Here is a 57,671-nt window from a genome sequence, read left to right on the forward strand (position 1 = left end):
CGCCGACGGCCGCATCGTCGACGAACTCCACCACCCCACCGCCGACACCGTCCTGGACCGCATGCGCCGCTTCGACGCCAAGGGCCGCACCAGCTAGAGCCAGCACCAGCCAGGGCCCGGCAGCCCGCTCTCCGACCCTTCCCAGGACACCCCATGTATCGCACCGCACTGCGCAACGTGCTGGCCCACAAGGGCCGACTGCTGATGACGGCACTGGCCGTCATGCTGGGCACCGCCTTCGTGGCGGGCACCATGGTCTTCTCCGACACCTTCGGCAAGGCCATGCGGGACAGCAACTCCAAGAGCTACACGGACATCTCGGTCCAGGTGGTGGACCGCGCGGCCGGCTCCAACGCCTCCGCCCGGCAGAAGAGCGAGGCCGGCTCGGCCGCCCTCACCGACGCCACCGTCCAGCAGCTGGCCGCCCTGCCGGGCACCGCCGCCGCCCGCGGCGTGGTCAGCGGCTTCACCGGCGTGGCCGACAAGAAGGGCAACCTGATCGGCCAGGTCTGGGCCGCCAAGGGCGCCAACTTCGCGCCGGGCCAGGACGGCAGGGACCCGCGCTACCCGATGGCCGAGGGCCAGGGGCCGAAGAACGCCAAGGAGGTCGCGCTCGACCGCAAGACCGCCGACAAGGCGGGCTACAAGGTCGGCGACACCGTCAGGGTCGCCGCCAACGGCCCGGTCGTCGAGGCGAAGCTCACCGGCGTCTTCACCACCGACGACCCGGTGGTGAACACCGGCGGCACGCTCACCCTGTTCGACCGGGCCACCGCCCAGCAGACCCTGCTGGAGCCCGGCCGCTACAGCAGCATCGTGCTCACCGCCAAGCCCGGCACCAGCCAGGACGCGCTGCTCGCCGAGGCCCGGCCCAAGGTGCCCGCCGACGACCGGTTCGAGGCCGAGACCGGCGCCAAGCTGAACGCCGACGAGCAGGAGATGATCACCAAGGGCACCAGCAACATGCGCACGATGCTCCTGGTCTTCGCCTTCATCTCGCTCTTCGTCGGCATCTTCATCATCGCCAACACCTTCACCATGCTGGTCGCCCAGCGCACCAAGGAACTGGCCCTGATGCGCGCCATCGGCGCCAGCCGCAAGCAGGTCACCCGGTCCGTCCTGATCGAGGCCCTGCTGATCGGCACCGTCTCCGCCGTGGCCGGTCTGCTGGCCGGCATCGGGATCGGCGCCGGGATGCAGTCGCTGATCGGCGCGATGGACGAGAACATGCCGAGCAGCTCGCTGGTGATCAAGCCGCTCACCGTCGCGGTGACGGTCCTGGTCGGTGTCGTGGTGACGGTCATGTCGGCCCTGCTGCCCGCCATGCGCGCCTCCCGGATCGCCCCGGTGGCCGCGATGAGCAGCGGCGACCAGCCGGTCTCCCAGAAGAGCCTGGTGGTCCGCAACACGATCGGCTCGGTGCTCGCCGGCGGCGGTCTCGCCCTGATCGGCTACGGCGCCTCCACCGGCGACGACAGCGGCCGGATGCCGGTCGGCCTGGGCGCCTTCCTGGCCCTGATCGGCGTGTTCGTCCTGCTGCCGCTGCTCTCCCGCCCGGTGGTCGCGCTGGTCGGCCCGCTGCTGCGCGGCCTCGGCGGAATGCCGGGCAAGCTCGCCCAGCAGAACGCGGTGCGCAACCCGCGCCGCACCGCGGCCACCGCGGCCGCACTGACCATCGGTCTGACCCTGGTCACCGGGCTCACCGTGATCGGCGCCTCGGTGTCCGACACCATCGACCGGGCCGTCACCAGCTCGATGAAGGCCGACTTCATCGTCGGGGCCGCCAACGGCATGAGCCTGTCCGAGCAGGTGCCCGCGCAGATCGCCAAGGCCCCGGGGGTGGCCGCCTCCTCGGCGAGGACCACCTCGTACTGGGAGCTCAACGGCACCACCAAGGCGGTCAGCGGCGTGGACGCCGCCGTCCTGGAGCAGCTCTCCGACGTCGAGCTGACCAGCGGCTCCGCCGCGGGCTTCGGCAAGGGCCAGCTGCTGGTCGACGAGGACGTCGCCAAGAAGCTGGGCATCGCCGCCGGCTCGGTGCTGAAGGTGTCCTTCCCTGACGAGTCCACCGGGCAGCTCACCGTGGGCGGCGTGTACAAGACCGGCGGCATGCTCGGCCCGGTCCTGCTGGCCAGCAGCGAGGTCGTCAAGCACGAGCCCAAGCCGTACATCTCCGACGTCCTGGTCAAGGGCAAGAACGGTGCCACCGACGGCCTCAAGCAGGCCATCAAGGACGCCACCGGCGCCAACCCGGTGATCGAGGTGAACTCCAAGCAGGACGTCAGGGACGAGTTCAGCCAGACCATCACCTTCGCGCTGAACCTGATGTACGGCCTGCTGGGGATGGCGGTCCTGATCGCGATCCTGGGCGTGGTCAACACGCTGGCGATGTCGGTCTTCGAGCGCAAGCGCGAGATCGGGATGCTGCGGGCGATCGGCCTGGACCGCGGCGGCATCAAGCGGATGGTCCGTCTGGAGTCCGTGGTGATCTCGCTGTTCGGCGCCGGCATCGGCCTGCTGCTCGGCTGCTTCATCGCCTGGGCGATCAACGGCACCCTGAAGTCCAGCCTCTCCGGCCTGACCACGGTCCTGCCGTTCGGCCAGCTGGCGCTGTTCCTGGCGCTGGCCGGGGTGGTCGGCCTGGTGGCCGCGATCTGGCCGGCCCGCCGGGCGTCCAAGCTGGACATCCTGGAGAGCATCAAGACCGACTGACCGACGTTCCGGGACCGGCCGACCGGTCCCGGAACGAGAGAGGTCCCCTGCCGGAGGGTTTCGGCAGGGGACCTTCTACTTCTGTACTCCGCCCGGTCGCACGGCCGGCTGAGCACCACGGAGGTCGTGGTCCGGCAACGCTGCCGGGCGGAGGGCCTCCGACTCATACCCCGGTGCTCCCACACCGGGGTCTCAGCCGCCTACTTGCTCGCGAGTTCCTTGTCGGCGGCCGGCTTGGCGGCCTCGACGGGCTTGGTGGGCGGAGTGACCTCCTGGATCGGCAGCTGCGGCTTCTCCATCTGGGCCAGGCCGACCATCTCGCGCTTGAGGAACATCGCGAGGGTCCAGTCGGTGAAGACCCGCACCTTGCGGTTGAAGGTCGGCACCATCGCGCCGTGGTACAGGCGGTGGAACCACCAGGCCGGACGGCCCTTCAGCTTGTACTTGCCGAAGAGGATCGCCACGCCCTTGTGCAGGCCGAGACCGGCGACCGCACCGAGGTTCTTGTGCTTGTACTCCTTCTGCGGGAAGCCGCGCATGCCGGAGATCACGTTGTCGCCGAGGACGACGGCCTGGCGGCAGGCGTGCTGCGCGTTCGGCGGGCACCAGGCGCCCTCGCCGGCGGCGAGGTCAGGCACCTGGGCGTTGTCGCCGGCGGCCCAGACGTAGTCGAAGCCCTGGACCTGGAGGGTCGGCGCGGTGTCGACGTGGCCGCGCGGGCCCAGCGGCAGACCGAACTCGGACAGCACCGGGTTCGGCTTCACGCCGGCCGTCCACACGATGGTGGAGGCGTCCGCCTCCATGCCGTTCTTCAGCACGACGTGGCCGTCGACGCAGGAGTCCATGGAGGTCTCGATGTAGACCTCGATGTTCCGCTCCTCGAGCTTCTCCTTGGTCCACAGACCGAGGTCTGGGCCCATCTCGGGGAGGATGCGGTTGGCCGCCTCGACGACGACGAAGCGCATGTCGTCGCGGCTGACGGTCTTGTACAGCTTGGCCGCGTCGCGGGCCATGTCCTCGATCTCGGCGACCGTCTCGATGCCGGCGAAGCCGCCACCGATCACCACGAAGGTCAGCGCCTTGCGGCGGATGTCCTCGTCCGTGGTGGACTCGGCCTTGTCGAGCTGGGCCATGACGTGGTTGCGGAGGCCGATGGCCTCCTCGACCGTCTTCATGCCGATGCCGTTCTCCGCCAGACCCGGGATCGGGAAGGTGCGGGAGACCGAGCCGGTCGCGACGACCAGGTACTCGAAGGGCAGCTCGTAGCTGTCGCCGGCCGCGGGCTGGATGGTGGCGACCTTGCGGGCGTGGTCGACGCCGGTGACGGACCCGGTCAGCACCTCCGCCTGCTTGAGGGCGCTGCGCAGCGGCGCGACGAGGTTGCGGGGCGCGACGTTGCCGCCGGCCGCCTCGGGGAGGAAGGGCAGGTACGTCATGTACGACCGCGGGTCGACGACCGTGACGGTCGCTTCGCCGTAGCGCATCTTCTTGAGGATGCGCATCGCGGCATACAGGCCGACGTAACCACCGCCGACAATGAGGATGCGAGGACGCTCCGTGGTGCTCATATCCGAAAGTATCCAGCACCGTCCGGAGCAGCCTTCGTGAGCCCGGTCACAAGTTGACGGACCCCCCGTGCTACACTGCGCGGCCACAAAATCGGGCCCGGCACGGGAACCCGCACCCCTGGGCGGCCCCGCGCGAACACGCGCCGGAGCACTACCGGCCTGAGCAGCAACGATCCGCACAACGCCCGGGTTCCCGCACGTGATTTCGATTTTCAAACCTCGGGCGAGGCCTGACCTGCGATCCCATGGGCCGGCCCGCCACCAGGCCTTCGGTCCCACATTTCGGACGTAGCGGGCCGACCTGTACGACGAATGACCGGATCGCCATGTGAAGAAATTCACGAACTTTTCCGCCCCCACCCGGGCGCGCCCCGGCCCCGGCCCCCCGAAAGGGGTGCCGGGGCCGGTTCGGGTCATCCCCGAAAGGGGTCAGGAGGCAATGCCCCAGGCGATTCCGTCCAGGATGTCGTGCTCGCTCACGACCACCTCGGCGGCGCCGGTGCGCTCCATGATCTCCAGCAGCTCCAGCGCCCCGGCCGCGATCACGTCCACCCGGCCCGGGTGCATCGACGGGATGGCCGCCCGCTCGGCGTGGGTGGCGGCGAGCAGCTCCCGGGTGATCCCGGCGACCCGCTCCCGGCTGATCCTGGAGTGGTGGATCGCCGCCGAGTCGTAGCCGGGCAGGTCCTGGGCGATCGCGGAGACCGTGGTGACCGTCCCGGCCAGGCCCACCAGGGTGGCCGCCCCGGTCAGCGGGACGACCTCCTCGGCCCGGTCCAGCTCGGCGCGCACGTGCTCCCGCGCGGCCGCGATCTGCTCCGCGGAGGGCAGCTCGGCGTCGCCGAAGTACCGCTCGGTGAGCCGCACGCAGCCGATGTTCACCGAGCGCGCCGCCCGCACGTCGTCCGCGCCGAGCACGAACTCGGTGGAGCCGCCGCCCAGGTCGAACACCAGGTAGGGAGCGGGGAACTGACCGCCGGCCAGCTCCTTGGTGGCGCCCACGAAGGAGAGGTGGGCCTCCTCCTCGCCGCTCACCACCTCGGGCTCGACGCCCAGGATGTCGCGCACGCCCTTGACGTACTCGTCGCTGTTCTCGGCGTCCCGGGAGGCGCTGGTGGCGACGAAGCGCAGGCGCTCGGGGCCGACGCCGAAGCCGGAGATGATCTCCTGGTACTCCCGGCAGGCCGCGAAGGTGCGGGCCAGCGCGTCCGGGTGCAGCCGGCCGGTCTGGTCCACGCCCTGGCCGAGCCGGTTGACGATCATCCGGCGGTCGAGGTCGGCGATCTCCCCGGTCGCCGGGTCGAGGTCGGCGACCAGCAGACGGATCGAGTTGGTGCCGCAGTCGATCGCGGCCACGCGGGTCGTGCTCACTCGGACTCCTGCTCCGCCCCGGCCTCCCCGGCGGCGCGCTTCGCGGCGCGCTCGGCGGTCTTCTGCTGCTTGGCCGCGATCACCGCGTCGTGGTCCTGCTCCTTGGCGCGGTTGCGGGCGACCCGCTCACCGGCGGCCTGGGCCTCGGCCGGGGACACGCACGGGCCCTTGGCCCACCAGTCCTCCAGCATGCCGATCGCCTCGTCGCCGAGCGGATTGACGCCCTCACCGGCCGCCAGCGAGTGGCCGACCAGCACGTGCAGGCACTTCACCCGGTCCGGCATGCCGCCGGCGCTCGGGAAGCCCTCCAGCACCTCGATCGCGTCGCGCCGGGCGATGTAGTCCTCGTGCGCCTTCTGGTAGGCCGCGGCCAGCTCCGGGTCCTCGGCGAGCCTGGCGGTCTGCTCCTTCATCACGCCCTCCGCCTCCAGGGTGCCGATCAGCGAGGCGGCCTTGGGGCAGGTCAGGTAGTAGAGCGTGGGGAACGGAGTGCCGTCCGGCAGCCGGGGGGCCGTCTCCACGACGTCCGGGTTGCCGCAGGGGCAGCGGTGGGCCACGCCGCGCAGGCCGCGCGGTACCCGGCCGAGCTGGGCGGCGATGGCCGCGACGTCGGCGTCGGAGACGGCGGGGTGGTTCTCAGTGGTCATGGGGGGAGGTGTCTCCAACGGGGGACGGTGGGAGCGGAACGGGGGTGGCGTGGGGCGCCGCGGCGGTGTCGGCGGCGTCCACCGAGTCCCAGATGCCGGCGTACCAGGGCTTGGCGGCGTTCGCCCGGCCGGCCGCGGTGCTTCCGGGAACTGCGTTCGGGGAAGCCGCCGCGCCGACCGTGGAGGAGGAGTGCGGGGCGCCCTGGCCGGCCGGATCCACCGCGATGTACGGGGTCTCCCCCGGCACCGCGTAGTGCAGCCGGGCGCGGGCCTGCGCCTTGACGTACTCCGGGTCCTGCCAGCGGGCCTTCTCCCGGCGCAGCTGCTCGACCTGCTGGCGGGCGTGGTCGGCCTTCGCCCGCTGGGCGGAGATCTCGGCGCGCTGGGAGATGAACTGCCGCGTCGGGTAGGCGAGGATCGCCACCAGCGAGCAGAGCACCAGGACGAGGACGGTCGCCCGGCTCGTGAACCGGGGCCGGGCCGCCAAGCCCGGGATCCTCCAGCCAGCCATCTCCCGTATCCCCTCCTGGTCGCGACGGTGCCCCGCCGTCCACCCTACGGGGTGAACGGCGGGGCACCGGTCAGGCGTGCGCTACCGGGAGCGCACGGCCCTCGTGCTCGCCGTGCCGACTGCTTGATTGCTCCGCAGCGCGGCTGTGCCTGATTACTCCGCGGAGCGGCTGTGCCTGATTACTCCGCGGAGCGGAACCGCGGGAAGGCGCCGCGGCCGGCGTACTCGGCGGCGTCGTCGAGGATCTCCTCGATGCGCAGCAGCTGGTTGTACTTGGCGACGCGCTCGGAGCGGGCCGGGGCACCGGTCTTGATCTGGCCGCAGTTGGTGGCGACGGCCAGGTCGGCGATGGTGACGTCCTCGGTCTCACCGGAGCGGTGCGACATCATGCAGCGGTAGCCGTTGCGCTGGGCCAGCTCGACGGCGTCCAGGGTCTCGGTCAGCGAGCCGATCTGGTTCACCTTCACCAGCAGCGCGTTGGCGGTGCCGGTCTCGATGCCGCGGGCCAGGCGCTGCGGGTTGGTGACGAACAGGTCGTCGCCGACCAGCTGGACCTTGTCGCCCAGCTTGACGGTCATGGCCTTCCAGCCGTCCCAGTCCGACTCGTCCAGCGGGTCCTCGATGGAGACCAGCGGGTAGGCGGCGACCAGCCCGGCGTAGTACTCGATGAGCTCGGCCGCCGAGAGGGCCTTGCCCTCGAACTGGTAGGCGCCGTCCTCGTAGAACTCGGAGGCGGCGACGTCCAGGGCCAGCGCGATGTCGCGGCCGGGCACGTAGCCGGCCTTCTGGATGGCCTCGGTGATGAGGTCCAGGGCCTCGCGGTTGCTGTCCAGGTTCGGCGCGAAGCCGCCCTCGTCGCCGAGGCCGGTGGACAGGCCGCGCTCCTTCAGCACGCCCTTGAGGGTGTGGTAGACCTCGACGCCCCAGCGGACGGCCTCGGAGAAGGACTCCGCGCCGATCGGGGCGATCATGAACTCCTGGATGTCGACGTTGGAGTCCGCGTGCGAGCCGCCGTTGAGGATGTTCATCATCGGGACCGGCAGGACGTGCGCGTTCGGGCCGCCCAGGTAGCGGAACAGCGGCAGGTCGCTCGCCTCGGAGGCGGCGTGGGCGACGGCCAGCGAGACGCCCAGGATGGCGTTGGCGCCGAGCGAGGACTTGTCCGGGGTGGCGTCCAGGTCCAGCATGGCCTGGTCGATCAGGCGCTGCTCGGTGGCGTCGTAGCCGACCAGCTCCGGGCCGATCTGCTCGATGACGGCCAGGACGGCCTTCTCCACGCCCTTGCCGAAGTAGCGGTTCTTGTCACCGTCGCGCAGCTCCAGCGCCTCGAAGGCACCGGTGGAGGCACCCGACGGAACAGCGGCACGACCCGTGCTGCCGTCGTCGAGGCCGACCTCGACCTCGACCGTGGGGTTGCCGCGGGAGTCGAGGATCTCACGGGCTACGACGACATCGATGGACGGCACGAGGCATCTCCTTGCGGAAGCAGGGTCCGGTCTGACGGGGGGTGCTGTCAGCAGGACGATTGCGGAGTCGTTTACGACCAGAGCCTAACCGCCCGGGCTCCCGGGACCACGTCGACCTGGGTTCCGTCTCAGCGTGTGGCCCTCCTACCCGCCGGTAGTTCACCTGCTTGTCCCAGCTTGTCCCCCTGGAGCGGGCGAATACGGACGAAGGGGACCGGTAGGACCGGTCCCCTCCGCGCGTCGGGCGTGGCGGCTCAGCCGAGGTGCAGCACCTGGCCGGGCATGATCAGGTTCGGGTTGCCGCCGACGGTGGCGTGGTTCTGCTCGTACAGCGCGCTCCAGCCGCCGGACACGCCCTGGGCGGAGGCGATGGTCGACAGGGTGTCACCGGCGCGGACGGTGTAGTCGTGGCCCGCGGCCTGCGCGGCCGGCTGGGCGGCCCGCGGGGCGGCCTGCGGCTGGGCGGCGGTCTGGCCGGCGTACTGCTGGTAGACGCTCTGGTGGCTGGTCCAGTACCAGCCGCCGTTGTTCTGGTACCAGTACACCTTCGCGTCGGCGTCCCAGCCGGCCTTGCCGGAGAAGCCCTGGGCCTGCGGCTGCGCCTGCTGCTGCGGGGCGGCCTGCTGGACCGGCTTCGCGGCGGGCTTCGGTGCGGCCTGCTGCTGGGCGGCCGGCTTCTCGGCCGGCTTGGCGTGCTTCGGGGCCTGCTGCTTCGGGGCCTGCGGCTTGGGAGCCTGCTGCTGCTTGGCGTCCGAGGAGGTGTCGACCGCGGCCGGGGCGCCGCCCTTGGTCAGACCGGCCTTCTGGGAGCAGACCGGCCAGGCACCCGGGCCCTGCGAGGCGAGGACCTTCTCGGCGACCGATATCTGCTGGGCCTTGCTGGCCTGGTTGGCCTGCGCCGCGTAGGCGTTGCCGCCGTACGCCTTCCAGGTGCTGGAGGTGAACTGGAGGCCGCCGTAGAAGCCGTTGCCGGTGTTGATGCTCCAGTTGCCGCCGCTCTCGCACTGCGCGACCGCGTCCCAGGTGGAGACCGGTGCGGCGGAGGCGCCGGTGGCGGTGAGGAGCGGCATCGCGAGTCCGACGCCGGCCACACCGGCGACGGCGATGGCCTTCTCGGCCTGGGTGCGACGACGGTGACGGCCAGTTCCAACGAGCAGCATGAAGAGGTCCCTCTCCGTACGCCTGCGAGGTGAGCTGTCGGGTTCGGACCGGGAGGTGGCCCGGCCGCCGTGTGCGGAGAGATCCCGCTCGGGCGGCTTCACCCCAAGCCGTGGGGACGGCAACAAACCTGGTTCCCCCGCCCCTGCCCAGGGTTCTGGTCGGTTTCCCGTGACGCGGCGGGCAGGATTCGGCGTTCCGCGTACGAGGTCCGCAGCTGCGAACTCCAGGGAGAGTAGACAGATCATCAGACCAATCACAAGCTCATATCGCCGATATCACACATAAATTACGGCGCGTGTCCGACCGCCTACCAACGGCGGCGATATGTCCTGATTGATGGCTGTTCACACCACCGCTGAGGGCGATCGACGACGTCCCGTCAGCGTGACCTCAGGGCATCGGCGGCTCGGCGGGGGCGTGCGGAGGGGCGTGCGGGGAGCGGCTCTCCGGACTGAATTCCACCGGGAGTTCGCGCAGCCCACGCATGATCAGGCCACCTCGCCACCGCAGATTCTCCGGGCTTTCCGCGAGCCGCAGATCGGGCAGCCGGGAAAGCAGGGTGGCCAGTGCGGCGCGCCCCTCCAGCCGCGCGAGCGGGGCGCCGATGCAGTAGTGGATGCCGTGCCCGAAACCCAGGTGGGGATTGTCCGTCCGGGCCAGGTCGAGGGTGTTCTCGTCCGCGAACCTGGCCGGGTCGCGGTCCGCCGCGGCCAGCACCACCAGCACCGGGTCACCGACCGGGATGTCCACCCCGCCGACGGTCAGCGGCTGCGTCGCGAACCGCCAGGTCGCCATCTCCACCGGCCCGTCGTAGCGCAGGAGTTCCTCGATCGCGGTGTCCAGCAGCGCGCTCTCCCCGCGCGCCACCGACTCCTGCAGCAGCCGGCGCTGCCCGGGGTTGCGCAGCAGCGCGTAGGTCCCGTTGCCGATCAGGTTCACGGTCGTCTCGAAGCCGGCGAAGAGGAGGATGAAGGCCATCGCCGCGGCCTCGTTCTCGGTCAGGTGCTCACCGTGGTCGCTCGCCCGGATCAGGCCCGAGATCAGGTCGTCCCCGAGGTCCGCGCGCTTGCGGTGGATCAGCTCCAGCAGGTACGCCCGGATCCGCTTCACCGCCCGGCCCACGCCGCCGCGCTGACCGCCGCCCTGGCCCGGCTTCGTGTGGCGCACCATCATTCCGGCCCAGTCGCGGAAGTCGTCCTGGTCCTCGGCCGGCACGCCCAGCATGTCGCAGATCGCGTAGATGGGGAGCGGGAAGGCGAACTCGTGGATCAGGTCCGCCGAACCGCGCCGCGCGAAGCCGTCGATCAGCCGGTCGGTGAGCTGCCGCACCCGCGGCTCGAACTCGGCCACCCGGCGCGGGGTGAACGCCTTCGACACCAGTCGGCGCAGCCGGGTGTGGTCCGGCGGGTCGATGTTCAGCAGGTGGGTCATCAGGTCCGCCTGCCGCTCCCCCGGGATGCCCACCCGGCCGGTGCGGTGCGCCTGCCCGCTGTGGTGCGCCGGGTTCTTCGACAGCCGGCCGTCCGCTAGCGCCTGCCTGGCGTCCGCGTACCGCGTCACCAGCCAGGCCTCCACGCCGCTCGGCAGCGTGGTGCGGTGCACCGGGGCGTGCTCCCGCAGCCAGGCGTAGGCGGGGTACGGATCGGAGGCGAACTCCCAGGTGAACAGCTGGGGGCCGGTGGCGTCGGACGGCGCGGCGGCGGGCCTGGCGGGGTCGGGCTGAGCTGGCATGGACCGACCGTATCCGGTGCGCCGGGCACGCCCCTCCCCGACGGCGCGCGCCTGCCCGCGGACGGTGCGCCGCCGGGGTGCCGGCCCGGGGTGCCGACCCTCCGTGGACGGCTCTTGGACAGCTCTTGTCCGGAGCGTGGGCGTGAGCCTGGTCACCTGAGGGGTAACCACTGTTGCGGAGGGTCAGGACGTGCCTACGATCCTCCGCAATACGCGTGGGCGCCGGTGCGGTGTCGCCCACAGGGAGGAGCAGGCCATGCGGATCAGCGGGTCAGTCATCGTCATCGCGGTCCTCGACGGCGGGTCGGGCGCGGGCCTCGCCCGTCGGTTCGCCGCGGCCGGCACCGCCGGAATGCTGATCGCGGACCAGCACGTCGGCATCGCCGAGGACCTCGCCGCCGAACTCGACCGGCCCGGCTGCCCCGTCGTCGGCGTCTGCGGCGACATCCGCCGCCCCAGCGACGTCGCCGCCCTCGTGGACACCGCCGAGAAGCACCTCGGGCCGATCGACCTGTTCGCCGTGGCCGGCCCCGGCGGCGAGCGAATCGTCTCGCTCGCCGACCTGCCCGCCCACCTCGACCTGGAGCGCCTCGCCGAACTCGTCGTCCTCGTCGGCGAGGCCATCGGCGAACTCGTCCCGCCGCAGCGGCGCCCGGCGAGCGCCGCCACCGCGGCCTGAGGCCGGCACCGTCACTCCGGCTTGAGGCCCTCGGCCGCGCGCACCGCCTCCCGGTACCCGCGCGCGGCCGACCGCAGCGCGGCGTCCACGTCCACCCCGGCGTCGTGCGCCCGCTGCGCCACCGCGAGCAGCAGCCGGCCCGCCGAGTCCGCGGTCAGCTCGGCCGGCAGCTCGTACGACTCGTCCGGCACCTCCGTGAAGCCCGCCCGGCGCACCCGGGACACCAGCTTCGCCGCGTACGCCAGCGCGGGCAGCCCGGCCGGCACCCCGTCCAGCACGGACTCGCGGTCCGCCTTCTCGGCCGCCTTCAGCTGCTCCCAGTTCGCCTCCACCTCGGCGGCGCCCTCGGCCTCGACGTCCCCGAACACGTGCGGGTGCCGGTACACCAGCTTGTCGACGATGTCGCCGGCCACGTCGTCGATCGTGAACGGCCCGGTCGGGTGCTCCTCGGCGATCCGGGCGTGGAAGAACACCTGGAGCAGGACGTCGCCCAGCTCCTCGCGCAGCGTCTCCCGGTCCCCCTCCTCGATCGCCTCGACCAGCTCGTACGCCTCCTCGACCAGGTACTTCACCAGGCTCTCGTGCGTCTGCTCGGCGTCCCAGGGGCAGCCGCCCGGGGAGCGCAGCCGGTCCATCACCGTCACCAGGTCGAGCAGCCGGGACCCGGGCAGGTCGTACGAGCCGGGCAGCACCTCGATCTCGGGCACCTCGCCCGCGTGCTCCACCGCGAGGCGCGCCAGCGCGTCGGTCAGCCCCGGATCGCCGTCCGGGCCGCCCAGCCACACCGTCGGCCCGGCCCCGTCGGGCTGCCCGGTCAGCAGCCGCGCCAGCCCGGGCGCCGACCCTGGCTCCACCACCTCCACCGTCACCCCGGCCTGCCGCACCGCGGCCACCTGCGGGTGCCCCTCGTCCCCCACCAGCACCCGCCCCGCCGACCGCAGTGCCTCCCAGGCCGGCCACGCCAGCAGGCCGGGAGCCACCCGGTGGGTGGTGGTCAGCAAGATCAACTTCGCGCCCGGAACATTCGTCGTCACACCCCGAACCTACCCCCGGCCCCCACCCCCGGGGCCGCGGGACGGCGGCCCGGCCGACTTCCCGGTCCTGGACGGCGGCGACCCCGCGGCAGCGGCGGCGGCAGGCGTGTTCAAGAGGAGGCCCCGACGACCGGGACACGATGGCTGGGGCTCGTCTTCAAACCCTCGTCGTCCGCCCGTAGGGCGGGCGGGGCGGCGTTGGGGTGCGTGCATCGCAAGGCGGAGGTGGGGGCACCTCCCGGCCGAAGGCTGGGGGCGGAGTCCATGCGGAGCATCGGCGACCGACGACAACGCGGCGAGGTGCGTGCCCTGGCGTCGCCCCGCAGGCGGGGTTTGAAGACGGGCCCTAGGGGCGGGCCGGGGGCCAGGGGGTGGAGGCGGGGGTGAGGGTGGCGAGGGACTGGCGGAGGCGGCGGACGGCGGGGTGGTGGGGGCCGTCGCGGCGTTCGCGGTCGAGGAGCAGGGGCAGCAGCCACTGCCAGGCGTTCTGCGGGTCGCCGGCGGCGGCGAGGTGGAGGCCGATGCGTTCGCGGAGGTCGTGGCTGCGCTCGGGGTCGGTGTCGAGGCCGGATTCGAGGCGGGCGGTGTGGGCGGCGAGGAGGGCCTGGTACTCGGCGAGGGCCTCGGGGCCGTGACCGAGGCGGTCGAGGCAGATCGCGGCGCGGTACCGGTGGTCGAGGCCCTGGGGGCCGTGCGGGCCGCCGTCGGCGGTGGCGGCGAGCCGGCGGTACTCGGGCAGCGCCTGCCGGAGGTGGCCCTCGTGCAGGAGGGTGCGGGCGTAGATGGTGCGGATGGTGCGCACCAGGGGCGCGGCGTCGCCGAGTCCGGCCTCGGCCCGGGGCAGCAGGCGGGCCGCGAGGCCGAGCACCTCCGGGTGGCGGCCGGCGTCCACCAGGTCGGAGAGGTGGGCGCACTCCGCGCCCAGGTCCGGGCCCGCGGGGACGACCGGCGGTGCCGAGGGGGCGGGCGGGAGGAGGAAGGGCCTCGGCTCCGAGCGGACCACCGGCGCCGCGGTGGCCACCGCGGCCACCGCGGCCATCACCGCCGACGGCTGCGGCTGGTGCGGGAAGCGGTACGGCCGGGCCGGGTCCGGCAGCGGGGCGTAGCGGGGCTGCGGGGCCCGTTCGGCCGGGGGCAGCAGCGGGAGCAGCCGCGCGTACACGGTCTGGGCGTCGGCGGGACGGTCGGCGGGCTGCTTGGCGAGCAGGTCGAGCACCAGCCGTTCCAGCGGCTGCGGCACCTCGGGCCGCAACTCCCGCAGCGGAAAGGGCGGTTCGTCGACGTGCCGGCGCAGGACGCCGAGCGCGGTGGGCGCCCGGAAGGGCTCCTCGCCGGCGAGCATCTCGTGCAGCAGGCAGCCGAGCGCGTAGAGGTCGCTGCGCGGGTCGGTGGTGGCGGCGAGGGCCTGTTCGGGGGCCATGTAGGAGGGACTGCCGACGGGCACGCCGGTGAGGGTCAGCCGGGTGGTCTCGGTGTCGAGGGCGGTGGCGATGCCGAGGTCGAGCAGGACGGTGCGGCCGTCCTCGCGGACCATGACGTTGCTCGGCTTGAGGTCGCGGTGGACCACCGGGATGGCGTGGACGGCGGCCAGCGCGGTGCACAGCTGCGCCGCGACGGCCGCCGCGCGTTCGATCGGGAAGGGCGCGTCCTCGGCGATGAGGTCGGCCAGGCTGACGCCGGGGATGCGCTGCATGACGAGGTAGAGCTCGCCCGCGTCCTCGCCCGCGTCGAAGACGGTGACCAGCCCGGGGTGGTCGAGCGCGGCCGTGACCCGGCACTCGCGCAGGAAGCGGCGGCGCAACTCGTCGCCCTGGCGGGCCCGTTCGCCGCCGGAGCCGGTCCCGCCGGGGAGCAGGTGCTCGGGTCGGAGCAGCTTGACCGCGACCGGGCGGTGCAGCCGCTCGTCCTGGCCGGCCCAGACCTGGCCCATGCCGCCGTGGCCGATCTTCTCGGTGAGCCGGTAGCGGCCGGCGATCAGCCGGGTGACGGTCACGGGCGGTCCTCACGGGCCTGGCGGCGCAGCAACTCGCCCAGCTCGCGCAGGTCGTGGGCGGTCTCGGGGGCCGTGGCCGACGGGGCGCCGGTCTGGGGAACAGCAGCCGGGGGAACAGCGGCCGGGGGCGGCACGGGTCCGGCCGGAGCGGGTGCGGGCGCGGGCACCCCGCACCCGGGCACGGTCGCCCCGTACGGCGAGGCGTTCGGCACCGCGTACGGCGAGGCGGCCCGCGGCAGGACCGGCGGCGCGGCCCGCGGCCCGGTCGGCCCGGCCAGCCAGACCGCGCGGCTGTCCATCGCCAGGAAGTGCGGCGTCGGCAGGAACCACAGCACGGCCAGCGTGATCTGGCCGGTGGTGTCGGCGGCCGGGTTCTTCAGGCTGCCCGCGACCCCGGCGGAGACGATCAGGGTCAGCAGCAGCGCGCAGAACACCACGGCGCCGACGACGTCGTACGCCCGCCGGCGCCGGACCGCCAGCAGCAGCGAGGGGACGGCCCCGAGCAGACCGAAGGAGAGCAGCGGGGCCAGCGCGCACAGCACCCGCGGGACCGTCCCGAACCGGCCGGGAACCGGCACCTGCCGCGGCACCGCCACCGGCCCTGGGACCGCACCCGGCAGCGGGCCGCCCGGCAGCGGGCCTGGACCGTACCCCGGCCCGTACGGCGTTGCGCCGGGCGGCGGCCCGAACTGCCCGGGGTACTGCCCTGACATGCGCGCTCCTGAGCTGGTGAGGACCGGCACCGAGGGCGGTGCGAGCGGTACCGCACACCGTACCGTCCGGCCAGGCCGGTCCGGAGGCCTTCCGTCCGCCCGCCGCCGCATCGGTATCGCGCCGCTACTGAGCCGCTGCTGAGCCGGGATCACCTCAGCCGGCCGGCGGCGCCAGGGTGCCCGTCGCCAGGGCGTCGGTGGCGCCCTGGGCGAGGCTGCGGCCGAGGGCGGCGGCCTGGCCGAGGGCGGTGTCGAAGGCGGCGAGGCGGGCGAAGGCGGCGCCGAGCCGCTGCTGGGCGGGGAGCGGGAGGCGGGGCAGCTCGACCCGGCGGATGTCGAGGCGGGCGGTGGTGGTGGCGTGGCTGGCGGCGCGCCGGGTGCCGGCGGTGGAGCGGAAGTGGCCGGCCAGGAACTCGGGGTCGAGGACGGCCGGGTCGGGCCGCAGCAGGTGGAGCTGACGGCCGAGGGCGGCGCCGACCAGCGGGCCCTCGGCGGGGACGACCCTGGCGGTGCCGCCGCCGAGGGCGGGGACCAGGACGTCGCCGGGGCGGGTGCGGACGTCCCCGGCCGGACCTGCCCCGGTCGCACCGGACCCGGCCTGACCCGACCCGATCGAACCCGGCCCGGCCTGCCCCGACCCGGCCTGCCCCGACCCGGCGGCCGGGACGGCACCGGGCACGGCACCGGTGGCGAGGTCCTGGTCGGTGACGACGCGGGTACCGCCCGCGCCCGCACCGGACGGCCTGGTGGCGGCGCCCGTGCCGGAGGAGTACACCTCCAGCGCGCCGCCCCGGACCAGTTCGCCGATGGTGACCACGCCGGCGGGGGTGGCGCCGAGCTCGTCACCGGGCCGCGGCAGCAGCGTGGCCGGGTCGGGCAGGCCGGCCAGCAGCTCGGCCAACCGGCCGCCGAGGTGGGAGAGTTCGGCCGCGCCGCCGAGCGGGGCCGCGGGCGGCACGTGCCGGGCCGGGGAGAGGTCGGTCTCGTCGTCGAGCAGGTCGATGGCGGCCATGGCCCGGTGGACGCCGGGGCGGTCGGCGGGGACCGGCAGGCCCTCGCGCGCGGCCAGGTCGAAGCCGCGCCAGGCCTCCAGGACGGTGCGGCGCAGCTCGGGCCAGTCGACCTTGTCCCGGCCTCCCTCGGCGGTCGGCGCCCCGGCGGCCCCGGCCGGGGCGGAGAGCGCCGCCCCGGCGTCGAGCAGCAGCACCTGGCGGAAGTCGCTCCCCGGCTCGGGCGCGCGCAGCACCCACAGGTGCAGCGGGACGCCGTACGGCGGGGCGGCGCCGGCGGGCAGCGCGATGACGGCCCGCAGCGCTCCGGAGCGGAGCAGTTCGGCCCGGATGCGGCGGCCGGCCCGGCGGGCGGCGACGGTCGGGGGGAGCAGCAGGGCCGCGAGGCCGCCCGGCCGGGTGTGCGCGAGGCAGTGCAGCACCCAGGCGAGTTCGGACTCGCCGCGCGGCGGGACGAGCCCGCCGGGCCAGCGGGTGTCGAACTGCAACTCGTCGTGGCCCCAGTCGCGTTCGTTGTACGGGGGCTGGCAGAGCACGGCCTCGAAGGTGTCGCCGGGGAAGCCGTCGGCGCGCAGGGAGTCGCCGGACCGCAGGTCGAGCGGGAGCGGCCCCGGCTCGTCGGCGGGGGTGTGCAGGGCGAGCCGGAGCCGGGCGAGGGCGGCGGTGACCGGGTCGGCGTCCTGGCCGTAACGGCCGGTGGTCGGCGGGTGGGCGAGCAGGGCGGCGCCGAGGCCGACCGCCGGGTCGAGCACGGTGGCGGGGACGCCGGCGACGGCGGCCAGCAGCTCGGCGGCCTCCGGCGGGGTGGGGCTGAGCTGTCGGGTGTTGGCCTCGGCGTACCGGGTGAGCAGCTGCTCGTACGCGCCGACCGGGCCGGCCTGGGCGGCGAGTTCGGCGAGCAGCCGGGCGAGGTCCAGCTGGGTGCTGCCGAGCAGGCCGGGGAGGCCGAGGGTGCGGGCGCCGTCCGGGCCGAAGGCGTGCACGGCGGCGCCGGCGACGGCCCGGGGCAGCGCGAGGGCGAGCCGGGTGTCCGGGCGGCCGGCGAGGTCGGCCCAGTGCCCGGGCTCGCGGTGCAGCAGCAGGAGCAGGGCGCCCGCCTCGACCAGCGGGGCGGCGGGGTGGCCGGCCGGATCGCGGAGGGTATCGAGGAGCTGCCAGGCCCGTTCCAGCAGCGGGAGTTCGGCGATCTTGCCCTGCGCGCGCAGCCAGGACTCGACCTCGGCGAGCGCGAAGGCCGGGCTGGCGTCGGTGCCGCCGACCGGGCGCGGGAAGTCGGGGTGGCGGCGGCGCCAGTTGCTGACCGCGGCCCGGCCGACGCCGGCCAGCCGAGCGATCTCGGCGGCGGTCACTTCGGGTCGGTCCGGCACGGGGGCTCCTTCGGTGGGCTGCGACCGCACAGCGGGGCACTGTGACCGCACAGCATAGCGATGCGTCTCGCGACCCCAGTTCACATGTGAACAGAGTTCTTTTGTGAAATCGCATTGACATGATTCACGGCCGAGTGGTGTGATCTCTCCGTCGCCACCGAGCGAGGGGCGGCACAGGGAGCACCACCGATCACCGGGAGACACCCATGTCCGCGAACGCCCGTCGCACCGCCGTCCGCCGCGGCACCACCCGTCGCGCCGCCGTCCTGCTGCTGGGCGCCGCACTGGTCGCCCTCGGCGCGACGGCGTGCGACTCCCCCGACGGCTCGACCGTCTCGACCGAGGCGAAGCAGACCGCGGCCGGCACCGGCTCCGAGGCCGCCAAGCCGGCCGGGGACAAGCCGGCCGACGCCGCCAAGGCCCCCGCCAAGGCCGGCGACACCATCGCGCTCAAGGGCAACGACCCAGCCGACACCGCCGACGTGACGCTGGTGAAGGTGGTCGACAACGCCGAGGGCGAGGACGAGTTCACCCACCCGGCCGACGGCAAGCGCTTCGTCTCGGTCCAGTTCCGGATCAAGGCGAGCGGCAAGAAGGCCTACAGCGACGTCCCCGGCAACAGCGCCAAGGTGGTGGACGCCCAGGGCCAGGCCTTCGGCAGCACCGTCGCGAACACGAAGGCCGGCCCCGGCTTCCAGATCCCCGCCAACATCGCCCCCGGGGAGAGCGCCCTCGGCTTCGTCACCTTCGAGGCCCCCAAGGACGCCAAGCTCGACAAGGCCCAGTTCGGCCTCGACAGCGGCTTCGCCCCGCAGACCGGCCAGTGGAAGCTCGGCTGACCCGCGCACCGGCCGGTCGCCGGCGCCCCCACGCCGGCACCCCCGCACCCCCGTCGGCCTCACCGCCCCGCCGGCCTCGCGCCGCCGACACCTCCGTTCACAGCCCCGATGGTCGCGATGCGTACGTCAACCGCCGCGACCGCCCGTACACACGGAACGGCGGCCCCGGGCCGGGCCCGAGACCGCCGTGCACCGCCCCGGGCGGGCGGACGCTACTTCTTCGCCCCCGCCAGGTCGTCGAACATCGCCGACAGGAACTCCCTGCACCAGCCCAGCAGCTCCCGCCCGACCAGCGGCTTGCCGCCGATCCGCCCGGTGCTCGGGCGCGGCACCAGCAGCTGCCGGGCCGCCGCCTTCACCTGGCTGCGCGGGTAGAGCCGGTTCAGCCGCAGCTGCTGGGACTCCCGCAGCTCCACCGGCCCGAAGCGGACGTTGGTGCCCTGGAGGGTGATGTCCGAGATCCCGCACCGCCGGGCGTACAGCCGCAGCGCCGCGACCAGCAGCAGGTTCTCCACCGGCTCGGGCAGCTTGCCGTAGCGGTCCACGAGCTCGTCCCTGACCTGCTTGATGTCCTCCTCCGAGTTGACCGCGGCGATCGAGCGGTACGCCTGCAACCGCAGCCGCTCGCCGGGCGCGTAGTCGTGCGGCACGTGGGCGTCGACCGGCAGCTCGATCTTCACCTCCAGCGGCTCCTCCTCCGGCTCCCCGCCGCCCGCCAGCGACTCGCGGAACTCCGCCACCGCCTCGCCGACCATCCGCATGTAGAGGTCGAAGCCGACGCCCGCGATGTGCCCGGACTGCTCGCCGCCGAGCAGGTTGCCCGCCCCGCGGATCTCCAGGTCCTTCATCGCGACGTACATGCCGGCGCCCATCTCGGTGTGCTGGGCGATGGTGGCCAGCCGCTCGTGCGCGGTCTCGGTGAGCGGCTTCTCCGGCGGGTACAGCATGTACGCGTAGCCGCGCTCGCGACCGCGCCCGACCCGGCCGCGCAGCTGGTGCAGCTGGGAGAGGCCGAAGGTGTCGCCGCGCTCCACGATCAGGGTGTTGGCGTTGGAGATGTCGATGCCGGACTCCACGATCGTGGTCGACACCAGGACGTCGAACTCCTTCTCCCAGAAGTCGACGACGACCTTCTCCAGCTGGGTCTCCCCCATCTGCCCGTGCGCGGTGGCGATCCGCGCCTCGGGCACCAGGTCCTTCAGCCTGGCGGCCGCCTTGTCGATCGACTCGACCCGGTTGTGGATGTAGAACACCTGGCCCTCGCGCAGGAGTTCACGCCGGATCGCGGCCGAGATCTGCTTCTCGTCGTACGGCCCGACGAAGGTCAGCACCGGGTGCCGCTCCTCCGGCGGGGTGGTGATGGTGGACATCTCGCGGATGCCGGTGACCGCCATCTCCAGGGTGCGCGGGATCGGGGTCGCGGACATGGTGAGCACGTCCACGTTGGCGCGCAGCTTCTTCAGCTGCTCCTTGTGCTCGACGCCGAAGCGCTGCTCCTCGTCGACGATGACCAGGCCGAGGTCCTTGAACCTGGTCTCGGAGGAGAACAGCCGGTGGGTGCCGATGACGACGTCCACCGAGCCCTCGAACAGCCCCTCCAGCACGGCCTTGGCCTCGGTGTCGGTCTGGAAGCGGGACAGCGCCTTCACCGTCACCGGGAAGTTGGCGTAGCGCTCGGCGAAGGTCGAGAAGTGCTGCTGCACCAGCAGCGTGGTCGGCACCAGCACCGCCACCTGCTTGCCGTCCTGCACCGCCTTGAACGCGGCCCGCACGGCGATCTCGGTCTTGCCGTAGCCGACGTCGCCGCAGATCAGCCGGTCCATCGGGACGGACTTCTCCATGTCCGACTTGACCTCGGCGATGGTGGTCAGCTGGTCCGGCGTCTCCGCGTACGGGAAGGCGTCCTCCAGCTCGCGCTGCCACGGGGTGTCCGGGCCGAAGGTGTGGCCCGGGGCGGCCATCCGCGCCGAGTAGAGCCTGATCAGGTCGGCGGCGATCTCCTTGACCGCCTTCTTGGCCCGCTGCTTGGTCTTCGCCCAGTCCGCCCCGCCGAGCCGGTGCAGCGTCGGGGCCTCGCCGCCGACGTACTTGGTGACCTGGTCGAGCTGGTCGGTCGGCACGAACAGCCGGTCGCCGGGGTGGCCGCGCTTGGCCGGGGCGTACTCCAGCACCAGGTACTCACGGGTGGCGCCCTGGACGGTGCGCTGCACCATCTCGACGTACTTGCCGACGCCGTGCGCCTCGTGGACGACGTAGTCGCCGGCCGCCAGCGCCAGCGGGTCGATCGCGTTGCGGCGACGCGAGGGCATCCGGCGCATGTCCTTGGTGGAGGACTTCTGGCCGGACAGGTCGGTCTCGGTGATGACCGTGAGCTTCAGGGCCTCGTCCACGAAGCCGTGCTCGATCGAGCCGCAGGAGACGTGCACGACGTCCCGGGTGGGCGCCTCGGCGAGGTCGGCGACCAGGCGGGCCGGGATGCCCTCGTTGCCCAGCACCTCGGCCAGCCGGGAGGCCGGGCCGTGGCCCTCGGTCACCATGACGACCCGCCAGTCGGCGGCCAGCCGCTCCTTGGCGTCGGCGATCGCCCGGGCGGTGTCGCCCCGGTAGGCCTCGACGGCGTGCATGCCGAGGGTCAGGGTGTTGGCGTCGAACTCCAGCACCTCGTTCACCGAGGACTCGCTGGTCGCGAACGGGCTGACGGACCACCAGGGCAGCCCGATCTCGGCGGCGTGCTCGCGCACCTCGGCGAGCGAGCGCAGCGAGGCGGCGGAGACGTCGATCGCCTCCAGGTCGATCGGCCGGTCCCCGCCCGAGGCGGCCGCGACCCAGGAGGCGTGCAGGAACTCCTGGCTGGTCGCGACCAGGTCGGCGGCCCGGGTGCGGACCCGCTCCGGATCGCAGACCACCGCGACCGAGCCGAGCGGCAGCACGTCGACCAGCAGCTCCATGTCGTCCACCAGCACCGGCGCCAGCGACTCCATGCCCTCGACCGCGATGCCCTCGGCGATCTTGTCCAGGATCTCGGCCAGCCCGGGGTGCCCGGCGGACAGCTCGGCCGCCCTGGCCCGCACCTCGTCGGTGAGCAGCAGCTCACGGCAGGGCGGCGCCCACAGGCCGTGCTCGGCGATCTCCAGCGAGCGCTGGTCGGCGACCTTGAAGTACCGGACCTCCTCGACCTCGTCGCCCCAGAACTCCACCCGCAGCGGGTGCTCCTCGGTCGGCGGGAAGACGTCCAGGATGCCGCCGCGGACGGCGAACTCGCCGCGCTTCTCGACCAGTTCGACGCGCGCGTAGGCGGCGGCGGAGAGCCGGCGGGCGATCTCCTCCAGGTCGTACGACTCACCGCGGCGCACGGCCACGGGCTCCAGCTCGGCCAGCCCCTTCACCTGCGGCTGGAGCACCGAGCGGACCGGGGCGACGATCACCTGCACCGGCCCGGCCGCCGGGTCTGCCCCAGCCTCCGACTGGGAGGTGCCCCCGTCGAGCCGCGGGTGCACGATCCGGCGCAGCACGGCCAGCCGGCGCCCGACGGTGTCCGAGCGGGGCGACAGCCGCTCGTGCGGCAGGGTCTCCCAGGCCGGGAACTCGGCGACGGCGTCGGCGGGCAGCAGCGAGCGCAGCGAGGCCGCGAGGTCCTCGGCCTCCCGGCCGGTCGCGGTGACGGCGAGCACCGGTCGGCCCCGGTCCCCGGCGGACTGCCCGGCGAGCGCGCGGGCCAGCGCGGCGATGGCGAACGGCCGGGCGGCGGGCGGCCCGACCAGGTCCAGGTGGCGGCGTCCGCCGGCCGCGGCGCCGACGGCGGTGGCCGCCTCGATCGCCTCGGCGAGCGCCGCGTCCCGCGCGACGACATCGAGCAGTCCGGTCAGACTCATCTGGGGTCTCTTCTTCGTCCCGTGGCTGGTGCTGCCCCCGGGCGGCGAAGGCCCGCCGGGGCAACGCGAACGGCCCGGCACGCCGAGCGGCCGGGGGTCTCCAGCCTACGCCGCGGCACGGGCACACACGTGGTCCTCGGCGCCCGCGGGGCCCGGCCGGGGCTTCGGCGGAGCCCGACCAGGGCATCGGCCGGGGTTTCGGTGGGAGCTTCGGCGGGGCTTCGGTGGGGCTTCGGTGGGGGGACCGGGGGCTCCGATGCGGCCCGCCCGGCCGGCCTCCCGCCCGTCGCGCCGCCGATTCTGTCAGGAGCATGTCCGGGAACGAACCACCGGACCGGACACCGGACCGGCCGGTGGACGAACCAACGGGGAGCCGCACCGAACCGGGCACGGCTATCCGCCACGAACTGGACATACTCCTGTCACTGGCCGTCCATGGAGATCGCGCACCATGGTGAACGTGCCCGCCGCACCCAACCGTGGGGGATGGCTGTGGGGGCACTGTCGCACCCCCGATGGGGGTCGGAGGTGCGAGGCCGGGCGACCCTGGGTGGGGGCGCCCGCCCAAGCGCCGGGAACCGTGGCGCCCTTTCCTGGAGGGCGCCACGGGTCTCGGCCTCTTTCGTCTGCGGGGGCTTACCCCGCCGGGCGCCGTCCTATCCCGCGGACCCGTCCGTTTTCCCGGCCGCCCGCTCCACAAGCTTCGGCGCCGGACACGGCGCGAGGGCCCCGGCCGCCCGGGGGAGGCGGTCGGGGCCCTCGCGACGCGTGGTCGGGCGGCCGGGTCAGCGGCGGCGGTAGCTCACCGTGTGGGGGGTCGCGTAACCGCTGCCGTCGTCCACGATGATGATCTTCGGGACGATCCGGGTCTCGTCGTCCGACCGTCCCTCGGCGGCCTTCCCGTCGGTGACGTTCTCGTCCGCCGCGTTCCCGTCCACGACCCGCTCGTCCGCTGCCGCCTCGTCCACGGCCTTCCCGTCGACCGCCTTCGCGACGACCGTCTCCTCGGCGGGCGGTGAGGCCGGCTTCGGCGGCACCGGGCCGGTCGCCACGGGCCCGCCGATGGCCTTGGCGGCACTGCCGCCGACCACCGGCGTCCGCAGCACGGGCGCCGGCTTCTCCCGGGCGAGAGCCTTCTCACCGGCGGAATCCGCCACGGCGGGCGCCTGGGCCGAGGCTTTGCGCAGGTTCGTCACCGGGATCTCCCCGGTGTCCGCCTCCGAGTCCACCGGCACCGCGTCGACAACGGCGTCCGCGACCGCGTCGGCGACGGCGTCCTGCGGAGCGGCGGCCTGAGCGGGCGGCTGAGCGGCGGCGGGCGCGGCGCCCGGGAAAGCCCGGGCGGAGTCCCGGGAGACCCTGGCCGCCGCCGCGGCGAGCTCCCCGGGCTCGATCTGGCCGACCGCCGCCCCGGTGAGCGAGGCCAGCGTGGCCTTGATGTGGTCCAGGTGCTGCTGCACCGTCTCCAGCCGGGTGTCGAACTCGCGCTGCTCGCGCTCGCTCGCCGTGTTGATCTTCTCGGCCTCCCGGCGGGCCTGGTCGATCAGCTGGTCGGCCTTGGCCTGGGCGTCCGTCTCCAGCTGCTTGATCCGGTTCAGCACGGTCTCCCGCTGCTGCTCGGCCTCCTTGACCCGGCGCTCGGCCGTCGCGGAGACCTCGGCGTCCTCGGCGTCGGCCTTGGCCTGGGCGGCGGCGAAGGTCTCGTCGGCCTTCCGGCGCCGGGCGGCCAGCTCGGCCTCGGCCTGCTCGCTGGCCTCGGCCGCGGCCACCCGCACCTTGGCGGCGTAGCCGGTGGCGGCGTCCCTGGCCGAACGGCTGTCCCGGTCGGCGTCGGACCTGATGCCCTCGGCCTCGGCCCGGGTGCGCTCCTCGGTGCGGCGGGCGGCCGAGTCGGCCTCGGTACGGGTCCTGGTGCCGTACTCCTTGGCGGCGCGGTCGGCGTCCTGCCCTGCCTCGTAGACCTCGTCCCTGAGGTCCTCGGCGAAGCGCTCGGCCTTCTCCCGGACGGCGCGGGCCTCGTTCTCGGCCATCGCGGCCAGGCCGGAGGCCTGTTCGCTGAGCACCTGGTAGTCGGGCTCGGGGGCCTCCTCGGCGGTCCGGCGGATGTCGGCCAGTCTGGCCTCCATCTGCCGGATGCCGGCGCCCAGGACGCTCAGCCGCTCCCACGCCTCGTCACGCTGCGCGGTGAGCGCGGCGAGGGCTCGGTCGACCTGGTCGGGCACGTAGCCACGGCGGGCCTGGGTGAAGCCGTACTGGGGGACGGCGTCGCTCATGGGCTCTTCCCCTCATTTCGCGGGCTGCGGAGCCCATGATCGAACGGAACGGACGGATCCGGAACCGGTTCGGAGCCCGGGGCCGGAATCCGCCGTCCTACGGACCGGAATTGTGTCGAGGACCGGACGAATAGACCCATCCTCTTGACCTATTTTGCGCAGATCCGGGCGAAACCCCAACGAGGCACAGCCGTGGCGGCATGCCGGAGGGGTCGTTCCGGACTCCGGAACGACCCCTCCCCACCTGCGAGGATCGGCGACGGCCCGCTACAGCAGGCCGTCCCAGAACTGCTCCAGCAGCACGGCCCACCAGGTGTCCGCGTTCTGCAGGGCCGCCGGGTCGATCGCGGCGAGCTGGGCCTGGAAGTCGGTCGTCCAGCGACCGGCCTGGTCCGGCGTCAGCCCGTACCGGAGCCGCCACATCCGGCCCAGCAGGGCCAGCGAACGGACGAACTCCGGTACACCGCTGTTGACGAACCGGGGCGGCCGGCCGGTTCCATCGACCTCCACGGCCACCACGTGCGCGGTGCCGTACTGGACACACAGCTGCCGGCCGTAGTCGTTGCCCAGCACCAGGTAGCCGCCGAAGTCCGGGCCCGTGGCGAGACCGCGCTCGGCGGCCAGCTCGGCGAGCGTCGGAATCGGCCGGCCCTCCTGCGCCTGCGCCCAGAAGAACGGCCCGAAGTCGCGCGGCAGCCCGGCCCACATCAGGGTCTGGGACACCGGCTCGGGCACGCCCTGGCGGGAGACGGCACGCTGCTCGTAGCGGAACAGGTTCTGCCCGAAGGCGCTGCCGGTCTCCTGGGCGAGCTGCTGCGGCGGGAGCGGCGGCAGCGCCTGGACCGTCCCCGGCGCGGGCGGCGGCACCCGGAACGGGCGGACCCGCTGGGTGCCGGAGGCCAGCTGGGCCAGCTCGTCCAGGTGGTCGAGCAGCTCGGCCATCCCGGCCTGCCTGGAGGCGTGGTCACGGCCGTACGGGGCGGTGTGGGTGAGCCGGACGTTCGGCCAGGACGCGGCGATCATGCGGTTGCAGTAGCCGCCCGGAAGGTCGCACGACTCCAGCTCCGTGTAGAGCTCCAGCACCTGCTCCGGCGGCACGTTCAGCCGGCGCAGGTCCTGGAGGATCTTCCACTCCGGGTGCGGGGTGCCGGGCTCGCTGCGGTGCAGCAGCTTCTGCTCCGAGCCGTCCGGGCCCCGGTAGCTGAGCGCGGCGAAGTACCCGGGGCCGACCGCGGGCACGCCCGGGGGCACCGACACGGGCTGCGGCGAGCCGGGCACCGCGGCCGGCGGGACGACCCCGGCGCCACCGCCCGCGTTCGGGTAGCCGTAGCCGGCCGCCGGCGCGGCGGGGGCCGACGGACCACCGGGCGGCGGGACGGCCGGGCCGCCGGACGGCGGGGTGCCCGGATCCGCCGGGCCGCCCGGCAGCGCCGGGTCGATCGCGCTCGCCAGCTGGGTCGCCTCGTACGCCGTCCCGGACGCGGGCGCACCGGCGGGCGACGCGCCCTGGGCCGCCGGGGGCCCGCCGGCGCGCAGGCCCGCCGGGGGCGGGGGCGGCGGGGCGGAGCCGGTGCCGCGGCCCGCGGGGGCGGCGGCGGGCGCGGCGGAGCCCGGGGTGTTCCTCAGCCCGGCGGGCGGGGGCGGCGGCGGGCCCGAACCCGCGCCCCGCCCCGTCCCGGCCGGGGCGGCACCCGCGCCGGAGGAGCCGGCGGGGCCGCCGCGCAGCGCGGCCGGCGGGGGCGGCGGCGGGCCGGAGCCCGCACCCCGGCCGAGCCCTGCCTCCGGCGCACCGGGGGCCGGGGCGGCGGGGGCACCGGGGACGGGGGCGCCGGGCAGGCCGGACAGCCCGGGGGCACCGCCGGGCTGGGCCAGCATGGTCGGGGCGTGCTCCACCTGCGGACCACCGGTGGGCGGGACGGCCGGAGCTCCCGGCAGACCGCCGAGGCCGGGGACACCGCCGGGCTGGGCCAGCATGGTCGGGGCGTGCTCCACCTGCGGACCACCGGCAGGCGGGACGGCCGGGGCGCCGGGCAGGCCCATCAGTCCGGGCACGGCGTCCGGCGACGCGAGCAGCGTGGGCGCGGGTTCGGCAGCCGGTACGTCCACCGGGGCCGGGATCGGGGCCGGGATCGGCGGGCCGACGGGCTGCTCGGCGGCCGGGGGCTGCGCGGCGGCCTGCGGGACCGGGGGCATGCCGTGGCCCCCGCTCGCCGGCGGCATCAGCATGGTCGCGGCCTCGGCCCCGGCCGGGGCGGGGGCCTCGGGCAGGTCCGAGCCGGTCGTCCGCAGCCCGTCGGGCATCAGGACGGTCGCCGCCTCGGCCGGAGGCTGGGGCGGCGCGACCGGCGCCACGGGCGACGGCACCGGCACGGCGGCCTGCGGCTGCGGCATCGACGGCGGCAGCGGAGCGACGGCCGGCTCCTCGGGCCCGGGCGGCGGCGCGAGCATGGTCGGCGCGTCCCCGGCGGGCCGGTCGGAGACCGGCGGCTCGGTCAGCACGGCGGCCGCGGGCCGCGGCGCCGCGGGCGGCTCCCCGACCGGCGCGGCGGCAGCGGCAGCGGAAACACCCGGAGCCTCGACCGGCGCGGCAGCCTGCGGCACGGCCGGAGCCGCCCCGAGCCGCTCCGCCTCGGCCGCGATCGCCGCGGCCCCCGCCTCCTGGAGCCACTGCGGCGGGCTGAGCAGGAAGGAGGTCGCCTCCACCGGCCCGGGCGCGGGCTTCGCCGCACCCGCGGGATTGGCCGCCACCGGCCGCCCGTAGGCCTCCTCGTACTGCCGGACCACCTCGTTGACGGGCAGCGCGGGCCACAGCGTGCTGGCGCCCGAGTCCCGGGCGATCACCAGCCGCGCCTCCCCCGAGCCACCGCCCGTACCGCCTGCACCGTCGGCCGTGCCCGAGGGCGCCACCGCCCAGCAGACGAAGCCCAGGTCGAACTCCCGGACCCGTACCTCACGCTGCTGCGAGCGCGGCACCCCGCCGTTGATCCACTCCTCGGCGAGCTCCTGCGCCTGCGCGTACGTCACCACGCCCGGTTCACCCCTGTCCGCATCCTCTTCGTCCCCCGTTCCACCGACACCACAGCCATCACCGCGACCACGCGCCTCAGCCCAGCGGGACGGCCCGGGCGAACCCGCCGTCCACCATCAGCTCCGCGACCGTCTCCAGCTCCGGCGGGCTGCCGGCCAGCCGCAGCAGGAAGGCGTCGAAGTCCTCGCCGCAGGGCAGCAGCAGTCGCGCGCAGCGGTCCTCGGGGGACTCCTGGGCGCCGGAGTCGCGGGCGTCGTCGTACAGGTGGAACCAGACCGAGCCGGCCCGCTCGCCGCGCACCTTGAGCGCGACCAGGCCGCCCTGGGCGTAGGCGATGCCCAGGTAGTCCTTGGTCAGGTGGTCGCGCAGGCACTTGTTGGCGTACACGACGTCCTCGGTGCCGTACTCCTCGGTGAGCGTCAGGAACGGCTGGTCGAGCAGCAGTCCGAGCTCGGTGTCCAGCCCGACGCCGGCCGGGGCCCGGCCGCCGCCCAGCTTGAGGAACGTGCGGTAGGCGTCGGGGAGCCGGTAGCCGAGGCGTTCCTCGGCGCGCTGCACCAGGTCCTCGGGGACGCCGATCGGGTCGCCGCCGTCCCTGGCCAGCGAGAAGTGCACCGCCCGGCGCTCCTGTAGGGGCCGGGTGCCGCGGCGGTTGTGGTCGGCGGCGGAGACGGCCAGGCCGCCGTGGTGCCGCAGCAGCGCCTTGACCTCGACCGGGACGAGCTCCATCCGCCGCCAGCCGGGGGCGGCCCGGCCGACCGCGTGGTGCCAGGTCCAGCCGGGCGGGGTGGCGACGGCGGTCGCCAGGTCGGCCCAGAGCGGGTGGCCCTGGGTGTAGAGCGCGGCGTTGGCCGAGACGTAGTCGGTCAGCCGCAGCTCGTCCACGCCGAAGCCCTCCGGCGGGTCGGCCACCTCGGCCGCGGCGGCGGCGTACGGGCCGAAGTCCGGGTAGCCGTACTCGTCCACCCTGACCCCTCCGGGGTGCCGCTCCGCGCGGACCGGATCCGGGAACTGCACCACCTGACCTGCGTACGCCGCGTTCGGTGCGGCGGCGACGCCGGGCCGACCTGTCGTCATCTGGGAGCCCCCACTGGCTGCTGCAAATACGGTGCCTGCTGGGCACCAGCCTAGGGCCTGCCCTCAACCCCCCCGTCGGCCAGGCGGCCCTACAGCCCGGGCCCCGCCCGGGAGTCACGACCGGCCGCCCAGCGCCCGCGCCAGTGCCTCCGCCACCCGCAGCTGGCGGGCCTCGGTGAGGTGCGGGTGCAGCGGCAGGCTGAGCAGTTCGCGGGCGGCCCGTTCGGCGACCGGGAACGCCCCCTCGCGGTGGCCGAGGTGACGGAACGCGGGCTGCAGGTGGACCGGCAGCGGGTAGTGCACCCCGGCCCCGATCCCGGCGGCGTGCAGCGCGGCCAGCACCGCGTCACGGTCCCGGCCGGGGCCGATCCGCACCGGGTACAGGTGCCTGACGTGCTCGTTGCCGGGGGCGGTGCGCGGCAGGACGAGCCCGTCCAACCCGCCCAGCAGCGCGTCGTAGCGGGCGGCGGCGGCCCTGCGGGCGGCGTTCCAGGCGGGCAGCCGGCGCAGCTTGGCGCGTAGCACGACGGCTTGCAGGGCGTCCATCCGGGAGTTGAAACCGAACCGTTCGTGCCGGTACTTGTCGCGCGCGCCGTGGTCGCCGAGCAGCCGGACGGTGTCCGCGAGGCCCTCGTCGTCGGTGAGCACCGCCCCGGCGTCGCCGTAGGCGCCGAGGTTCTTGCCCGGGTAGAAGCTGGTGGCCGCGATCCGCCCGTACCCGGTGCGCCCGTGCTGCCTGGCCCCCTGGGACTGCGCCGCGTCCTCCACCACCGGCCGCCCGTCGGCCGCCTCCAGCAGCGGCCCCATCGGCGCGAGTTGGCCGAAGAGGTGGACGGGCAGCAGCGCGGCCGCGCCGGGCAGTGCGGCGGCGGCCCGCTCCGGGTCGATCAGCAGGTACACCGGGTCGGCGTCGACCAGCACCGGGCGCAGCCCGGCCCGCAGCACCGCCTCCGCGGTGGCGACGAAGGTGTTGGCGGGCAGCACCACCCCGCTGCCGGGCGGCAGGTCCAGGGCGCGCAGGGCCAGTTCGAGCGCGTCGGTGCCGTTGGCGGTGCCCACGCAGTGCCGGACACCGGCGAAGGCCGCGTACTCCCGCTCGAAGGCGGCCACTTCGGGGCCCTTGACGAAGGCTCCCGAGGCGAGCACCCGGTCGAAGCCGGCCCGCACCTCGTCCGCCACCTCGGCGTGCGCCGCCGCCAGGTCCACCAGCGGGATGCCCTCGTCGGCCGGGCCCCCGCCCACGGCCTCAGTGCTCACCGGGCCTGCGCCCGCCGCCGGAACGGCGCTCACCGGACCTCCGCCCCGGCCCGGACCCCCGCCCCCACCGGGACGGTGACGCCGCCGAGTCCGAGGCTGAGCGAGGCCGCCTCCAGCAGCTGGAGCACCCGCATCCCGGCCCGCCCGTCGGTGAGCGGGGCCCGGCCCTCGGTGATGGCGGCGGCGAACTCGGCCATCACGTTGCGCAGCGCCTCCTGCTCGACCAGGGCCGGCGCCACCATCTCGCCGACCCGGTAGGAGATCAGCGCCCGGTGCCGGATCGCGTCGGTCAGCTGGTCGGGCGGGGTGAGGTCGACCCCGCGGTCGTGCACCGCCAGCCGGGCCTGGGGGTTGAGGTCGTCCCAGACCAGGGTGCGCCGCGAGCCGCCGATCAGCGTGGTGCGGACCTTGGTCGGGGAGAGCCAGTTGACGTGGCAGTGCGCGAGCGCGCCGTTGCTGAGCCGGACGGTCAGGTAGGCGACGCAGGCCCGGCCGGCCCCGATCGGGTCGGCGCCCTGGGCGGACACCCCGACCGGTTCGACCCCGGGCGGCAGCACGAAGTCCAGGATCGACAGGTCGTGCGGGGCGAGGTCCCACAGCACGTCCACGTCCGGCTGCACCAGGCCGAGGTTGATCCGCACCGAGTCGAAGAACTGGACGTCCCCGATCTCCCCGCCGTGCACCAGCTCGCGGATCCGCCGCACCACCGGGGTGTAGCAGAAGGTGTGGTCGCACATCAGCACCAGCCCGCGCCGCTCGGCCAGTCCGACCAGTTCCCCGGCCTCGGCGGCGGAGGTGGTGATCGGCTTCTCCACCAGCACGTGCTTGCCGGCCTCCAGCGCCGCCCGCACCAGCGCGTAGTGCGCGCCGGCCGGCGTGGCCACCGCGACCGCGCCGACCCGCTCGTCCGCCAGCACCCGCCGGTAGCTGCCGGTCACCCCGACGGTGCTGTACTCCCCCAGCACCGCGCGGGCCTTGGCCTCGTCCAGGTCGCACAGCCAGTGCAGCCGCAGCGCCGGGGTGTGCTGCGCGTTGCGGACCAGCTTCGGGCCCCAGTAGCCGGCCCCGACCACGGCCAGCCCGACCGGGTGCTCGGGCACCGCCCCGGGCGGCTCGTCGGGTGCGGGCACGTGGCCGCCGGGTGCCTGGTTGGCGGCCTGCCAGTGGTCGTCCGCCGGTTTCGACGTCATCGCACGAGCCCCTTCGCTCAGCGCCGGGGCGGGCGGCAGGCCCTTCCCGGCAGCCTCAACGTCCGACGCGGGCACCGGAGCCGGCCCCGTCGGCGGCTGCCCCGCACGGTCGGCCGCGTCCCCTTCGGCTCGCTGCCGGAACGGTACCGGCCGCGGACCGGCTCCCGGGGCCGTTTCGGTAGATCGGCGGACAAGTCGTGACGAGGGCGTACGTGTTCGGCCAAGATCGGGTGACCGCCCGGCCGGTCCGTCGCGGCCCCGACCGCCACCGCACCCCGGTTGTGCGGTTGTCGGTGTCGTTTGACAGGCTTGCCCCGGACCGGACCGGCCCGGCCACTCCGACCGACGCCGGGTGACCAGGAGGAGGACGACGGATGACCACCGGTGAGCCGGCGGGCCCTCCCGTGCTGCGCCACCACCGCGACAGCCTGCTGCCCGCCGTCGCCGCCGCGCTGTCGCTCAAGGGCGGCGAGGTGCACACCCTGGCGGGCGACAAGGACCACCGCCGCCCTGCCCTGCACCAGTTGGTCACCGACTTCCTGGACACCCTGCCGGTGGAGGCCCGCGAGCGGTTCACCGGGCGCTGCCCCGAGGCGGTCCTGCTCTCCCAGTACCTGACCACGGTCGACGGCAGGCGCTCCAAGCGCGCCGCCCGCAAGCCGATGACCCTGCACGAGGCCCGCAAGGCGCTCAAGGGCTCCCGGATGACGACCGTACGGATCCGTGAGGAGGGCGACCCGGCGCACGGCAGCCACGCCCCGCCCTGCCGCTCCTGCGCCCCGATGCTGGAGCACTTCACCGTGCGGAGCGTCGCCGTCGCCCCGCCCGTGCACTGACCGGCCGAGCGCCGGCACGTCCCCCGTCCCCCAGCCCTGGAGCCCGTCCTGAATCCGCCCATCCCGCCCGCACCGGCCACCCTCTCCTCCGCCGGCCCGCGGACCCGCCCGCGCTTCCCCGCGGACGTCGCCGCCGAGCTCAAGACGGCCGGCTGGCACCCCGGCCGCTGGCAGATCCGGCAGGCCGAGGAGTGGGCCGACGCCCTGGTCGGGTTCGGCGCTCCCACCGGCGTGCGGCACGCGGTGTTCCCGGCGGCGGTGGAGGCCTGGGCCGAGTTCGGCAGCCTCGCCTTCGACCTGTCGGGCCCCGGCCGTCAGCTGGCCCGCACCCCGTTCCTGATCGACCCGCTGTGCGGCCTGCACCAGCCGCGCACCCTGCTCGACCTCGGCCGGGCGCTGGGGACGCAGCTGGCCCCGCTCGGCGAGGAGGCGTACGGGCAGGCACTGCTGGCCGTCGACGAGGAGGGCCGGGTCTACAGCCTGGACCACGCCGGCGAGTGGTTCCTCGGCCACGGCATCGACCAGGCGATCTCCGCGCTGGTCCTGGGCACCGTCCCGGAGCGGCTGCGCACCCCGGACGAGCACTGAGCGGCCGGGGGCGTCCCCGGACCGGGGGCGCTGAGGGCGGCTCAACCAGCCGCTCGACCCGGCCGGTCAGCCCAGCCGCTCGGCCCGTACCGTCAGCCGGGACGGCAGCACCGCCTCGATCCGGAACCCGCCGTCCGCCTCGGGCCCCGAGGAGAAGGTGCCGCCCAGGGCGATCACCCGTTCCCGCATCCCGACCAGCCCGTTGCCCCCGCTGGGCAGCTTCGCCGCGCCCCGCTCCCCGCCCGGGCAGGCGTTCACCACGGCCACCCGCACGCCGTTCGGCGCGTACGAGAGCAGGACGGACACCTGGGCGCCGCCCGCGTGCTTGTGCGCGTTGGTCAGGCCCTCCTGGACGACCCGGTAGGCGGTCTGCTCGGCCTCGCCGGTGAACTCCTGCCGGCTGCCGCTGACCGTCAGCGTGACCGCCATCCCGGCCGCCCTGGACTGGTCCACCAGCCGGGGCAGCCCGGCCAGCGAGTCCGGCTCCGGCTGCCGCGCGTCGTCCATCCGCAGCACCCCGAGGATCTCGCGCAGCTCGTTCAGCGCCTGCCGGCCCACCTCGCCCATCAGCTTGGCGCTCTGCGCGGCCCTCTCCGGGTCCTTGGCGACTATCCGCTCCAGCGCCCCGGCGTGCACCACCATCAGCGAGACCCGGTGCGCCACCACGTCGTGCATCTCCCTGGCGATCCGGGTGCGCTCCTCCAGCCGGGCCCGGCGGGCGCGCTCCTGGGCCTGCTCGGCCAGCAGGTCCAGCTCGGTCTCCAGGCCGTGCGCGCGGTCCTTGAGCGACTCGATCAGCCGCCGCCGCGCGCCCACGTACAGCCCGGTCACCACCGGGGCGACGGTCAGCCCGACCGCGACCAGCAGCGCCAGCAGGATCAGGCCCCACATCGGCGGCCGCTCCACCAGGGTGTCATCGGGCGTCATCAGTGTCACCGTCATGACGGCGGCCGCCTCGGCGAAGGCGAGCGCGGACAGCGCCACCACCCGGCGGCGCCGCGAGGGCCACTCCCAGGTCGACGACAGCGTGTACAGCGCCACCACCAGCAGCACCACGCCCAGCATTCCCGGCATCACCAGCAGCGTCACCAGCACCGGGACGGCCGGCCAGCGCCGGCGCACCACCAGGGAGCCGCCGGCCAGCGTGCCCAGCACGGCGATCCCGACCGTGCCGGCGGCGCTCACATGGATCCTGGCGGAAAGGAAGCCGACCGTGCTGACCGTGCACTCCAGGGCGGCGAGCAGCGCCAGCCCGATGTCCAGGAAGGCGCTGCGCGGCCGCTTCCACCACCAGAACGACCGGACCGGCATGCGCTCCCCAGGCGACTTGCTCATGCCCCACAGCCTAAGCGGTGTCCTGCGGCAACCCCCTCCCCTCCCCACCGGGATTGCCCGGCACACTCGCCGAAGCCGCCAAGTGGTCCAGACCACAAGTCGTTTTCGGCAGCCCTGTCCGCCATCCGGCCACCTCGCGGACAGCACCGGCCCCGACACCTATGCTGGTCGCGTCGGACAGCGCGGTCCGCACGCGTCACGCCCGCCACACCCGTGTGGACCTGTGACGATGAGCCGTTGCCGAACCCCACCACCACAGGGAGCCAGCCGTGACCGCTCCGGTCCCCACCCCGGCGGACAGCCCCACGCCCGTCACCGCCGACAACGCCGCCCTGCGGGCGGACATCCGGCGCCTCGGCGACCTGCTCGGCGAGACGCTGGTCCGCCAGGAGGGCCCCCAGCTGCTGGGCCTGGTCGAACAGGTCCGCCTGCTGAGCCGCACCGACGGCGAGGCCACCGCCGAACTCCTCTCCGACATCGACCTGGACACCGCCGCCAAGCTGGTCCGGGCGTTCTCCACCTACTTCCACCTCGCCAACGTCACCGAGCAGGTGCACCGCGGCCGCGAGTTCGCCACCCGCCGCGCCCGGGAGGGTTCGCTGCTCGCGCAGACCGCCGACCTGCTCGCCGAGGCCGACGCCAAGCACCTCCAGGACACCCTGGCCCACCTCGCGGTCCGCCCGGTCTTCACCGCGCACCCGACCGAGGCCGCCCGCCGCAGCGTCCTCAACAAGCTGCGCAGGATCGGCGAGCTCCTCGACCGCATCCACCGCGACGAGGTCACCTCCGGTCTGGCCGCCGCCGACCAGGCCCGCACCAGCAGCGCCAAGCGCTCCGCCGACCGCCGCCTGGCCGAGGTCATCGACCTGCTCTGGCAGACCGACGAGCTGCGCATCGCCCGCCCCGAGCCCACCGACGAGGCCCGCAACGCCGTCTACTACCTGGACGAGCTCTACCGCGAGGCCGTCCCCGAGGTCCTGGAGGAGCTGCACGAGGAGCTCGCCCGGGTCGGCCTCGGCCTGCCCGACGGCGTCCGGCCGCTCACCTTCGGCACCTGGATCGGCGGCGACCGCGACGGCAACCCCAACGTCACCCCGCAGGTCACCTGGGACGTCCTCAACCTCCAGCACGAGTACGGCATCAAGGACGCGCTCGCCGCGATCGACGACCTGCGCAGCACCCTCTCCACCTCCGAGCGGCTGGCCGGCGCCTCGGTCGAGCTGCTCGCCTCGCTCAACACCGACCTGCACCTGCTCCCCGAACTCAGCCCGCGCTACAAGCGGATGAACGCCGAGGAGCCGTACCGCCTCAAGGCCACCTGCATCCGGCTCAAGCTGGAGAACACCCGCGAGCGGCTGGCCGGCGGCACCCCGCACGTCGAGGGCCGCGACTACCTCGGCACCCGCGAGCTGATCTCCGACCTGCGGCTGATCCAGGACTCGCTGCGCGCCCACCGCGGCGAGCTCATCGCCGACGGCCGCCTGGCCCGCGCCATCCGCACCATCGAGGCGTTCGGCCTCCAGCTCGCCACCATGGACGTGCGCGAGCACGCCGAGGCCCACCACCACGCCCTCGGCCAGCTCTTCGACCGGCTCGGCGAGGAGGCCTGGCGCTACGCCGACATGCCCCGCGAGTACCGGCAGAAGCTGCTCGCCAAGGAGCTGCGCTCGCGCCGCCCGCTCGCCCCCACCCCGGCCCCGCTGGACGAGGCAGGCACCAAGACCCTCGGTGTGTTCAACACCATCCGCCAGGGCTTCGAGCGCTTCGGCGACGAGATCGTCGAGAGCTACATCATCTCGATGTGCCAGGGCGCCGACGACGTCTTCGCCGCCACCGTGCTGGCCCGCGAGGCCGGCCTGCTCGACCTGCACGCCGGCATCGCCAAGATCGGCATCGTGCCGCTGCTGGAGACCACCGACGAGCTCCAGCAGGCCGACCGCATCCTCGACGAGATGCTCTCCGACCCGTCCTACCGCCTGCTGGTCTCGCTGCGCGGCGACATCCAGGAGGTCATGCTCGGCTACTCCGACTCCTCCAAGTTCGGCGGCATCACCACCTCCCAGTGGGAGATCCACCGCGCCCAGCGCCGGCTGCGCGACGTCGCCCACCGCTACGGCATCCGGCTGCGCCTGTTCCACGGCCGCGGCGGCACCGTCGGCCGCGGCGGCGGCCCCTCGCACGAGGCCATCCTGGCCCAGCCCTGGGGCACCCTGGAGGGCGAGATCAAGGTCACCGAGCAGGGCGAGGTCATCTCCGACAAGTACCTGCTCCCCTCGCTGGCCAGGGAGAACCTGGAGCTGACCATCTCCGCCACGCTCTCCGCCTCCGCGCTGCACACCGCCCCGCGCCAGGCCCCCGAGTCGCTGGCCCGCTGGGACGCCGCGATGGACCAGGTCTCCGAGGCCGCCCACACCGCCTACCGCGGCCTGGTCGACCAGGAGGACCTGCCGAAGTACTTCTTCGCCTCCACCCCGGTCGACCAGCTGGCCTCGCTGCACCTGGGCTCCCGCCCGTCCCGCCGCCCCGACTCCGGCGCCGGCCTGGACGGCCTGCGGGCCATCCCGTGGGTGTTCGGCTGGACCCAGTCCCGGCAGATCGTCCCCGGCTGGTACGGCGTCGGCTCCGGCCTCGCCGCCGCCCGCGAGGCCGGCCTCGGCGACGTGCTGGACGAGATGTACGGCGAGTGGCACTTCTTCCGCAACTTCCTGTCCAACGTCGCCATGACGCTGGCCAAGACCGACCTGCGGATCGCCCGGCACTACGTCGAGCAGCTGGTGCCCGGCGAGCTGCGCCACGTCTTCGACCAGATCAAGGCCGAGCACGCCCTCACCCTGCGCGAGGTGCTCCGGCTCACCGGCGAGAGCGAACTGCTGGAGCACAACCCGGTGCTGAAGCAGACCTTCGGGGTCCGCGACGCCTACCTCGACCCGATCTCCTACCTCCAGGTCGCGCTGCTGCGCCGCCAGCGCGAGGAGCTCTCGGCCGGGCGCCAGGACGACCCGCTGCGCGCCCGCGCACTGCTGCTGACCGTCAACGGCATCGCCGCCGGTCTGCGCAACACCGGCTGACGGCCGGTCCGGAGAACGACCGAGGGGCCGGTGTCCAGGACACCGGCCCCTCGGTCGTGAGGTTCAGCTACTCCACGGCCTCGCCCGCGCGCTTGCGCTTCAGCCACAGCGCCGCGCCGCCGGCCGCCACCACCAGGCCGCCGCCGACCGCCAGCAGCCCCGCGTCGGGGCCCACCGAGTCGCCGAGCACCGGCCCGAACTGCGCCGCCGCTGGCTCCGGGGAGGCCCCCGCGTCCGGCTCCGCGACCGAGTCGGCGTGCGCCACCGCACCGCCCGACAGCAGGACCCCGGCCGCCCCCAGCGCACCGGCCGTGCCGACCCGCCGTCCGAGCTGCTTCAGCCGGACCACCCGGCTCCACCGCAGCCGGCGGAGCGGACGCAATCTCCGCATCGAGAACTCCCCAGGACTCGTTCGCGTACCGGGCCGACGCTATCCGATCCCGCACGGGGTTCTCACACCGATTCAGGTCCGGGCGGGCAAGCGTTGTACGACTGTTGCGTACTCCGCACACGGTCCTGACGAACGGTCAGGACGGTCAGGAGTTGTACGTCCCCTGGGCCCGCTCCAGCCCCTCGGACAGCAGCGCCTCGACCGCGTCCGCCGAGCGGTCGACGAACCACTCCAGCTCCTTGCGCTCGGTCGAGGAGAAGTCCTTCAGCACGAAGTCCGCGACCTCCATCCGGCCCGGCGGGCGGCCGATCCCGCAGCGCACCCGGTGGTAGTCGGGGCCCAGCGACTTGGTGATCGACTTCAGCCCGTTGTGGCCGTTGTCCCCGCCGCCCAGCTTCAGCCGCAGCGCCGCGTAGTCGATGTCCAGCTCGTCGTGGACCGCGACCAGCGCCGAGGCCGGCGCCTTGTAGAAGTCGCGCAGCGCCGTCACCGGCCCGCCGGAGAGGTTCATGAAGGTCATCGGCTTGGCCAGCACCACCCGCCTGCCCGCCAGCCGTCCCTCGGCCACCTGCGCCCGGCTCTTGTGCGCCTTGAACCTGGCGCCCATCCGCTGCGCCAGCAGGTCCACCACCATGAAGCCGATGTTGTGCCGGTTCCGGGCGTACTGCTCGCCCGGGTTGCCCAGCCCCACCACCAGCCACGGGCCCTCGTACTCGTCCGCCATGGTCCTTCCTCTCCCTCGGGGCGTGTCCGCCCTCGTCGTCATCATCCCGGACACACCGCTGCCCCGGACGCTCCGACGGGAGCGACCGGGGCAGCGGTCCAGACTGGCGGGGAGGCTCAGGCCTCGGTGCCCTCGGCCTCGGCGGCCTCGTCCTCGGCCGGGGCGGCCTGGGCGCCGATGACCTGCAGCACGACGGCGTCGGCCTCGACGGCCAGGGTGACGCCGGCCGGCAGGACGATGTCCTTGGCGAGGATGGAGGCACCGGCCTCCAGGCCCTCGACCGAGACGGTCACGGACTCGGGCAGGTGGGTGGCCTCGGCCTCGATCGGCAGGGCGTTCAGCACGTGCTCGAGCAGGTTGCCGCCGGGGGCCAGCTCGCCCTCGGTGAGGACCGGGATCTCGACGGTGACCTTCTCGCCGCGCTTGACCAGCAGCAGGTCGACGTGCTCGATGGTGCGCTTGATGGCCTCGCGCTGGACGGCCTTCGGCAGCACGTACTCGTCGGTGCCCTCGATCGGCACGACCAGCAGGGCGTTCGGGGTCTTCAGGGCCATCATCAGGTCGTGGCCGGGCAGGTTCAGGTGAACCGGGGCGTGGCCGTGGCCGTAGACGACACCCGGGACGAAGCCGGCACGGCGGGCGCGACGGGCGGCACCCTTGCCGAACTCGGTGCGGGTCTCAGCGGCAATACGGATCTCGGACACGACTGCACTCCTCGTGGGAACTGGCGCGGGGGTGCAGGCAACGCGAAAAACCGCCGGGACCACACCCTCAGTACGGGGGTTACTCGGCGGCAACGGCCTGCCGGCGGACGGGAATCCGGCACCGGCAGCGCGTCGATCACGGAGCGGGCGCCCGTCGAACAGGCGCACGGCATCCCTCGCCGAGCAGTTTCACGAGTCTAACCGCACCGACGCCCTCCCGCGAAATCGGCGGCGGCCCCGGTCCGTCCGGACCGGGGCCGCCTGCACGGGCCTTCGTCAGTGCACGCCCTCGAAGAGGCTGGTGACCGAGCCCTCCTCGAACACCTCGCGGATCGCGGCGGCGATCGACGGGGCGATGGACAGCGTGGTGATCTTGTCCAGCTGGATCGACGCCGGGGTGGGCAGCGTGTTGGTGAACACGAACTCGCTCACCCGCGAGTTCTTCAGCCGGTCCGCGGCCGGGCCGGACAGCACACCGTGGGTGGCCGCCACCACGACGTCAGCGGCGCCGTTGTCGAACAGCGCGTCGGCCGCGGCGCAGATGGTGCCGGCGGTGTCGATCATGTCGTCGACCAGGACGCAGACCCGGTCCTTGACGTCACCGACGACGTCGGCCGACAGGATGGTGTTGGCCTGGGTGATGTCGCGGCGCTTGTGGATGATCGCCAGCGGGGCGTCCAGCCGGTCGCACCACTGGTCGGCGACCTTCACGCGGCCGGCGTCCGGCGAGACGACGGTGAGCTTGGAGCGGTCCACCTTCCCGCCGATGTAGTCGGCCAGCAGCGGCAGCGCGAACAGGTGGTCCACCGGACCGTCGAAGAAGCCCTGGATCTGCGCGGTGTGCAGGTCCACGGCCATCAGGCGGTCGGCACCGGCCTGGCGCAGCAGGTCGGCGACCAGGCGGGCCGAGATGGGCTCGCGACCGAGGTGCTTCTTGTCCTGGCGGGCGTAGCCGTAGAACGGCAGGATCGCGGTGATGCTCTTGGCGGAGGCCCGCTTCAGAGCGTCGATCATGATCAGCTGTTCCATGATCCACTGGTTGATGGGAGCCGTGTGGCTCTGCATCACGAAGCAGTCCGCACCGCGCGCGGAGTCCAGGAAGCGGACGTAGATCTCGCCGTTGGCGAAGTCCAGGGCCTTGGTGGGGACCAGTTCGGTCCCGAGCGCCTCGGCCACCTCCCTCGCCAGCTCCGGGTGGGCACGGCCGGAGAAGAGTTTCAGCTTCTTCTCACCCGACGTCGTGATCCCGCTCACTGCACCGTCTCCTCGCGTTGCGAACGCTGAACCCTCGACCCGGTGCGGGCAGGCAGGGCCCGCTCGCGGCATGGGTTGGGGAAATGTCGGTACGCCTGGACACGGGCGGTAAGCCCAGTGGCGCACGTATGTCCCCCAGGTTACGCGCCCGCGCAGAAACCGTCCGCCTCGGGACCCCGGCCCCGGGCCCCGCCCCGCCCGCTCAGGCCCGCCCGGCCCCGTCCGCCACCGCCTTCGCGGCCTGCGCGGATTCCGTCCCGGGGCGCTTGCGCTCGACCCAGCCCTCGATGTTGCGCTGCGTCGAACGGTTCACGCCGAGCGCGCCGGCCGGAACGTCGGTGGTGATCACCGAGCCGGCGCCGGTGTAAGCGCCGTCACCGATAGTGACCGGGGCGATGAACATGTTGTCCGAACCGGTTCGGCAGTGCGCGCCGATGACCGTGCGGTGCTTGTTCACGCCGTCGTAGTTCACGGTGACCGAGGCCGCGCCGACGTTGGTGCCCTCGCCGATCGTGGCGTCGCCGATGTAGGACAGGTGCGGCACCTTGGCGCCCTCGCCCAGCTCGGAGTTCTTCACCTCGACGTAGGTGCCGACCTTCGCCTTGCGGGCCAGCCTGGCCCCCGGCCTGAGGTAGGCGTACGGGCCCACGGAGGCCTGCTCGCCCACCTCGGCGCGGTCGGCCGTGGTGTTGCTCACGCGGGCGCCGGCGCCGACCCCGGTGTCCCTGAGGGTCGAGTTCGGGCCCACCTCGCAGCCCTCGCCCAGGTGCGTGGCGCCCTGGAGCTGGGTGTTGGGCAGCACGACGGCGTCCGGCTCGTACGTCACCTGGACGTCGAGCCAGGTGGTCGCCGGGTCGACCACGGTGACGCCCGCGCGCATCGCCCGCTCCAGCAGGCGGTCGTTCAGCAGCCGGCGGGCCTGCGCCAGCTGGACCCGGTCGTTGATGCCCAGGATGTCCCGGTGGTCCTCGGCCACCACGGCGCCGACCCGGTGGCCCGCCGTGCGCAGGATCTCCAGGGTGTCGGTCAGGTACTCCTCGCCCTGTGAGTTGTCCGTGGTGAGCTCGCCCAGCGCCTCGGTGAGCAGCTTGGCGTCGAAGGCGAAGACGCCGGAGTTGATCTCGGTGATCGCGCGCTGGGTGGCGGTGGCGTCCCGCTCCTCGACGATCGAGGCGACGGTGCCGTCCTCGTCGCGCAGGATGCGGCCGTAGCCGAAGGGCTCCGGGACGACGGCGGTCAGCACGGTGACGCCGTTGCGCTGCGCCGTGTGCGCGTCCGCCAGCCGGCGCAGGGTCTCGCCGGTCAGCAGCGGCGAGTCGCCGGCGGTGACGATGACGGTGCCGTCCAGCTCCACGCCGTCGGCGGTCAGCGACTCCAGCGCCGTGCGCACGGCGTGCCCGGTGCCGTTCTGCTCCTCCTGCACCGCGGTGCGCGCGGCCGGATAGTGCTCCGCCAGGTGCGCCACGACCAGCTCGCGCTGGTGGCCGACCACCACGACCAGCTGGCCGGGCGTCAGTTCCCGGGCCGCCGAGACCGCATGACCCACCAACGAGCGCCCGCACACCTCGTGCAGCACCTTGGGCAGCTTGTTCGACTTCATCCGGGTCCCGCCACCGGCGGCGAGCACGACAACGGCGGCAAGCGAATTGGCACCCATGGGGGGAGGCTCCTCGGTAGGTTCACGGAGAGGGCAGAGCAGGCCCGGCCGGGACCCAGGCCGGTCGCCATTCGCACAGTCCGCCGAGCAGCACCGACAATACCGGCGCGGTCGAAATCGCCCGAACCAGAGGCGCGCAGAGGCTCCGCCGCTAGGATTCGAACCCAGACAAAGGCCTCCAAAGGGCCCTGTGCTGCCATTACACCACGGCGGACAGTCGTGTCAGACCCTACCCGAGAGGGCCCTGCCGTGGGTATCGACTTGCACCGATCCGCGGGCCCGTTTCCGGCCTCCGCGACCGGCCCGGCGCGCCCCCGGTTCATCCATCCAGTCGGGTGAATTCACTCAAGCGCCGCGCTGCGATGTGTTCCCCTGGACACGGAGCGCAACCTACGATGCCGTAGGTTACGCAACCGTAGGATCCGCTTCTCTCCCGTTCCGGGACGCCGCAAAGGGACGCCCATGACCATCCAGGCAGGCGAGGCGCGCGCGGGGAACACGTCCCCCACTCCGTCTCCCGATACCGATCCCGCCGAAGCCGGCGAGACCACCGATTCCGACGACACCGCCGGCACCACCGGCCCCGACACCACCGGTCCCGACGCCGCGGCCACCCGGCTGTCCGCCACCCGCGGCGGCGAGAAGCAGGGCCTCGCCGAACGGATCGCGCTCGGCCTGTTCATCCTCGTGCCGTTCACCGCCCTGGTGGCCGCCGTCCCGGTGGCCTGGGGATGGGGCCTGGGCTGGACGGACCTCGCGATCGCCGTCACCATGTACTTCCTCACCTGCCACGGCGTCACCGTCGGCTACCACCGCTACTTCACCCACGGCGCGTTCAAGGCCAACCGCCCGGTGCGCCTGGCCCTGGCGGTCGCCGGGAGCCTCGCGGTCGAGGGCCCGCTGGTGCGCTGGGTGGCCGACCACCGCAAGCACCACCGGTTCAGCGACAAGGACGGCGACCCGCACTCCCCGTGGCGCTACGGGGAAAGCCTCCCGGCGCTGATGAAGGGCCTCTGGTGGGCCCACATGGGCTGGCTGTTCGACGAGGAGCAGACCTCTCAGCTCACCTACGCCCCGGACCTGGTGCGCGACCCGGCCATAAGGCGGATCTCCCGGCTGTTCTGGCTCTGGACCACCCTCTCGCTGCTGCTGCCCGCGCTGGTCGGCGGCCTGGTGAGCCTCTCCTGGGAGGGCGCGCTGTCCGCCTTCTTCTGGGGCTCGCTGGTCCGGGTGGCGCTGCTGCACCACGTCACCTGGTCGATCAACTCGATCTGCCACGCGGTGGGCCGGCGCCCGTTCCGCTCCCGGGACCGCTCCGGCAACGTCTGGTGGCTCGCCGTGCTCTCCTGCGGGGAGTCCTGGCACAACCTGCACCACGCCGACCCGACCGCGGCCAGGCACGGGGTGCTGCGCGGGCAGATCGACTCCTCGGCCCGGCTGATCCGCTGGTTCGAGCTGGCCGGCTGGGTCCGGGACGTCCGCTGGCCGGACGCGGAGCGGATCGCCGCCCGCCGCGCCGCATGAGGCGGCGCTTCCAGCATGATGTAGGGGTGAACGGGAGCAGCGCAGACAGCACAGGCGGTCACCACGGCACGCGGACGGACGCCGCGCCCGCTACGGCGCCGGCCCGTCCGCGGGCCGCTGCACCGGCGGCCGGCTCCGCCGACGGAGGCCCCGCCCGGGGCGCCGGCGGCGGCTCGACCCCGACCCCGCGCCGCCGGGGCGGCCGGGTCCGGATGACCGGCAAGCAGCGGCGCGAGCAGCTGCTGGAGATCGGCCGGACGGTCTTCGCGGAGCGCGGCTACGACGGCACCTCGGTGGAGGAGATCGCCGAGCGCGCCGGGGTGTCCAAGCCCGTGGTGTACGAGCACTTCGGCGGCAAGGAGGGGCTGTACGCGGTCGTGGTCGACCGCGAGATGCAGCTGCTGCTGGACATGGTGACCGGGGCGCTGACCGGCGGCCACTCCCGCGAGCTGCTGGAGCAGGCCGCGTTCGCGCTGATGGACTACATCGACACCTCGACGGACGGCTTCCGGATCCTGGTCAGGGACTCCCCGGTGGCCCAGTCGACCGGCACCTTCGCCTCGCTGATCAGCGACATCGCCACGCAGGTGGAGGACATCCTCGGGCTGGAGTTCAAGTCGCGCGGCTTCGACGCCCGGCTGGCCCCGATGTACTCGCAGATGCTGGTCGGCATGGTCGCGCTGACCGGGCAGTGGTGGCTGGAGGTCCGCAAGCCGGACAAGGCGACGGTGGCGGCGCACCTGGTGAACCTCGCCTGGCACGGGCTGGAGGGCCTGGAGCGGCACCCGAGGCTGGTCGGCGACCGCAAGGGCTGAGGCCCGGCCGCCCCTGGGTCCCGGTCTGACGCCGGGCGCCGGCCTGACACCGGGCGCCGGCCCGACACCGGCCTGACGCCGCGCGCGGACCTACCGCCGGGTGCCGACCGCGAAGATCCGCCGGAACGGGAACACCGTCCCGTACGGCCCCGCCGGGTACGCCTCGCGCAGCAGCCGCCCGTACTCGGTGAGGAAGGCGGCCCGGTCGGCCGGGTCGGTGAGCCTGGTGAGGACCGGGCGCAGCGCCGTGCCCTTGACCCACTCCAGGACCGGGTCGGGCCCCGGCAGCAGGGTGCGGTACGTGGTCTCCCAGACGTCGGGGAGGCAGCCGGCCGCGGCCAGCGCGTCGAGGTAGCGCTCGGGCGGGTGGACGCCGGCCCTGACCGCCTCCCCACCGAGCACGTCCCGCCAGCGGGCGCCGCGGCGCAGCCCGGCGAGCAGGGTGTGGCTCGGGGCGTCGAAGTTGCCCGGCACCTGGAAGGCGAGCACCCCGCCGGGTTCGAGGGCGTCCGCCCAGCGCGGCAGCAGCGCCAGGTGCCCGTCCACCCACTGGAGGGTGGCGTTGGAGACGATCAGGTCGGGCCGGGCCGGGGCCGGGTCGTAGTCGCGGGCGTCGGCGAGCAGGTAGTCGGCGCCGGGCTCGCCCTCGGTGCGGGCGGTGGCGAGCATCGGGGCGGAGTTGTCGACGCCGGTGAGGCGGGCGTGCGGCCAGCGTTCGCGCAGCACGGCGGTGGAGTTGCCGGGGCCGCAGCCGATGTCCAGGATCACCTCGGCTCCGGGGTGCGGAAGGGCGGGGACGCGGGCGAGCAGGTCGTGCAGCGGGCGGGTGCGTTCGTCGGCGAAGCGCAGGTACTGCGCCGGGTCCCAGACGGGGCTGGTCATGGTTCACCTCGCAGGTATCTCGACATCAAGATATCTCGCGGTAGCCTTGCTGGCACATTTCTCGATGTCAAGAGACTTCACATCGACACATCCACCGATACACTGATCGTCATGGAGGACGAGGTCGACAGGCTGGTCGCAGCATGGCGCCGGGAGCGCCCCGACCTCGACGTGGAGCCGCTGGAGGTGCTCAGCCGGGTCAGCCGGCTCGCCCGGCACCTGGACCGCGCCCGCCGCACCGCCTTCGCCGAGCACGGCCTGGAACCCTGGGAGTTCGACGTCCTGACCGCCCTGCGGCGGGCCGGCTCCCCGTACCAGCTCTCCCCCGGGCAACTGCTCACCCAGACCCTGGTCACCTCCGGCACCATGACCAACCGGATCGACCGGCTCACCGGCAAGGGCCTGGTCAAGCGCCTGCCCGACCCGGACGACCGGCGCGGCGTGCTGGTCCGGCTCACCGGCGACGGCCGCGACCGCGCCGACCAGGCGCTCGCCGGACTGCTCGCCCACGAACGCGAACTGCTCGCCCAGCTCACCGGCGGCCAGCAGACCGAACTCGCGGCGCTGCTACGGCGGCTGGTCGCGCCGTTCGACAACATCCCGGGCTGACGGGCCTCCGGACGACTCCTTCTCGGACGGTCTTCCGCGGGCGGCTCTCCCGTGGGCGGCTCCTCCCCGGGCGGCCCCTCCGCGGGCCGGGTTCCGTCAGGGGCGCTCGACGGTGCTGGCCACCGAGGGCGGCGGGGGCACGGCCGGTTCGGCGGGGCTGACCCCGGCCCGGCGGGCGACCGCGACGGCCGCCAGCGTGGAGTGCACCCCTAGCTTGCCCAGCACGTTCTGCATGTGCGTCCGGACGGTGTGCGGCGACAGGTAGAGCCGCTCCGCGACGGCCTGCCGGCCGAGGCCCGCGACCATGCAGCGCAGGATCTGCTTCTCCCGCGGGGTGAGGGTGTCCACCAGCCGCTCGCTCTCGGTGCGGTCCCGCCGGGCGGTGGTGAGCTCCCGGATCACCCCGGTGAGCAGCGCGGGCGGCAGGTGCGTCTCGTCCCGCAGCACGCCCCGGATCACCGCGAGCAGCCGGGCCAGCGAACTCTCCTTGGCCACCCAGCCGGTGGCGCCGGCGTGCAGGGCGCGGGCGGCACGGTGCGGGTCGTCGGCGATGGCCAGGACCACGGCGCGCAGCCCGGGGTGGGCGCGGCGGAGCCGGGCGAGCAGGGTGATGCCGTCGGGCGGCGGGGCCGCGGGTCTGAGCTGGTCACCCCGCAGCGGGTCCATCGCGGGACGGACACCGGGCGACAGCCCACCCGACAGCGGGACCGGCGGCACCGCCGGGCGGCGCGGCTGCGGCACCGGCGGGGTCCCCCTGCGCCGGGCCTCGTCGCCGTGCTCCGCGCCGGGTCGCCTGCGGGCGGCGGCGGGCAGTCCGTGCACTCCGGGCGTCCCCGGACCGCCGGTCACCCCCGAACCACCGACAGTCCCCAGGCCTCCGGCCGCTCCCGCCGGGCCGGCCGCCTCCGCACCGAGGGCGCCGAGGTCGGCGTCGATCAGTGCCACGTCGTAGGCCCGGCCCTCACCGGCCGCCCGTTCCAAGGCCCGCTCGGCGGCGGCGGCACTGCCGGCCGCCCCCACCTCCACGTCCGGCTCGGCGGCGAGCGCCGCGGCCAGTGCCTCGGCGAAGATCCGGTGGTCGTCGACCACCAGGACGCGAATCCGCGCCATCGTCCCTCCCCCTGCTCAGACCGCCCGAGCCCGGGGGCGGGTACCGGCCCGGCATCCGTGTCCCGGACCTGCGGCTCCGCCCGCCCACCGATGGTCGGTGAGACCGAAAGGGCGCCGGCCCCCACCGGTACCGCACTCAGCGTACGGGGCGGGAAACGCGCTCGTGGCGATATGGTGAAGTTTCGTCAGAAGACGCGTGAGTGGCCGGACTTGACCCCTCGGGGGCCGCCCGGGGGCCGCTCCCGGAACGTCCGGGAGCGGCACCCCGCGGTGGTCGGGCCTGCGGCTGCCGGCCTTCGCGTACCAGCGTGTTGCTCACCGGCCTTCGCGTACCGGCGTGTTGCTCACTCCCCGTTGTTCGCCAGGGTGAACTTCCAGGCGTCGGAGACGATGTCGTCCAGGTTCGCGCGGCGCGGGGTCCAGCCGAGCGCCTCGTGGGCACGGGCGGCCGAGGCCACCAGCACCGCCGGGTCGCCGGCCCGACGGCCGGCGACCTGCACCGGGATCTCCCGGCCGGTGACGCGCTTGACCGACTCGATCACCTCGCGGACCGAGAAGCCGCTGCCGTTGCCCAGGTTGCAGATCAGGTGCTCGCCCGGCTTGGCCGCGTCCAGCGCCAGCAGGTGCGCCTCGGCCAGGTCCGCGACGTGGATGTAGTCGCGGATGCAGGTGCCGTCCGGGGTCGGGTAGTCGTCGCCGTACACCGCGATGTGCGGGCGCTTGCCCAGCGCGGCCTGGAAGACCAGCGGGATCAGGTGCGACTCGGGGTCGTGCCGCTCGCCGTACGCGCCGTACGCGCCGGCCACGTTGAAGTAGCGCAGCGAGACGGCGGCCAGGCCGTGGGCGACGGCCTCACTGGTGATCAGGTGGTCCACGGCGAGCTTGGTGGCGCCGTAGGTGTTGGTCGGCGCGGTGCGGGCCGTCTCGGCGATCGGCACGGCCTCCGGCTCGCCGTAGGTGGCGGCGGTGGAGGAGAACACCAGCTTGCGCACGCCGGCCGCGCGCATCGCGCTGATCAGCTCCAGCGAGCCGGCCACGTTGTTGCGCCAGTACTTCTCCGGGTCCGCGACCGACTCGCCGACCTGCGAGGAGGCGGCGAAGTGCAGCACGCCGTCGAAGGAGCCGTCCAGCACCGTCCCGGCCTCCTGGATCCTGCCCTCGACGAACTCGGCACCGGCCGGGACGCCCTCACGGAAGCCGGTGGAGAGATCGTCCAGGACGGTCACCTGGTGCCCCGCCTCCAGCAGGTGAGCGGCGACCACGCTGCCGACGTAACCGGCGCCACCCGTGACCAGGTACTTACTCATGTTGCGACCTCCAGCGAACGACGGTCCGCCCGGCGGGCGGGAGCCATCGACGGAATGCGAACGACTGGGCTCATTCTCCCAATCCCATCGGGGTGCTCAGGACCACCCGGGCGACCGCTTCCGGCCTCTTCACCCGGTCCCCGGCCCCCGGACACCCGCCGTCTCCCGCGGGTCGCCTCCGCCGGCCCTCGCCGCCGGCTCCGGCGGCTCCGTCCGGGCTCCTCCCGCGGCCCTCAGCCCCCGGCCATCCGCTCCAGCAGACCGGTGCGCGCCGCCACCGCGGCCGCCTCCAGCCTGGTCCGCGCGCCGAGCTTCATCAGCACCCGCTGGACGTGGGTACGGGCGGTGCTGGCGGCGATCCGCATCCCGGCGGCGATCGCCGCGGTGTCCTCGCCGTCCGCGATCCGGGTCAGCACCTGCACCTCACGGCGGGTCAGCAGCCGCAGCAGCCGGACGGCCTCGTCGTCCGGTTCGGCCACCGGGCGCAGCAGTTGGTCGAAGGCCCCGCGCAGGATGTCCACCGCGACCGCGGCCTCGCCCGCGCGCGCCCGTCCGATCGCCCGCTCGACCACTTCGATCCGCTCGTCGCTGGGCACGTAGCCGGCCGCCCCTGCCGCGAACGCCCCTGCGACACCGCGTAGTTCACCCACCGGGCCGAGCACGATCACAGCCACCTCCGGGCGTTCGCGACGGATCCGGCGCAGCCCGTCGAAGGCCTCCGACTCCCCCGGAGCGGCCACCCCAAGCAGGCACACCTCGGGCCGCCGCCCGACCACCAGGTCCGCGGCGACGCCGGCCGGCGAGCCGACCGCGAGCACCCGGTGTCCGCGCAGCTGAAGTGCGGTGGCCAGCGCCTCGGCCAGCAGCCGGTGGTCGTCCACCACCACGAGTCGAACGCCCATGACGCCCTCCCGGTCGGGGTCCGGCTCGCGCCCGCACCCCTCGGGCCGGGCGGCCGATGACGCACCATCACAGCGCATTCCGTACCCGACCCGCTAGGCCGTGGCGTGTCGCCGGTGCGGAACAGGCCGGAGAACGCGAAAGACCCCCGCCGCGAGGCGAGGGTCTTTCTGTGGAGCCCCCATGCGGAATCGAACCGCAGACCTTCTCCTTACCATGGAGACGCTCTACCGACTGAGCTATAGGGGCTTGCCGGGCTTTTCGCCGGGCCGGTCGAACAAGGAAGACATTACACGGCTCCGGGTCCGGAAGGGAAATCGGTCCTCCGGGCCGACCGCGCCCGCGCCGCCGGCCGGGCCGCGCACGCTCCTACGCCGCCGGGTCCGTCCCCAGCAGGGGCGTCCGGCGTCGGCCGCCGTCCACCGGCCCGAGCTCCGCGCCGAGGGTCTCCGGCAGCAGCCGCAGGCACCCCAGGGCCAGCAGGCCCAGCGCCGCCAGGTACCAGCCCACCGGCTGCGCCGTCCCGTACGTCCCGGTCAGCCGGGTGGCCACCAGCGGCGTCGTCGCACCGCCGATCACCCCGCCGAGGTTGTACGTCAGCGCCGCGCCCGTGTAGCGCACCCGGGTCGGGAACAGCTCCGGCAGGAACGCCGCCACCGGCCCGAACACGCAGCCCAGCACGGCCATCGCCCCCGCCAGCGCGACGAACATCAGCGGCCGGCTCACCGTCTCCAGCAGCGGGAACAGCGCCGGCGACCAGACCGCGGCCAGGCCCGTCGCCCACCGCAGGGTCCGCCGCCTGCCCCACCGGTCACTGCGCGAGGCGCTCAGCCACACCGTCGCGGCCATGCCCACCGCGCCGGCCAGCAGCATCGACAGCATCAGCGTGCTCGGCACCCCGAGCCCGGTCGTCGCGTACGCCAGCGCGTACGTCGTGGTCAGGTAGAACAGCGCGTACCCCACGGTGATCGCCCCACCGCCCGCCAGCACCGGGCGCCAGTGCCCGCGCAGCACCTCCAGCACCGGCAGCCGCTCCCGGGACTCCTCCGTCCGGAACAGCGGCGACTCCTCGATCCGCAGCCGTACGAACAGCCCCACCGCGACCATGACGAACGAGGCCAGGAACGGCACCCGCCAACCCCAGGCACGGAACGCCCCCTCGTCCAGGCCGAGTTGCAGCGCCAGGAACACCCCGTTCGCCAGCACGAACCCGATCGTCGGCCCCAGCTGCAGGAACCCCCCGTACCGCCCCCGCCGCCCCGCCGGCGCGTTCTCCGCGATCAGCAGCGCCGCACCGCCCCACTCCCCGCCCAACCCGACGCCCTGGCACACCCGCAGCACCACCAGCACCGCCGGCGCCCACCAGCCCCACACCGCGTACCCCGGCAGCAGCCCCACCGCCGCCGTCGCCAGCCCCATCAGCAGCAGCGACACCACCAGCGTCGCCTTCCGCCCCACCCGGTCCCCGAAGTGCCCGAACACCACCGCCCCCACCGGCCGGGCCAGGAACGCCACCGCGTACACCGAGAACGCCGCCAACAGCGCCCCCACCGTGCCCAGTCCGGGAAAGAACACCGGCCCGAACACCAACGCGGCGGCCGTGCCGTAAATGAAGAAGTCGTAGAACTCGATCGCCGTCCCGATCAACGCCGCAGTCGCCGCCCGCCGCAACTGCCCGGCCTGCCAAGCACCCTCCGCATCCATACCACCACCCTCGCCACCCCATTCGGCCCTGGCCAGCCCCCACCCGAGTGACCCCGGCGCACACCCCACCACCCCACGCCGCCCCGCACTCCCCGCTCGCCGTCCGCCGCCCGCCGACACAGACGAGGGCGCCGGGATGAACCCGACGCCCTCGTGCCCGCTGTCCCGCCAACGCACCTACCGCGCGTACGGGTTGTCCTCCGGCGGCACCGGCGGCCGATACGACGGCGGAGGCGGCGCCACCGCCCCCAGCGGCTGCTGCGCCGACACCGGCGGGGCCTGGATCTCCGACTGCACGACCGGCTTCCGCCGACGCCGCACCACCGCGAACACCACACCCGCCACCAGCACCAGACCCGCCACCACACCCGCCACGATCGGCACCGCACTGCCCGAACCCGACGCCCCCTCCGCCTTCGGCTGCACCGTCGACCCACCGGCCGCCACATCGGTCGGACTCTCGGTCGGCACCGGCGCCGCCGACGCAACAACAGACGAACTTGCCGAAGGCAACCCCACGGGCGGCGTAGCCGTGTTGACGGGAATCGGCGACACGTCCGCCGGCCCGGGATCACCCGGATCCGTCAACGCGATACGCGGCCGCACCGCACCGTAGCCGACGATGTCGTTGCGGGGTGACCCGTCATTCGGCTTTCCCGCAGTGTTGATGAGAACCCGCAGGACCTGGTTCCCCGTCCAGTCCTTGTGGACGGCCCAGACCAATGCCGCCGAGGCCGACACCAAAGCGGTCGAGTCCGAGGTCCCATGGCTCTTGCAGTAACCCGTGGCACCGGTGCAGGCGGACATTACGTCCTGACCAGGTGCGATGAACGCTACTTGCGGGCCCCGTTCGGACTCCGCCGTGACGGTGCCGTTCTGGTCCGAGGCCCCGACGCCGACCACACCCGGAAGTGCCCCCGGATACTCGACCAGATTTCCCTTGTCGGCCCCGTTCCCGACGCTGGCAAATACCAGAACGCCCTTCGCGCGGGCTCCTGCGATGATCCCATTCAGTTTCGCCACATCAGCCGGGAGGGCCGTTACCGCCTCGATGCCCTGCGAGATGTTGATGACCTTCGCCCCTTGGTCCACCGCATAAGTGATGGACTGGCCGATCTGATCAAGGAAGTCGGTCGATACGAGCGATCCGACCTTACCGGTGTTGATCTTCAACGGAAGGATCTTGGTGCCAGGCGCCAGCCCCTGCGCGCCGGTCCCCCCGTTTCCCCTGCCAGTACCGGCGATGAGGCTGGAGATGGCAGTACCGTGGCCGTCCGCGAACGACCCCACACCACCAGGGCTTCCACTGAAGTCCTTGCCCGGCAGGAACTGTCCATCCAGGTCTGGATGATCGAACTTGAACCCGCTGTCGATCACCGCGACAGTGACGCCCTGCCCCTTGGTCACCTGCCACATCTCCGCAGCGCGCATGGCCTCCAGATGCCACTGCTGCTGCCGAATCGTGTCCTCGGCAATGGCCGGCGTCACCACAGTCCCCACCGCACACAGACTCACAGCCCCAAGGCACACAAACCTACGAGCCCACATCCAGCGCCCCCACCAACTCGACCTACTTCGCGTACGGGTTGTCCTCCGGCGGCACCGGCGGCCGATACGACGGCGGAGGCGGCGCCACCGCCCCCAGCGGCTGCTGCGCCGGCACCGGCGGGGCCTGGACCTCCGGCCGCACGACCGGCTTCCGCCGACGCCGCACCACCGCGAACACCACACCCGCCACCAGCACCAGACCCGCCACCACACCCGCCACGATCGGCAACGCGCTACCCGAACCCGACGACTTCTCCGCCACCGGCTGCGCCGTCGGCGCACCCACCGCCACATCGGTCGGGCTCTCGGTCGGCACCGGCGCCGCCGATGGGCGGGCAGACACACTCGCACCCAGAGACGGAACGGTGGACGGCGCGGCAGCGTCAGCCGGGAGCGGCGACTGACCCGAAGGGCCTGGGTCCCCCGGAGACGTCAAGGCAATTCGCGGCCGGACCGCACCGTACCCGGCGTCATCCGTGCGCTCGGATCCATCCTTCGGCTTACCGGCTGTATTGATGAGAACCCGAAGAATCTGGTTGGCCGTCCACTCCGGATGCACCGACCACACCAGAGCAGCCGAGGCCGACACCACGGCCGCCGCGTCCGACGTGCCGTGCCCCTTGCAGAATCCGGTCGCCCCGGTACAGGACGCGATCATGTCCATACCGGGCGCAACAAGAGTGACCTGAGGGCCATGCTCCGATTCGGCAGTCACCGCCCCGCTCCTGTCGGAGGCACCGACTCCGACCACGTTGGGAAGAGCGCCCGGATATTCCACCGGATTCCCCGATTGCGCCGAGTTCCCGACACTGGCGACCACGAGTGTTCCCTTGGCTCGCGCCCGGGCCAGGATCTTGTTCAGCTTTTCGACATCTTCAGGGTTGACCGAAACCGCGTTCGTCCCCTGAGAGATGTTGATGACCTTCGCACCCTGTTCCACCGCATAGGTGACCGCCTGCCCGATCTGCCCCATGAACTCGGAGTTGAGCACCGAGCCCTCGTCGCCATTGGCGATCTTCAGCGGAAGGATCTTGGCGCCAGGGGCCAGGCCGTACGCGCCTTTACCACCGTTCGCTTTACCGGTCCCGGCGATGAGGCTCGCCATCTGGGTGCCGTGGCCCTTCACGTAGGATCCAACGCCACCAGGACTTCCGCTGAAGTCCTTACCGGCAAGGAACTGCCCCGCGAGGTCCGGGTGATCCAGCTTGAACCCGCTGTCGATTACCGCGACGGTGACGTTCTCCCCTTTGGAGACTTTCCACATCTCGGCGGCATTCATGGCATCCAGGTGCCACTGGTCTTCACGGATCGAGTCGCCTGCGAATGCCGGTGCCGTGACCAGGCCGACAACGAATCCAGCCGCCAGAAATACCGCAGCAGCAGCCCGCCAACGCGCTCGCGCGTTCGTCCGCCCCATCACAACTCCTCGTCAGTCTCTTCGTCGACCGGGAAGCGTGCCCCGAACAAGCCTGCCCGGCCACTGGGGAGGCCCAGTGGCCGGGCAGTCGTTGCCGTCCTACTCAATCACGTCCGGGTTGCCGTGCGGCGTACCGCTGGTCCAGGTCTCCTCGTCCTCGTGCAGGTAGTCGGCCCGCTTGCGGCGGTCGCGCTCGTTCCGGCCGCCGTGGCCCGTCATGCCGGGGGCCATCATGCCGCTCTGCCGAGCCTGGGCACCGCTCTCGCCGACGCTCGCCGCACGGTTTCGCAGACCCGTACCGCCGGGCGTGAACTCACCGCCCGCGACAGGTCCCTTGCGGCCTCCGACCGCACCCCCGGTCGTGGAGGACAGGCCCCGGCCACGTGAACCGGCGCCGGCACCGATCGCACCGCCGTGGGCTCCGCCCATACCGGGGTGCATGCCGCCCGCGCCGTTCGGCCCGCCGACCCGGCCGCTGCCCGGCCCCGCCTCGCGGTTGCCGAAGACCGTTCCGCTGGGCAGTCCCGGGGTACCGCCCTTGCCCTGCCCGGGGCCACCGCCGAACGGCGCCATACGCGGCTGGACCTGGCCACCGCCCCCGCCCCTGCTCTGGATCTGTCCGCCGCCCGGTCCGATCGGGATACCCGGCACCGGCCCACCGGGGACGCCGGGTCCGTTGGTCTGGCCGCTCGGCCCGTTCGGGTAGCCGGGAAGGGTGGTCGGCCCGTCCGGCGGCAGCTGGCCGCCGCCGGGACCGTACGGACCGGTCTGGGTCGGGAGGGTCGGCAGGCTGTTCAAGCCGGTGCCTGGGCGGTCAACCGGGTCCGACGGATAGGACGGCGGAATCGAGGAGTTCGGGTCCTGTGGCGCGGGCGGCAGCTGGCCGCCGCCCTGTGGAGGAATCGGACTGTTGCGGACAGGAGTTGACGGATCCTGCCAGCTACCCGGATCACGCGGCGCGACCGATCCTCCACCAAAATTACCGCCAGTCGGACCGTACGATCCTCCAGTAGTACTGCTGCCTGTGCGTGGAACGCGAACGGAACTACCAGAGCCGCCGGTGGAACCGCCACCGCTTGAGTAATCCGAAGCATCTCCGCGGTCCTTGGATGCGCCAGGCGTCCCGGGCAACACCAGGCCGTCGCCCAGCCCGTTGAGCGTCGTCGTCGCCGCGACGTATGCCTGCGCCAGCTTCTCCATCTGATGGATGGCTTCCTGGTGCGCCATGTAGATCTCACGCGTCCCGGCCATGGCCTGCGTTTCGGTGACCCACTTGTCGCCGACACTGCGCCTCATCGCAGCGTCGATCTCCGACGCGCTGGGGCTGCTGTCCGGCTTGATGGAGACAAGCTGCATTTGCTTGATCACCACGGGATCAGGCTTCTGCGTCTTGCGCCCCTCCACCCAGTTGAGGGCGTCATGCGGTTCCGGCGGCATAGCGGCCTTGGCAGTGCTGAGTGCTTCCCCGGCCTGGTGCATGGCATCACCCGCGCTCGCCGAATAGCCGCCCAGCTTCTCGGCGGACAGTTGCAGGTTGCCGGCCCAGGTCTTGAAACTCTCGGCAGCCGGGCCTTCCCAGGCGACGTTGCCGACATGCGACTTGAGTGCCGCGCTCAGCTCCTTCAGAACACGGCCCGCCGACTGGAGCTGAGTGCCACGGGTCAATACGATCGCGGGATTGGTCTTCTCGACCATCGCAATGAGCGCCTTGTGGCTGCTGCTCTCGAAATCAGTTCCGCCTGACAATGCCTACTCCCCGTCTCCCCGTATCTCTCTCGCCCAGGACACCGTCAGTAGCTGACTTCGGTCCGCTTGGACGAGGACCCGTTGGCCGCAGCCGCGACCGCGTTCTGCGCGGACGTCGTGTGGTCCTCGTTGGTCGCGTACTGGCTCGCCGACGTCGCGACCGCGTCCTTCATGGCCTGGATCTGAGAGACGAAATCCTTGTGAAGCTTGACGAGCTCTGCGTGCACCCGGCCGTAGGCGGTGGTCAGGTCGGTCGCTTCGATGAACGTCGCACTGGCAAGGTGCTGCCCCTGCAACTTCTGCTCCTGCACGTTGTACGGTGCAGCCGCCGACCCCTCCATCACCAGGAGCAGGGCTTCGATCTTCCGTGTGAACTCGGTGAGCGTGTCGATCTCGACCTGGACGTCCTGCTTCCCGAAGGCCGCCACCAGGTCGCCGGCGCTGACGTTCGTCTGCGCGGTGCTGACGAAGGGAGCGATGTTGACCCCGCCGAAGGGCCACGGGAGCTTCTTCTCCAGCACGAACGGCGTCGTGTCCCCCGAAGGGTTCGCCGGTGCAGGAGTCCCCGACCCGTTACCGTCGCCTTCTGCCACAGCAGTTCACCTCTCCCCCGTACGCCGCCCGCGCGCCCGGGGCGCCCCGGGCGACCTCGGGCCGCAACACACCGTCAACTTCTGGGTCGTACCGTCCTGGTCGGTTCACCGCCCGCCCTGTGGACGGTTTCCGCCTCCGTCATCGTAGCCACCACCCCTGTCGGACCGGCAGGGCCCTTGGCCCGGCCGAAAGCGATCGGTACGAACTTGACACGTACGGGCCGCCGATGCGGCCCTGGGTAGACTGACCCGGTACGCCCCATCTGCCGCGCAATGTCGCACAGCAGCGACCCAAGGCCGCAGAACGGACGTGTCCCCATGAGCTCCCCCGGCTCCCCCGACTCGGCTGCCTGGTGGGCCCGCGCCGCGCGGCCGGCACGGCCGCCCCTGCCGGTGGCGCTGATGGTGCGGGCGGCGGCGGGCATGGCGGTGCCGTTGACGGTGGGGCTGCTGACACACCGGCTGGACCTGGGGGTGTTCGCCGGGCTCGGGGCGATGCACGCGACGATGAACGACCGCGCCGAGCCGACCAGGCTGCGGGCCGCCCGGATCGGGACGGCCGTCCTCGCCTCCGCGTTCGGCATGCTGATCGGCACCGCCCTCCAGCACGCCGACGCGGACGGTCTCGTCCTCGGTGTCGTGCTGACGCTGACCGCCTTCGCCTCCGGCGCGCTGAGCGCGACCGGTCCCCGCGGCTCGGCGGCCGGGATGCTGCTGCTGGTGTCGGCCGCGCTGGGCAGCGGGATGCCGCTGCCGCAGCCGTGGTGGGCGGCGGCGCCGATGATGCCGCTCGGGGCCGCGTTCGTGGTGCTGCTCGGACTGCTCCCGGGCACGCCGAAGCGGTCCGCCGCCGATCCGCGGAACCGGGCGCTCGCCGCCGCGTACGACGCGCTCGGCCGCACCCTCGCCGACCTGGGCGGCCCGCGAGCGGCCGCCTCGCGCCAGGTGCTGACGGCCCGGCTGAACCGGCTCCAGGACCTCCTCCCCCGCGAGGGCCGCCGGGACCATCGCCGCGGCCGGATGTACGAGGCCGCCCTCGCCGCCACCGAGGCCGCGACCGGCCTGCTGTGGGCCCGGCGCCCCGTCCCGCCGGAGGTGGCCGAGGTGCCGAACCTGCTGGCGGCGGCCGTGCGGCGGGGCGGCGGCGAGGTCGTCGTCCCCGACTGGCGGCCCGACACCCCCTCCCGGCAGGCCCTGGACGTGGCGCTGCGCGCCGCCGCCGACACGGTGGCCGGCCGCGAGGTGCGGCTCGGCACCGCCCCCGCGCCGCCGCCGGACCCCTGGCGGCTGCGGGCGCGGCTGCTGTCCCGGGGGTCGGTCCGGTACGGGCTGCGCGTCGCGCTGTGCATCGCGGTCGGCTCGGCGGTCACCGCCAACTACCCGCTCAGCAAGAGCTACTGGGTGCCGATGACGATCGCCTTCGTGCTCAAGCCCGATCTCGGCTCGGTGTTCCTTCGCGC

At 73.6% G+C, this 57,671-nt stretch carries 42 protein-coding genes, 2 tRNA genes, 1 pseudogene and 1 riboswitch (1 of these 46 running past the window's edge); of the genes and pseudogenes, 11 read left to right on the plus strand and 34 right to left on the minus strand.

Going from position 1 to position 57,671, the window contains the following annotated elements; translation table 11 throughout:
* Both ACIQOW_RS33845 and ACIQOW_RS33850 read left to right on the plus strand, forming a co-directional pair.
* Window positions 1-97, plus strand: a pseudogene (locus tag ACIQOW_RS33845) (ABC transporter ATP-binding protein); the annotation flags it as partial.
* A gap of 56 nt (window positions 98-153) precedes the next feature.
* Window positions 154-2,712: an ABC transporter permease gene (locus tag ACIQOW_RS33850; RefSeq protein ID WP_401091481.1), complete on the plus strand. Its 2,559-nt coding sequence runs from the start codon at window positions 154-156 to the stop codon at window positions 2,710-2,712.
* A gap of 200 nt (window positions 2,713-2,912) precedes the next feature.
* Here ACIQOW_RS33850 and ACIQOW_RS33855 read toward each other — a convergent pair whose 3' ends face one another.
* From ACIQOW_RS33855 to ACIQOW_RS33885, 7 genes are all read right to left on the minus strand, one after another.
* Window positions 2,913-4,280 (minus strand): NAD(P)/FAD-dependent oxidoreductase, encoded by a 1,368-nt coding sequence (locus tag ACIQOW_RS33855; protein WP_401091483.1) that lies wholly within the window; start codon window positions 4,278-4,280, stop codon window positions 2,913-2,915.
* A gap of 429 nt (window positions 4,281-4,709) precedes the next feature.
* The gene (locus ACIQOW_RS33860; RefSeq protein WP_401091485.1) at window positions 4,710-5,651 is read right to left on the minus strand and encodes an exopolyphosphatase; all 942 of its coding nucleotides are present in this window, start codon (window positions 5,649-5,651) and stop codon (window positions 4,710-4,712) included.
* The gene (locus tag ACIQOW_RS33865; protein ID WP_401091487.1) at window positions 5,648-6,316 is read right to left on the minus strand and encodes a DUF501 domain-containing protein; all 669 of its coding nucleotides are present in this window, start codon (window positions 6,314-6,316) and stop codon (window positions 5,648-5,650) included. Before ACIQOW_RS33865 ends, ACIQOW_RS33860 begins: the two co-directional genes overlap by 4 nt.
* Window positions 6,288-6,785, minus strand: a complete 498-nt coding sequence (locus ACIQOW_RS33870; protein WP_401091489.1) for a septum formation initiator family protein — start codon at window positions 6,783-6,785, stop codon at window positions 6,288-6,290. Before ACIQOW_RS33870 ends, ACIQOW_RS33865 begins: the two co-directional genes overlap by 29 nt.
* Window positions 6,786-6,988: 203 nt before the next feature.
* On the minus strand, window positions 6,989-8,275 hold the full coding sequence (gene eno, locus ACIQOW_RS33875) for a phosphopyruvate hydratase (protein ID WP_401091491.1): 1,287 nt from the start codon (window positions 8,273-8,275) through the stop codon (window positions 6,989-6,991).
* Window positions 8,276-8,529: 254 nt separating this feature from the next.
* Window positions 8,530-9,435 (minus strand): transglycosylase family protein, encoded by a 906-nt coding sequence (locus tag ACIQOW_RS33880; RefSeq protein WP_401091493.1) that lies wholly within the window; start codon window positions 9,433-9,435, stop codon window positions 8,530-8,532.
* 5 nt (window positions 9,436-9,440) lie between these two features.
* A riboswitch (cyclic di-AMP (ydaO/yuaA leader) is annotated at window positions 9,441-9,606 on the minus strand.
* A 220-nt stretch (window positions 9,607-9,826) separates the two neighbouring features.
* Window positions 9,827-11,167 carry a cytochrome P450 gene (locus ACIQOW_RS33885; protein WP_401091494.1) on the minus strand — a complete coding sequence of 447 codons (1,341 nt, stop codon included), beginning with the start codon at window positions 11,165-11,167 and terminating at the stop codon, window positions 9,827-9,829.
* Between the two features lie 256 nt (window positions 11,168-11,423).
* On the opposite strand from ACIQOW_RS33885, the gene ACIQOW_RS33890 reads away from it, so the two are divergent.
* A complete protein-coding gene (locus ACIQOW_RS33890; protein WP_188301758.1) occupies window positions 11,424-11,846 on the plus strand; it encodes an SDR family NAD(P)-dependent oxidoreductase in 423 nt (140 codons plus the stop codon).
* An 11-nt stretch (window positions 11,847-11,857) separates the two neighbouring features.
* Here ACIQOW_RS33890 and ACIQOW_RS33895 read toward each other — a convergent pair whose 3' ends face one another.
* The 4 genes from ACIQOW_RS33895 to ACIQOW_RS33910 form a co-directional block, all read right to left on the minus strand.
* Entirely contained in the window at window positions 11,858-12,880 is a 1,023-nt protein-coding gene (locus tag ACIQOW_RS33895; RefSeq protein WP_401091496.1) for a MazG family protein, read from the minus strand.
* Between the two features lie 346 nt (window positions 12,881-13,226).
* A complete protein-coding gene (locus ACIQOW_RS33900) occupies window positions 13,227-14,873 on the minus strand; it encodes a protein kinase (RefSeq protein WP_401091498.1) in 1,647 nt (548 codons plus the stop codon).
* Window positions 14,870-15,586, minus strand: coding sequence for a hypothetical protein (locus ACIQOW_RS33905; RefSeq protein WP_401091500.1), 717 nt, complete (start codon window positions 15,584-15,586; stop codon window positions 14,870-14,872). The genes ACIQOW_RS33900 and ACIQOW_RS33905 overlap by 4 nt, the downstream gene beginning before the upstream one ends.
* A gap of 154 nt (window positions 15,587-15,740) precedes the next feature.
* On the minus strand, window positions 15,741-17,963 hold the full coding sequence (locus ACIQOW_RS33910; protein ID WP_401091502.1) for an N-6 DNA methylase: 2,223 nt from the start codon (window positions 17,961-17,963) through the stop codon (window positions 15,741-15,743).
* 206 nt (window positions 17,964-18,169) lie between these two features.
* Here ACIQOW_RS33910 and ACIQOW_RS33915 point away from each other — a divergent pair, with 206 nt between their 5' ends.
* On the plus strand, window positions 18,170-18,802 hold the full coding sequence (locus ACIQOW_RS33915; protein ID WP_401091504.1) for a DUF4352 domain-containing protein: 633 nt from the start codon (window positions 18,170-18,172) through the stop codon (window positions 18,800-18,802).
* A 212-nt stretch (window positions 18,803-19,014) separates the two neighbouring features.
* Here the strand turns inward: ACIQOW_RS33915 and mfd are convergent, their stop codons facing one another.
* The 6 genes from mfd to ACIQOW_RS33945 form a co-directional block, all read right to left on the minus strand.
* Window positions 19,015-22,674 (minus strand): transcription-repair coupling factor, encoded by a 3,660-nt coding sequence (gene mfd, locus ACIQOW_RS33920; protein WP_401091505.1) that lies wholly within the window; start codon window positions 22,672-22,674, stop codon window positions 19,015-19,017.
* A gap of 785 nt (window positions 22,675-23,459) precedes the next feature.
* A complete protein-coding gene (locus ACIQOW_RS33925; RefSeq protein ID WP_401091507.1) occupies window positions 23,460-24,947 on the minus strand; it encodes a hypothetical protein in 1,488 nt (495 codons plus the stop codon).
* A 267-nt stretch (window positions 24,948-25,214) separates the two neighbouring features.
* Window positions 25,215-27,974 carry an SUKH-4 family immunity protein gene (locus ACIQOW_RS33930; RefSeq protein WP_401091509.1) on the minus strand — a complete coding sequence of 920 codons (2,760 nt, stop codon included), beginning with the start codon at window positions 27,972-27,974 and terminating at the stop codon, window positions 25,215-25,217.
* A gap of 76 nt (window positions 27,975-28,050) precedes the next feature.
* Window positions 28,051-29,052 (minus strand): SMI1/KNR4 family protein, encoded by a 1,002-nt coding sequence (locus tag ACIQOW_RS33935; RefSeq protein ID WP_401091510.1) that lies wholly within the window; start codon window positions 29,050-29,052, stop codon window positions 28,051-28,053.
* A gap of 114 nt (window positions 29,053-29,166) precedes the next feature.
* A complete protein-coding gene (locus ACIQOW_RS33940) occupies window positions 29,167-30,309 on the minus strand; it encodes a DegT/DnrJ/EryC1/StrS family aminotransferase (protein ID WP_401091512.1) in 1,143 nt (380 codons plus the stop codon).
* A gap of 29 nt (window positions 30,310-30,338) precedes the next feature.
* Entirely contained in the window at window positions 30,339-31,499 is a 1,161-nt protein-coding gene (locus ACIQOW_RS33945; protein WP_401091514.1) for a Gfo/Idh/MocA family protein, read from the minus strand.
* A 374-nt stretch (window positions 31,500-31,873) separates the two neighbouring features.
* Here ACIQOW_RS33945 and ACIQOW_RS33950 point away from each other — a divergent pair, with 374 nt between their 5' ends.
* The gene (locus ACIQOW_RS33950; RefSeq protein WP_401091516.1) at window positions 31,874-32,335 is read left to right on the plus strand and encodes a YwqJ-related putative deaminase; all 462 of its coding nucleotides are present in this window, start codon (window positions 31,874-31,876) and stop codon (window positions 32,333-32,335) included.
* A gap of 60 nt (window positions 32,336-32,395) precedes the next feature.
* The gene (locus tag ACIQOW_RS33955; protein ID WP_401091671.1) at window positions 32,396-32,923 is read left to right on the plus strand and encodes an SUKH-3 domain-containing protein; all 528 of its coding nucleotides are present in this window, start codon (window positions 32,396-32,398) and stop codon (window positions 32,921-32,923) included.
* Between the two features lie 66 nt (window positions 32,924-32,989).
* On the opposite strand, the gene ACIQOW_RS33960 is transcribed toward ACIQOW_RS33955, so the two are convergent.
* A complete protein-coding gene (locus ACIQOW_RS33960; RefSeq protein WP_401091518.1) occupies window positions 32,990-34,258 on the minus strand; it encodes a sensor histidine kinase in 1,269 nt (422 codons plus the stop codon).
* A 269-nt stretch (window positions 34,259-34,527) separates the two neighbouring features.
* Here ACIQOW_RS33960 and ppc point away from each other — a divergent pair, with 269 nt between their 5' ends.
* Entirely contained in the window at window positions 34,528-37,326 is a 2,799-nt protein-coding gene (ppc, locus tag ACIQOW_RS33965; RefSeq protein WP_401091520.1) for a phosphoenolpyruvate carboxylase, read from the plus strand.
* Window positions 37,327-37,393: 67 nt separating this feature from the next.
* Here the strand turns inward: ppc and ACIQOW_RS33970 are convergent, their stop codons facing one another.
* From ACIQOW_RS33970 to ACIQOW_RS33995, 6 genes are all read right to left on the minus strand, one after another.
* Window positions 37,394-37,717 carry a hypothetical protein gene (locus ACIQOW_RS33970; protein ID WP_401091522.1) on the minus strand — a complete coding sequence of 108 codons (324 nt, stop codon included), beginning with the start codon at window positions 37,715-37,717 and terminating at the stop codon, window positions 37,394-37,396.
* A gap of 145 nt (window positions 37,718-37,862) precedes the next feature.
* The gene (gene pth, locus ACIQOW_RS33975) at window positions 37,863-38,441 is read right to left on the minus strand and encodes an aminoacyl-tRNA hydrolase (protein ID WP_188294707.1); all 579 of its coding nucleotides are present in this window, start codon (window positions 38,439-38,441) and stop codon (window positions 37,863-37,865) included.
* Between the two features lie 116 nt (window positions 38,442-38,557).
* Entirely contained in the window at window positions 38,558-39,145 is a 588-nt protein-coding gene (locus ACIQOW_RS33980) for a 50S ribosomal protein L25/general stress protein Ctc (protein WP_188294708.1), read from the minus strand.
* Between the two features lie 276 nt (window positions 39,146-39,421).
* The gene (locus ACIQOW_RS33985; protein WP_188294709.1) at window positions 39,422-40,399 is read right to left on the minus strand and encodes a ribose-phosphate diphosphokinase; all 978 of its coding nucleotides are present in this window, start codon (window positions 40,397-40,399) and stop codon (window positions 39,422-39,424) included.
* A 202-nt stretch (window positions 40,400-40,601) separates the two neighbouring features.
* The gene (gene glmU / locus ACIQOW_RS33990; protein ID WP_401091525.1) at window positions 40,602-42,056 is read right to left on the minus strand and encodes a bifunctional UDP-N-acetylglucosamine diphosphorylase/glucosamine-1-phosphate N-acetyltransferase GlmU; all 1,455 of its coding nucleotides are present in this window, start codon (window positions 42,054-42,056) and stop codon (window positions 40,602-40,604) included.
* Between the two features lie 143 nt (window positions 42,057-42,199).
* Window positions 42,200-42,270: transfer RNA gene (locus tag ACIQOW_RS33995), tRNA-Gln, on the minus strand.
* Between the two features lie 248 nt (window positions 42,271-42,518).
* Here ACIQOW_RS33995 and ACIQOW_RS34000 point away from each other — a divergent pair.
* Window positions 42,519-43,580 carry an acyl-CoA desaturase gene (locus ACIQOW_RS34000; RefSeq protein ID WP_401091527.1) on the plus strand — a complete coding sequence of 354 codons (1,062 nt, stop codon included), beginning with the start codon at window positions 42,519-42,521 and terminating at the stop codon, window positions 43,578-43,580.
* Window positions 43,581-43,792: 212 nt separating this feature from the next.
* The gene (locus ACIQOW_RS34005; protein ID WP_030259955.1) at window positions 43,793-44,395 is read left to right on the plus strand and encodes a TetR/AcrR family transcriptional regulator; all 603 of its coding nucleotides are present in this window, start codon (window positions 43,793-43,795) and stop codon (window positions 44,393-44,395) included.
* 90 nt (window positions 44,396-44,485) lie between these two features.
* Here the strand turns inward: ACIQOW_RS34005 and ACIQOW_RS34010 are convergent, their stop codons facing one another.
* Window positions 44,486-45,277: a methyltransferase domain-containing protein gene (locus tag ACIQOW_RS34010; protein WP_401091529.1), complete on the minus strand. Its 792-nt coding sequence runs from the start codon at window positions 45,275-45,277 to the stop codon at window positions 44,486-44,488.
* Between the two features lie 111 nt (window positions 45,278-45,388).
* On the opposite strand from ACIQOW_RS34010, the gene ACIQOW_RS34015 reads away from it, so the two are divergent.
* A complete protein-coding gene (locus ACIQOW_RS34015) occupies window positions 45,389-45,886 on the plus strand; it encodes a MarR family winged helix-turn-helix transcriptional regulator (RefSeq protein ID WP_401091531.1) in 498 nt (165 codons plus the stop codon).
* A gap of 96 nt (window positions 45,887-45,982) precedes the next feature.
* Here ACIQOW_RS34015 and ACIQOW_RS34020 read toward each other — a convergent pair whose 3' ends face one another.
* From ACIQOW_RS34020 to ACIQOW_RS34060, 9 genes are all read right to left on the minus strand, one after another.
* Window positions 45,983-46,996: a LuxR C-terminal-related transcriptional regulator gene (locus ACIQOW_RS34020; protein ID WP_401091532.1), complete on the minus strand. Its 1,014-nt coding sequence runs from the start codon at window positions 46,994-46,996 to the stop codon at window positions 45,983-45,985.
* Between the two features lie 344 nt (window positions 46,997-47,340).
* Window positions 47,341-48,303, minus strand: a complete 963-nt coding sequence (gene galE / locus ACIQOW_RS34025) for a UDP-glucose 4-epimerase GalE (protein ID WP_401091534.1) — start codon at window positions 48,301-48,303, stop codon at window positions 47,341-47,343.
* 233 nt (window positions 48,304-48,536) lie between these two features.
* Entirely contained in the window at window positions 48,537-49,205 is a 669-nt protein-coding gene (locus tag ACIQOW_RS34030; RefSeq protein WP_188294716.1) for a LuxR C-terminal-related transcriptional regulator, read from the minus strand.
* A 171-nt stretch (window positions 49,206-49,376) separates the two neighbouring features.
* Window positions 49,377-49,452: transfer RNA gene (locus tag ACIQOW_RS34035), tRNA-Thr, on the minus strand.
* 120 nt (window positions 49,453-49,572) lie between these two features.
* Complete coding sequence (locus ACIQOW_RS34040; protein WP_401091536.1) at window positions 49,573-50,907, minus strand: MFS transporter; 1,335 nt, start codon at window positions 50,905-50,907, stop codon at window positions 49,573-49,575.
* A gap of 177 nt (window positions 50,908-51,084) precedes the next feature.
* The gene (locus tag ACIQOW_RS34045) at window positions 51,085-52,407 is read right to left on the minus strand and encodes a S8 family serine peptidase (protein ID WP_401091538.1); all 1,323 of its coding nucleotides are present in this window, start codon (window positions 52,405-52,407) and stop codon (window positions 51,085-51,087) included.
* Between the two features lie 70 nt (window positions 52,408-52,477).
* Window positions 52,478-53,872 (minus strand): type VII secretion-associated serine protease mycosin, encoded by a 1,395-nt coding sequence (gene mycP, locus ACIQOW_RS34050; protein ID WP_401091540.1) that lies wholly within the window; start codon window positions 53,870-53,872, stop codon window positions 52,478-52,480.
* A gap of 99 nt (window positions 53,873-53,971) precedes the next feature.
* Window positions 53,972-55,567 (minus strand): WXG100 family type VII secretion target, encoded by a 1,596-nt coding sequence (locus ACIQOW_RS34055; RefSeq protein ID WP_401091542.1) that lies wholly within the window; start codon window positions 55,565-55,567, stop codon window positions 53,972-53,974.
* 95 nt (window positions 55,568-55,662) lie between these two features.
* Window positions 55,663-56,139, minus strand: a complete 477-nt coding sequence (locus ACIQOW_RS34060) for a hypothetical protein (protein WP_401091544.1) — start codon at window positions 56,137-56,139, stop codon at window positions 55,663-55,665.
* A 390-nt stretch (window positions 56,140-56,529) separates the two neighbouring features.
* Here ACIQOW_RS34060 and ACIQOW_RS34065 point away from each other — a divergent pair, with 390 nt between their 5' ends.
* On the plus strand, window positions 56,530-57,671 hold the 5' portion of the coding sequence (locus tag ACIQOW_RS34065; protein WP_401091546.1) for an FUSC family protein. Its footprint extends 856 nt past the window's final position; the window shows 1,142 of its 1,998 coding nt (coding positions 1-1,142); it begins with the start codon at window positions 56,530-56,532; its stop codon lies beyond the right edge, outside the window.

The organism is Kitasatospora sp. NPDC091335 (assembly GCF_044757205.1).
In the GTDB taxonomy this organism is placed as follows: Bacteria; Actinomycetota; Actinomycetes; order Streptomycetales; family Streptomycetaceae; genus Kitasatospora.

Coding starts and splice junctions, on each gene's coding strand:
- ACIQOW_RS33850 (WP_401091481.1), top strand. CDS start 154: ATGTATCGCACCGCACTGCGCAACGTGCTGGCCCACAAGGGCCGACTG.
- ACIQOW_RS33855 (WP_401091483.1), bottom strand. CDS start 4,280: ATGAGCACCACGGAGCGTCCTCGCATCCTCATTGTCGGCGGTGGTTAC.
- ACIQOW_RS33880 (WP_401091493.1), bottom strand. CDS start 9,435: ATGCTGCTCGTTGGAACTGGCCGTCACCGTCGTCGCACCCAGGCCGAG.
- ACIQOW_RS33885 (WP_401091494.1), bottom strand. CDS start 11,167: ATGCCAGCTCAGCCCGACCCCGCCAGGCCCGCCGCCGCGCCGTCCGAC.
- ACIQOW_RS33890 (WP_188301758.1), top strand. CDS start 11,424: ATGCGGATCAGCGGGTCAGTCATCGTCATCGCGGTCCTCGACGGCGGG.
- ACIQOW_RS33905 (WP_401091500.1), bottom strand. CDS start 15,586: ATGTCAGGGCAGTACCCCGGGCAGTTCGGGCCGCCGCCCGGCGCAACG.
- ACIQOW_RS33915 (WP_401091504.1), top strand. CDS start 18,170: ATGTCCGCGAACGCCCGTCGCACCGCCGTCCGCCGCGGCACCACCCGT.
- mfd (WP_401091505.1), bottom strand. CDS start 22,674: ATGAGTCTGACCGGACTGCTCGATGTCGTCGCGCGGGACGCGGCGCTC.
- ACIQOW_RS33925 (WP_401091507.1), bottom strand. CDS start 24,947: ATGAGCGACGCCGTCCCCCAGTACGGCTTCACCCAGGCCCGCCGTGGC.
- ACIQOW_RS33935 (WP_401091510.1), bottom strand. CDS start 29,052: ATGACGACAGGTCGGCCCGGCGTCGCCGCCGCACCGAACGCGGCGTAC.
- ACIQOW_RS33945 (WP_401091514.1), bottom strand. CDS start 31,499: ATGACGTCGAAACCGGCGGACGACCACTGGCAGGCCGCCAACCAGGCA.
- ACIQOW_RS33950 (WP_401091516.1), top strand. CDS start 31,874: ATGACCACCGGTGAGCCGGCGGGCCCTCCCGTGCTGCGCCACCACCGC.
- ACIQOW_RS33960 (WP_401091518.1), bottom strand. CDS start 34,258: ATGAGCAAGTCGCCTGGGGAGCGCATGCCGGTCCGGTCGTTCTGGTGG.
- ACIQOW_RS33970 (WP_401091522.1), bottom strand. CDS start 37,717: ATGCGGAGATTGCGTCCGCTCCGCCGGCTGCGGTGGAGCCGGGTGGTC.
- pth (WP_188294707.1), bottom strand. CDS start 38,441: ATGGCGGACGAGTACGAGGGCCCGTGGCTGGTGGTGGGGCTGGGCAAC.
- glmU (WP_401091525.1), bottom strand. CDS start 42,056: ATGGGTGCCAATTCGCTTGCCGCCGTTGTCGTGCTCGCCGCCGGTGGC.
- ACIQOW_RS34000 (WP_401091527.1), top strand. CDS start 42,519: ATGACCATCCAGGCAGGCGAGGCGCGCGCGGGGAACACGTCCCCCACT.
- ACIQOW_RS34005 (WP_030259955.1), top strand. CDS start 43,793: ATGACCGGCAAGCAGCGGCGCGAGCAGCTGCTGGAGATCGGCCGGACG.
- ACIQOW_RS34010 (WP_401091529.1), bottom strand. CDS start 45,277: ATGACCAGCCCCGTCTGGGACCCGGCGCAGTACCTGCGCTTCGCCGAC.
- ACIQOW_RS34015 (WP_401091531.1), top strand. CDS start 45,389: ATGGAGGACGAGGTCGACAGGCTGGTCGCAGCATGGCGCCGGGAGCGC.
- ACIQOW_RS34020 (WP_401091532.1), bottom strand. CDS start 46,996: ATGGCGCGGATTCGCGTCCTGGTGGTCGACGACCACCGGATCTTCGCC.
- galE (WP_401091534.1), bottom strand. CDS start 48,303: ATGAGTAAGTACCTGGTCACGGGTGGCGCCGGTTACGTCGGCAGCGTG.
- ACIQOW_RS34030 (WP_188294716.1), bottom strand. CDS start 49,205: ATGGGCGTTCGACTCGTGGTGGTGGACGACCACCGGCTGCTGGCCGAG.
- ACIQOW_RS34040 (WP_401091536.1), bottom strand. CDS start 50,907: ATGGATGCGGAGGGTGCTTGGCAGGCCGGGCAGTTGCGGCGGGCGGCG.
- mycP (WP_401091540.1), bottom strand. CDS start 53,872: ATGGGGCGGACGAACGCGCGAGCGCGTTGGCGGGCTGCTGCTGCGGTA.
- ACIQOW_RS34055 (WP_401091542.1), bottom strand. CDS start 55,567: ATGGTCGAGAAGACCAATCCCGCGATCGTATTGACCCGTGGCACTCAG.